The sequence below is a fragment of the Gaetbulibacter aquiaggeris genome, assembly GCF_044003965.1.
In the GTDB taxonomy this organism is placed as follows: Bacteria; Bacteroidota; Bacteroidia; order Flavobacteriales; family Flavobacteriaceae; genus Yeosuana; species Yeosuana aquiaggeris.
The window spans coordinates 1-57,671 of the sequence record NZ_JBAWKC010000007.1; the positions used below are offsets into that span (position 1 = coordinate 1).

Genomic DNA, 57,671 nt, shown 5'->3' on the forward strand with positions numbered 1-57,671 from the left:
GAGAATCCTATTCCGGAACGATCTGCTATTCTAAAGTCTGCATATAAAGACTGGTTATCTGGAGCGCCTTTAATACCGACCCATTGCGTCAAACCGTTCGCTCTGATTTTTAAATTGTCTCCAATACCTGCATAGGTTGGTGATACCACAAAATTATTGTCTGCTAAATATTGCGTAAAAACAGGCAAGTTCAACTCTTGACCATAACTTTTTATGATGATCAAGAGAAACAGATATATGATTGATTTTTGCATTTGCATAATTTTTAATTTAGAGGATTAAACCACTAATTTGTTATCTGTATAATGTAAAATGTCCTACGAATTGACGATTATCTTTTTTATCATTAAGTCTTATAGCATACCAGTAATCACCTGAAGGTAATTCTGCTCCATTATACCTACCGTCCCATTTCTGTCCTGCTCTTAGATTTGCTACTTTTCTGCCATACCTGTCAAAAATATCATAGGTTAAGTCTTTATACTGTGATGTACATCCTGGTCCCCATTCGTCTAAATAGCCATCGCCATTAGGGGTGAAATAATTGGTAATACACACATCTATAAATTCAAAGTATCTCGTTGCACTTGCTATACAACCGTTACTATCAGTTACCGTAACCGTATAGTCTCCAGAATTATATATAAAATAGCTCTCTGTACTTCCAAATGATTCGGTAGTAGATGTTGTTAGATTTGTTAACTCATATTCATAAATACCAGATCCTCCAGCAGTTGTTGCTACAATTTCGTTAAGGTCGCCGTCGGCAATAGCTATTTGTAATGCATCAAACTGTTCTACATCAAAACTGATTACTTTTTCACAGGTATTGGTATGTCTTACATAAATAGTATGGTTTCCTGGTATCACATCATTAAACACACTGCTGGTCTGATAGACACCACCATCCAATGAATAATCTATATCCGCAGTATCAACCGTACTATTGTCTACATACACTGCCACTGTATTACTTGATGCATCTGTATTGGTTGTGCAATATTCTATTTCAACTTCAGCATTAATCAACACAGACTCTGGGAAGGTAATATTCCATTCAGATTCACAGCCTTCATTATCCCTCACATAAACAACATGATCGCCACCTTCTAATCCTGTGAAATCAAATTGTGTTTGACCTAAGATTCCTATGGTATAAACGCCATTAATATCGTCCAGACTCACACTGTAAGGCTCGGTTCCTCCAGTAATATCAATACTAAACTCACCATCCATATCACCAGAACAAACTTCTGGAATTAATGATCCTGTTACTATTGAAAGGAATAACGGACTTGGTTCAGTAATAGTAACCGGGAAATACACAAAGCATCCCAATTCATCCTGTACGATAATATCGTATGTTCCAGGAGCAAGATTATCAAACGTCGATGTTTCAAAAAATTGATTCAATTGAGGTGAAATAGCATACTGTATCGTTCCAGTTCCACCAGAAGCATTTATTTGCAACAATCCATTATTAGATCCGTTACAAGTCACATCGGTAGATAAGAAACTTACAGTTAATGGTAATGTAGGTTCGGTAATAGTAATTGGCGCAGAGGTTGTAAAACAATCTCCACTATCCACTCTTACCTGATAGGTTCCAGCAAAAAGATCGGTAAAAACGCCCGGACTGTTTTGCACTGCTCCCGGTATATTTGTTCCTGAAGCATCTTGTAATGTGTAAATATAATTTCCTAAACCTCCTTGAGCCTCAGCTACTATAACACCTGTATTATCTCCGGCGCAATTAATAAAAGCATTGGTTGCATCTACAGTCACAACTAAAGCTGGTAATGGATCTATCTTAATTTCATTAGATACCTCAGCAACACAACCATTGGCATCTCTTACGTAATATACATACGTTCCGGGTGCTACCGTAATGGTTGTTGATGACACGAATGTACCTAGAGATCCTCCAGTGAAATTTATATTATCACTATAAGAATATACCCCTGTTCCTCCTGTAGCACTTAATGTAAGTGTCGTTCCAGTTAAACAGGTTTGTGATGTTGTTTTTACTAATTGTGATTGCACTACAGTTGGTTGCGCTATCACAATAGGTGCAGATGTATATGAGCAATTATATCCATCCGTTATGAGCACATTATAAGTTCCTGCTCCTAACCCACTAAATACTGGAGACGCCTGAGGTCCCGAAGCACTTGCTGAAGGTAATGAAGTAAGAAGTGTATAAGAATAATTAGTTCCTTCACCACCTGTTACACCACTTACAGTTATTGTTGCACTGGTATCTCCAAAACATGATAATAAATTTGTACTTGCTATTACTGTAGCATTAATTGGTGCTGGTATTACTAATGTTACATTTTGAGAAACAATACACCCACCGGCATCTCTTGTATTTACGGTATAATTTCCTGCTGATAAGTTTGTAAACGTTCCATTAGCAGAATATGCAACTGTAGCTGTACCTGTTAACTCATATTCATAAGATCCCCAACCACCACTGGCAAGAGCCGTTATGGTTCCTTTATCATTGGTACAGGTCACATTTGCCGTTTCTGTTGCAACCAGTGTCAACGGTTCTGAAGGCGATGCAATTGTAATAACGTTCGAACTTGTTGCACAAAATGGACTGGCCGTTTCAGTCACTAATACTGAATAGTTTCCACCAGACAGACCTGTTATTGGTTGTGGATTTAACAAAGTAGTATTACCCGTTCCTGCTAAAACTGAAGCTCCTAAAATATCAAATACTTCATAGTTATAAGGTCCTGCATAACCACTGACATTTATTTCTAAAGTACCATCGGTATCTCCAAAACAAGTTACCGCAGTTGTAGGCGCTGCCACCACATCAATAAGATCAAATGGCGCCACTGTAAATGCTGAAGTTGCTATGGTACATCCAGTTGTTAAATCATTCACCTGGAAATAATAATCTCCGGGTACTGTAACGCTAAATATATTTGAAGGCTGAGCTATCCCACTTGGTAACATTTGATACGTAAAAGTACCTGAACCACCAGTGACAGTTATTGCCACTGAACCTGAATTATTACAATCAATTGGTGTTGCAATCCCTACTGTTGCTGCTGTTAGCGTTGGCAACGGTAAAATTGAAACAGTATTAAAGGCAATACATCCATTGTCATCTTTTACATAGATGTCAATATTTTGAGGTAGTCCCGTGTCAATGATATCAAAAATATTACTACCTAAATAGTTTATTCCGTCTATACTGAAAGTGTGAGGTGCTGTACCTCCTGCTTCCGTAATAGTTAATGTGGATGTATTCACAGAATTATCAGCTGCACAACCAAATTCTGTTGCTACTCCTGAAACTGCTAATAATGCAGGTTGTGTTACTGGAACTATCGCAGGTGTTGAACATCCTCTTCCAGAATTCACTTGAACTGTATAATTTCCAGCTACTAATCCTGCGAAAATATTGGAGTTTTGTGGTCCAAAAACGATTGGACCTGCCGTAATTTCATATGTGTATATAGGATTATCATTACTTGCTGATAAATTTACAGTGATGATACCATCATTGCCTCCATTACAACTTACATCATTTACTGAAGTAGTAAATGTTACCGGTGTTGCAGCTGATAATGTTACGGGAACATCTTTTGAACATCCTGTAACTGTATCTGTAATTGTGATGGTATACGGTCCTGATGGAACACCTGAAATCACATTACCAGATATTGATCCTGCGCTTGGGCTTATTGCATACGTATAGACTCCAGAACCTCCTGCGGGAGCTACTGTAATAATGCCATCGTCATCAGCACAGGTTGGTAATGCTGTAATTGTTGGTGTTAAATCTAAAGGCGGATAAATCGTTACAGCCGTTGGACTAACTGCAGTACAACCATTTCCATCTTTTACAGTTACGAAATATGTACCTGGTGTTAAACTTGTAAATGTTCCACTAGTCTGATAACCTGTTCCAATTGAATAGGTTAAAGGTGCAATACCTGCACCACCTGTTATTGTAAAAGTATAAAGTGATCCTGTTAAGTTACATTGATTTGAAGCTAAAGCTGGAACCGTTACCGTTGGTAATGGATCGGTAGCAATAACTATATCAATTTGAGTGGTACATCCATTGGCATCCATAACCCAAACATCCCAATTCACATTGACTGCTGGATCTAATACTGCACTAGCACTAGCTGTATAATCTGAAGCTATTGGTGCAACTAAGTTTTGTACAAATGCGTATGTATAATTTGGTGTGCCGCCGCCTGCTGTTACACTGACTTGTGCTCCAAAATTACAATTCGCATTAATATTTGTTGTCTCAACAAGGGTTAATACGGTTGGCTCACTAACGGTGATGGTAACTGTATCTGTACATCCTGTTGTTTCATCTGTTACTACAATAATCTGATCTCCTATTGGTAATCCTGTTAAACTAATAGTTGCTGCTGATTGTCCAACTACTGCTGGTCCTCCATTAATGGTATAACTATAAGTTCCTGTAAAATTTGAAACTGTAAAGTCTACAGCACCGTTTGAACCTCCATTACAACTAACATCATTTACTAAGGTTCCTGAAACGGTTATATTGATTACCGGAACTACGGTATATGATTCTTGATAAGTACAGAAATTAGCATCTGTTACTTCAAATACATAAGTATCTGGAAGCAATCCTGTAAAGATTCCTGTATTTAATCCTGTTACATTTCCTGTGGCACTTGCTGGTGATATGATAGCATAACTTAATGGCCCAACACCATTGGTGGTAGTTAGGGTAACATCACTTGTCAATGCTAAACAGGTTACTGCTGTAGATACAAAACCTAAATCCGTTGGTGGATCTAAAGCTGGTACATTAAAAGTTATTGCTGCTGGAATAAGACAGCCATTAGCGTCTTTTACATAAGCCGTTACTAATCCTGAACTATAGGTAGTATAGGTATTTATTGATGTATAATTTACTCCGCCATCAAAACTATAGGTATAGGGTGCTGTTCCTCCACTGCCTGTAACAGTTACAATAGCTGCTTGTGTGGCGTTTCCTGCGCCACAGGTTAAGCCTTGTGTCAACACTATCGTTCCTCCTACTATCGCAGGTTCTGTAATAGTTACTGTAGTTGCAGGTGAAACACAATTTTTACTGTCCATAACAACAACATCATATAGTCCTGCTGACAACCCATTAAATACATTGGATGTTACAAAAGGTGCTCCGTTAATACTGTATTGATATGGTGCGATACCATCAGCTGCTGTTACTACTATACTTCCGTCTGCGCCTCCATTACAACTCACATTTGTTTGTGTATAGGTAAGTGTAGGTGCTGTTTTGGGGGTAACTATAATGATATTAGATTCTGATTGACATCCTTGTGAATCCGTTACTCTAAACTGATAAGTACCCTCTAAAGTAGCTGTATAAGGTAATCCTGCTATAGCTCCATAACCTCCACTATTATAATCCACTTCATAAATAGTATAAACTCCTGTCCCTCCACTTGCTGTTAAAGTAATACTCGCATCAACTGTACAGGTTAAATCCTGAGTCATATTAGCATCTAATAACAATGGTGGTTGTACATCATAAGTGGTTGATACTATACAGCCGTTGCCGTCTTTTATACTAACCGTGTAACTACCCGCCGCACTAATGGTAAAGGTGTCTCCTGCCTGATAAGCACCCCCTATACTATAGGTAAGTGGCGCTATCGCTGTTCCAGTTCCTTCTGCCAATGTAATACTGATTGGCGAACCTGTAAAACATTGTGGCGCTATTGGATCTATCGTTGGTAATGGATCGGTAGCAATAACTATATCAATTTGAGTGGTACATCCATTGGCATCCATAACCCAAACATCCCAATTCACATTGACTGCTGGATCTAATACTGCACTAGCACTAGCTGTATAATCTGAAGCTATTGGTGCAACTAAGTTTTGTACAAATGCGTATGTATAATTTGGTGTGCCGCCGCCTGCTGTTACACTGACTTGTGCTCCAAAATTACAATTCGCATTAATATTTGTTGTCTCAACAAGGGTTAATACGGTTGGCTCACTAACGGTGATGGTAACTGTATCTGTACATCCTGTTGTTTCATCTGTTACTACAATAATCTGATCTCCTATTGGTAATCCTGTTAAACTAATAGTTGCTGCTGATTGTCCAACTACTGCTGGTCCTCCATTAATGGTATAACTATAAGTTCCTGTAAAATTTGAAACTGTAAAGTCTACAGCACCGTTTGAACCTCCATTACAACTAACATCATTTACTAAGGTTCCTGAAACGGTTATATTGATTACCGGAACTACGGTATATGATTCTTGATAAGTACAGAAATTAGCATCTGTTACTTCAAATACATAAGTATCTGGAAGCAATCCTGTAAAGATTCCTGTATTTAATCCTGTTACATTTCCTGTGGCACTTGCTGGTGATATGATAGCATAACTTAATGGCCCAACACCATTGGTGGTAGTTAGGGTAACATCACTTGTCAATGCTAAACAGGTTACTGCTGTAGATACAAAACCTAAATCCGTTGGTGGATCTAAAGCTGGTACATTAAAAGTTATTGCTGCTGGAATAAGACAGCCATTAGCGTCTTTTACATAAGCCGTTACTAATCCTGAACTATAGGTAGTATAGGTATTTATTGATGTATAATTTACTCCGCCATCAAAACTATAGGTATAGGGTGCTGTTCCTCCACTGCCTGTAACAGTTACAATAGCTGCTTGTGTGGCGTTTCCTGCGCCACAGGTTAAGCCTTGTGTCAACACTATCGTTCCTCCTACTATCGCAGGTTCTGTAATAGTTACTGTAGTTGCAGGTGAAACACAATTTTTACTGTCCATAACAACAACATCATATAGTCCTGCTGACAACCCATTAAATACATTGGATGTTACAAAAGGTGCTCCGTTAATACTGTATTGATATGGTGCGATACCATCAGCTGCTGTTACTACTATACTTCCGTCTGCGCCTCCATTACAACTCACATTTGTTTGTGTATAGGTAAGTGTAGGTGCTGTTTTGGGGGTAACTATAATGATATTAGATTCTGATTGACATCCTTGTGAATCCGTTACTCTAAACTGATAAGTACCCTCTAAAGTAGCTGTATAAGGTAATCCTGCTATAGCTCCATAACCTCCACTATTATAATCCACTTCATAAATAGTATAAACTCCTGTCCCTCCACTTGCTGTTAAAGTAATACTCGCATCAACTGTACAGGTTAAATCCTGAGTCATATTAGCATCTAATAACAATGGTGGTTGTACATCATAAGTGGTTGATACTATACAGCCGTTGCCGTCTTTTATACTAACCGTGTAACTACCCGCCGCACTAATGGTAAAGGTGTCTCCTGCCTGATAAGCACCCCCTATACTATAGGTAAGTGGCGCTATCGCTGTTCCAGTTCCTTCTACCAATGTAATACTGATTGGCGAACCTGTAAAACATTGTGGCGCTATTGGATCTATCGTTGGTAATGGATCGGTCGGTAATTGTAAATTCAACACAGATTGAATACATCCATACGCATCTCTTACATAAATATCATAATTACCTCCAGTTAAACTGAACGAATTAGCACTAGCCCAATTAGCTGGTACTATAGGTCCACCTGTTGGTACAACTTGATATTCATATGGTGCAGTACCATCCTGTCCAATAGCAGTAATTACGCCTAATTCATTACAATTCTCATTTCTAGAAACAGATGCAGTAAGCGCTAAAATAAAGGCTGATTCTGTGATATTAACAGGTGAAGTTACTACACTACAACCGGCATTAGTAGCCCCTACATCTTCGGTTACTACGACTATATAATTACCTGTAGGTAATGGTCCTAAATTCGATACTGTTAAAGTTCCACTTGCTGGAACCGTACCGGAACCAGTAATACCGGTTGTAACCAATGATAATGAATCAAAGATTTCATAAGTAACATCAGTTGTAGCAAGATAACTACTAGTGATATCAAAACTTATATTTCCATCAGAACTTCCTGTACAAGTAATGTTATTTGACGAAGATGCACTCGTAACTAATGTTGAATTTGTAGGTACCGGAACTGTTGATGTTTCATAATAATAACAATCGGTAAGTTCATCATATACAATAAAGGTATAAGACGCACCCGGTATTAAATTAATAAATGTGGTTTCCTCACTTCCAACAAAACTTTCATCTTGCCATGGAAAAGCCGTTGGTCCAACATAAGTCATACCAGGGCCAGTATAAATTGCAAAATGATATGGTCCGCTACCCGCTAAAGGGGCTCCAATTTTAACTGTTGCTGAACCTCCAGTAGAACAATCCGCTGGTGGTGAGATTACAGTAATATCTAAATCATTAGGTGGTGACGCAACTAAAACATTTTGAATTAAAAAAGAACAACCATTGGCATCAACAACAAGAATTTCATATAATCCGAAATCAACTACGTTAAAAGCAAATGAAGTAGAACCTGTTGCATTTAGCTCTGAATTTGAATAGCCATTAGAACTTGAAACGAAATAGTTATATGGGGCGGTTCCTCCAGTAACACCATCAATAATTATAGCTCCTTGTGATAAGCCTGGCCCAATACAAGTAACAGGATCGGCATGATATAGCACGTTAATTGTTGTTGGTTCTGAAATGGTAATTGGGAATGTGTCTATACATCCTTTGGCATCAGTTACTCTTATAATGTAGTCTCCAGCAGTTAATCCAGACGTTTGTGAACCATAATTTTGTGCTGTGGTTGTATTAAATACGTTAAATAAAAATGGACCTAATCCCTTTGTAGGATCAATAATAATTTGAATAGCAGCTGTTGCTTCGCCATTACATGCAATTGGTTGTATTTCAATAACATTGATAATATCAGGATTTACGATGGCATTTGTTGTAATTACATTGGTTTCTTTAGTACAACCATTGGCATCTGTAATTTCAAACTGATAGGTATCTGCGGCGGCAGCGTTATACGTAAATGATGCTCCAATCATAGGCGTAGAAACACCATATGCTCCCGCACCTATTTTTACTCTATATGTATAAGGCGCATTTCCTCCAAAAGCTGTAACATCAATAGCTGCAGTTGTTGGAACTGAACATGTTAAATCTTTTGTTAAAAGAGCACTTGCATCTAGCGGTACATACACTATAGTTGCTGTAGGACTGATGGCGGTACAACCATTTTTGTCTTTAATAGTAACAAAATAAGTTCCAGGTACATTAACCGTAAATGTTGGGCTCGCTTGATACGAAGCACCTCCATTGATACTATATGATAGTGGTACTAATCCTGTTCCTGTAGCTGTAAAGGTAAAGCCTGTTGTTACAGTACATTGATTGGATGCTAACGGTGGTGTGGTTACTGTTGGTAAAGCATCTGCAATGATGGTAACCGGATTCATGGTAATACAACCATTGGCATCTTTTACATATACATCCCAAACTAAATCTGTAGCTGAATTGGTGTCTACAGTGATCACACTACTACTTGCATAAGCTCCCGGCGCTGGTGCTGCTGATCCAGTTACTACTGCGGCATACGTATAACTTGCAGTTCCTCCTAATGGATTTACCGTAATTTGTGAGTTATCTTCTGAACAGTAGACGTTTGTCGAAGTTGCTGTGAATGTTAATCCAACGGCAGGTTCAGTTATTATAATGGTCGCATTGGCTGTACATCCTGTAATATCATCTGTAACTTCAATAGTATAGGTGTCAGCTATTAAATTAGTTACATTAATTGTGTTTCCTGCTTGAACTAAAGTTCCCGCTCCACTGGTTAGTGTACTTGTATAAGTGCCGGCATATCCAGATACTGTATATTGTATCGCTCCTGTATTATCCCCAAAACATAAGACGTCACTTAATTTTAAACCGGTAACTGTAATTGGGGTAACTGGTGCTACAATATATGATTCGGTATAATAACAGCCATTAGCATCAGTCACTCTAAATACATAAGTTCCTGGTGTTAATCCTGTAAATACATTCGACCCTTGTTTTCCAACTATAATTGGTGATGGGGCAATGGTTTCATATTCCAATGGTCCAACGCCATTTGTTGCTGTTAAAGTCACTGTTGATGCGGTCGCTAAACAAGTAACGGCTGTGGATGCAAAGGCTAAATCTGTTGGTGGATTTAATGCCGTTAACGTAATGTTTTGTAATGCTGTTAAACAGCCATTAGCATCTCTTACTACATAAGTAAATGTTTGATCTGATCCGTTATCATTAACTGTTAAGGTATTACTAGAACTAAAAGTTGCCCCACCATTAAAACTATATTGATACGGCGCCGTTCCTGTTGTTGGAACAGCTATAGTTATTACGGCTGATTGTTTCGTATTAGTCGCACTACAACTAAATGCAGTGGCACTTGCTGTGGCTACTAAAACCGTTGGCTCTGTAATGACTACCGTAACACTAGAGCTACAGTTTTTACTGTCTCTTATATAAAACGTATGGGACCCTGCTGCTAATCCTGTAAATAAGGAAGTCCCTACAAACGTTACATTATCATCACTATAAGTATAACCGCCTGAACCGCCTGATCCAACTAATTGTACTGAACCATCTGAAACGCCATTACAACTTACTTGCGTAGTTGTCCCTGTTACTATAGGGTTAGTTATTGGATCAATCGTGATGGTACTCGTAGACGTACAACCATTAGTATCAGTAATCACAAAAGTATAACTATCTACATTAGCTAGAGACACTGAATATGTAAATGTTGGTCCTGCAATTGGCGCACTTGGTGCACTTGGTGCTCCAGCGCCTTTTTGAACCGTATAGGTAAATGGTGCATTACCTCCTGATATAGTAACCGTAATTACTGCATCCGGTGACGCTGAACAATCTAATTCTTTGGTGACAGCTGCCAATGAAGTTAATGGTGCATACACTATAGTTGCTGTAGGACTGATGGCGGTACAACCATTTTTGTCTTTAATAGTAACAAAATAAGTTCCAGGTACATTAACCGTAAATGTTGGGCTCGCTTGATACGAAGCACCTCCATTGATACTATATGATAGTGGTACTAATCCTGTTCCTGTAGCTGTAAAGGTAAAGCCTGTTGTTACAGTACATTGATTGGATGCTAACGGTGGTGTGGTTACTGTTGGTAAAGCATCTGCAATGATGGTAACCGGATTCATGGTAATACAACCATTGGCATCTTTTACATATACATCCCAAACTAAATCTGTAGCTGAATTGGTGTCTACAGTGATCACACTACTACTTGCATAAGCTCCCGGCGCTGGTGCTGCTGATCCAGTTACTACTGCGGCATACGTATAACTTGCAGTTCCTCCTAATGGATTTACCGTAATTTGTGAGTTATCTTCTGAACAGTAGACGTTTGTCGAAGTTGCTGTGAATGTTAATCCAACGGCAGGTTCAGTTATTATAATGGTCGCATTGGCTGTACATCCTGTAATATCATCTGTAACTTCAATAGTATAGGTGTCAGCTATTAAATTAGTTACATTAATTGTGTTTCCTGCTTGAACTAAAGTTCCCGCTCCACTGGTTAGTGTACTTGTATAAGTGCCGGCATATCCAGATACTGTATATTGTATCGCTCCTGTATTATCCCCAAAACATAAGACGTCACTTAATTTTAAACCGGTAACTGTAATTGGGGTAACTGGTGCTACAATATATGATTCGGTATAATAACAGCCATTAGCATCAGTCACTCTAAATACATAAGTTCCTGGTGTTAATCCTGTAAATACATTCGACCCTTGTTTTCCAACTATAATTGGTGATGGGGCAATGGTTTCATATTCCAATGGTCCAACGCCATTTGTTGCTGTTAAAGTCACTGTTGATGCGGTCGCTAAACAAGTAACGGCTGTGGATGCAAAGGCTAAATCTGTTGGTGGATTTAATGCCGTTAACGTAATGTTTTGTAATGCTGTTAAACAGCCATTAGCATCTCTTACTACATAAGTAAATGTTTGATCTGATCCGTTATCATTAACTGTTAAGGTATTACTAGAACTAAAAGTTGCCCCACCATTAAAACTATATTGATACGGCGCCGTTCCTGTTGTTGGAACAGCTATAGTTATTACGGCTGATTGTTTCGTATTAGTCGCACTACAACTAAATGCAGTGGCACTTGCTGTGGCTACTAAAACCGTTGGCTCTGTAATGACTACCGTAACACTAGAGCTACAGTTTTTACTGTCTCTTATATAAAACGTATGGGACCCTGCTGCTAATCCTGTAAATAAGGAAGTCCCTACAAACGTTACATTATCATCACTATAAGTATAACCGCCTGAACCGCCTGATCCAACTAATTGTACTGAACCATCTGAAACGCCATTACAACTTACTTGCGTAGTTGTCCCTGTTACTATAGGGTTAGTTAAAGGGCTAATAGTTATTACATTTGATTCAGATTGACATCCTCTGGCATCTGTAATTTGGAATTGATACGTTCCATCTGTAAATGTAGTATATACAAATGGTGATCCAGTTGCTCCTAAAGAACTATAAGCACCTCCATTAATTGAGATGGCATATGTAAACGGCGAATACCCACCAGTTATGGTACCAGTTATTACAGCATCCGGTGATGCTGAACAATCTAATTCTTTAGTTAAAACAGTGTTTACCGTTAATTGAGGAGCGATAGTTTGTGCCGGTAAAGTAACGATACATCCATAAGCATCTCTTACTATGATAGTATAATTTCCAGGTGTTAAATTTGCAAATATATTGCTTGAACCAAACGGTCCTCCGTTTATGTTATATTCATAAGGTGTAATTCCTCCTGCTGCAGTTACTTCAAGTGTTGCACCATTAATAGGATCAAAACAATAATCCGATACGATTGCTATAGAAGCTGTTGGCGCAGTTGGAGTACTTAAACTAAATGTCACGATTTGTACACATCCTTTTGAATCAGTTACTGTTGCTGCATACGTTCCAGGTTGTGACAAATTTGAAAAGGTATTGCTACCTTGAGCCGGTAATATTGTGGTGTCTGGTTGTGTCAGTGTATAACTATTTCCTCCCCAACCGCCAATGGCATTAATAACCACACTTCCATTCGCATTACATGTAAGAGGTGTAACGGTAGTTGTTAAACTCAATGCAGTAGCAGGTGAATCTATGGTAACAGAAGCTGTTGCCTGACAGTTTGTTGTTGTATCAGTAATAACAACCGTGTATGTAGCTGCAGCCAAACCTGTTAAATTGATTGGTGAACTTCCTGCAATTGAAGCACCTCCATTAATAGTATAGGTAAAGCCCGTTGAGCCAGAAACCGTAAATCGTGCTGCACCATCTGATGCTCCAAAACAAGTAATATCATTAATCTTTTGACCCACAACCGTTAATGCTGGTAATGGTACAATGGTATAAGGTTCACTATATGTACAATCATTGGCATCCTTTACTTCAAAAGTATAAGTACCAGGAGCTAAACCTGCAAAACTTGTTGAAGCTTGGTAAGCTGTCGCTGAAGCTACCGGAGATACAATGCGATACTCTAAAGTCCCTACACCACCTGTTGTTGAATTAATTGTAACAACCGAAAGATTAGTTGGACAAGTTAATGGTGAATTGCTAAATGATAAATCAGTTGGAGGATTTAAAGGAGCTATTATTATGGTATTCGTATTAACAGTACATCCGTTAACATCTCTTATGGTTGCAGTATAATTACCGTTTGTTAGTCCTGAAAATGTATTTCCTGGCTGAAACGTGACACCATCAATACTATAAGCATAAGGACCATTTCCTCCTGAAACTCCAGAAATGGTAATCGTTCCATTGGTGATACATGTATAAGGTGTAGTTAAAGTAGCCGTTCCAATAATTGGAGCTGTTGGATTAATTGTTATCGTTTGAGGTGTGGTTAAACAAACATCTGATCCAATAGTATATTCTAACACTACATCATAAGTTCCAGCAGCTAATCCGTTAAATATTGGTGAATTAACAAAAGTGGCTCCATTATCAATACTATAGCGTAAACTGTTGCCATTAGCATTGGTTACGTTAACACTTATAGAACCTGTATTACCAGAATTTGCGCATAAAACATCCACTTTTGCAGTATTAAATACAGGGGCTGGTGTTGCGTTTACTGGTATTGAAACAGTTGTAGTACAGTTATTAAAATCTACAACTGTGATATTATATACGCCGGCAGTTGGCACGGTAAATATCGGCGAGTTCTGATAAACTGATGCGCTATTTAAGTCATAAACATAAGGCGGTGTACCTCCAACTGGAAAAACAGTTATTTCCCCGTCCGTGCAGGTTAATGGTTTTGTAAGTGCTGCAGTTGCTGTTAATAATGGTGGATTTATAAGTTCAATATTTCCTGAAGAACTACATCCGTCATCAGTAGATACTGTATAGTTATAAATTCCGGGATTAAGGTTTGCAAAGGTATAATCACTCGCAGTTATTGGTCCAACACTGTTAATTAAAGTTCCTCCCTGGAAGAGACTGTAATAATACTGCGGCAACGCATCATTAGCAGCTAGTTTTATGGTACCCTGACCCCCATTGCAATATGGCTGAGTAACAAATGTTGAAACTGTAAAATTTCTATTTCTAACGTATACACGAGGTGTTTCAAAAATACATGGATTGGTATCAACACCTATTTGTCTAATATAAATAATGTAATAATTAGGCGTGTTAACCGTAAATACATTACCAGCCTGGTAATTTATACCATCTATACTGTACTCATAACCACCAGGAACACCACCAACGGTTATTTCCCCGGGAGTGTTACATATAATATCTTTAGCTGTAGCGGTTGGGTTTAATAAGTTTTGATACACATTAAAGTAAAAAATACTGAAACATCCACCTGTATAATTAATAACAACCCTGAATTGTCCTGCAGTATTTGATAAATAATTAGGTCCTGAACCTACTTGATTCCATATACATGTATCATTTTCATTGGCGCAATTATCCACTGTTGAAGCGGCACAACTGTTTTCGTCCAATTTTTCCCAAATAATAGAAGAGGCATCACTAATACCTGTATTTATGGATCTAGTGGCATTGGCCCCACATAAAAAGATGTTAGGTAAAACTTTACCATCGTTTGGACAAATTGGATTTGAATCAGCAAAAGGGATCACAGGATTTGTAATGGTATTTCCATAAGGAACCACTGTTATTTCTTCCTGTATGGATATACATGTTGATAAGGTTGTATTTTGAACATAATACGTTCCTGTTGAAGTTGCTGTATAGGTCTGTTCTGTACCTATTACCGGCGTTCCGGTTGGACTAGTAGACCAGGAATAAGTATCGTAACCATCTGCTGCAGTCAAAACCACACTTGAACCACATAACACCTCATTTTTTGCGAAGGTACAATTAGATATATCTACTAAAAAATTGGTAGGAGCCGGAGTCCCTAAACAGGTAACAGAATCAAAACTTCCTTCATCTTGAATTATTGTGGGGTTTATCAAACCGCTATAGGTGGCAAAAGCCTGATTCCTTATTTCGTTGGAACAAGCCTGACTTAAGGCATAACATTCAGAAACGATCTTTACCGCTATGCGTATTTCAAAAATAGGATCATTAATTTCAACAGAAGAATTTGGAATATTAAAAATAAGTGTTCTTGTTATTGGGTCATATGATTGTAATGTTGCACCTCCAGAGCTACTTAAATCAATATCTGTTAATGGATCAAAAATAACATTATCAGGAAGTACATCTTTGATAGTGAATTGAGTCACATTATCATTACCTACACTTTGATAACTAATTTTATAAAATAAGTTCTGGCCTAAGGTAACATCAGCGCCATCAATATTATTGCCAGCAGTATCCAGGACAATTTTTGTTAGGTTAATGTCTGGGGCAATTATATCTACCGCAAACGCACTGAAAAAAAAGAATATTGGATCAGCTTGTCCTCTTGCGACTTGTATTGCTAATTCGGCTGAGGTAGCATTATTTTTAATATATGCAGGATTTCCTGAATAAACATCCAAGAAACCAGTATCATAACCTAATGTGTTCGACCCAAACGGGTTTCTAGGAAATGTAATACCGTTTCCGTTTTCTATAACAGAACCAAAAAAATTATTAGTAGGCCTTAAAGGTGTTGTAATTTCCTTATTATTTATTTCAAGTTTATTCGCTTTTTTATTTTTGTCGGTATCAAAAGCAGCATAAGCAATTTGAAAATCTACAGGTCCTGATTGTGGTGTATTAAAACCTGAAATAGGAATTGTTTGAACACGCCCCGAAGACAAATGGGCAAATCCATCAAAACTAGAGAATGATTTAGTTGTAAGATTAGGATCTTCATAAATTACGTATAGTGTCCAACCAGCAGATAATCCTGTCGTAGCATTTAAACCTAAACTAGATCTTACATTTGCTACCGTAAAAGTCCCTTCGAGATTTGACACACCTGATAGCAAAGATGTCACATCGGCATAACAGGCGTATGGAGTATTTCCAGGCTCATTTGGAAGTGAAACAATCGGGTTTGCAATGGCATCATAAATAACCTCACCAGTTATATCATTATATACGGTACTACCAGGTAATTTAATTTTAACCTTATTGATGTCTGCTCTGCTTCCACTTTGAAGCATAGCCCCCCAATATAATGCTGCGTAGGATACCCTGTAACAAGTTGTAGGACTACCATTTTTTTGCGGTGGGATTAAAAGGTCTGCACTACTTGAACTAAAAGTTGAGGCATCAGTATCAATATCTATATATTGCATAGATATATCCTGATTATCCTTAGTATCATCATTAAATGGAAGATTGTCTTTTCCCAAAATATTATTCCCAATGACAAGCATACTTCCCTTTACATCTATCTTATTCCTAACAGAAAAAGGCTTGTAAGTTTGAGCATAACTTTCAAGACATGCGAATATAATTAAAGCAATAAGTGCTAATTTAGCAGAAGTAGTTTTTTTCATGATAATTATATTTAGCATATCTTTTATTATTAAGGGCTTTCAAAAAGAAATAACACTTGTTATCAGACATTAAATCTCATATATTGTAGTCTTTATACTACTTTATAATAATTTAATCTAAATTTAATGTATTTTAACGGGATAAATATCGTAAAAAATTTCTAATAAATACAAGAAAAACAAAAAAAATATGCACTTCATCTATTTTTTTTGCCTTTAAACGATAAAAGTTTATTTTGTATGGTAGATTTTTATTACAAAATAAACTTTTATATATTCTTAATTTTCTATTTTTACCATAGACATTTTACTGTTGTATACCTTAGTACCTTTAGTTTCTAATGCCCTTGTAGCACCTGATATATCATCATATTTTTCATAATAGATGAAATATTTACCAGAGCTCACATCATAGAAGAAGTTGATATCCTTTTGTCCAGCTGAGACTGCTTTTGTTAAGAATTCATCACGCTTAGCAATATCTGTATGTACTGCAAGAACCAGATAATAACCACTTTCTACATTACTTACACCTTTTATAATTTGTACGTTACTTTGCTCCTCACCAAAATCAAAATCTTCTTGCTTAAGCGGCACTGTACTTAGAGGCGTATTTTGTTTGATTATATTTAATGTAGCCTGATCTTTTAAGTATCTATCTTGCTCATTGTCGTAAGTGGCTCGTTTTATTCTACGTTTTCTCTCTATTTCAGTTTTTACCTGAATATCCTCAAGTGTCGTTAGTAATTCTTCTTTAGAACTTACTACCTGTGATTGCTCTGTTTTTAAATCTTGAATAGTCTTTTTATAAAACACATTGATTGAATCATTCATGTTTGGAATGCTTTGAAGTCTTTCACTATATAAATTCTCCAATTGAACAATTTTTTCATTCTGATCTGAAATTACATTTTCCAACTCTGTTTTTAAAGATTCTATAGCTGCATTTTCTTCCGAAACACTTTTAAAAGGTTTTGGTTCTACATAAATACCTTGTTCACTTAAATCATTTTCCTGTTTTAAATCTTTAAGATCCTTTTCTTTACTAGCAACAGTCTCTTTCAATTTGGACAATAATTGTTGGATTCTTTCATATTCTTTAGTCGATGCCTTAATATCTTCAATAGCCGAATCAGTTGTATCAACTACCTTTTCATTGGCAAGCGCTTCTGCCTCTGCCAATTTAATTCTGGCTTCTTCATCTGCTTTTGCTTGTGCCTCTGCTGCTGCTAACTTCATTCTGGCTTCTTCATCCGCTTTTGCTTGTGCCTCTGCTGCTGCTAACTTCATTCTGGCTTCTTCATCTGCCTTCGCTTGAGCTTCTGCTTCTGCTAGCTTCATTCTGGCTTCTTCTTCATCTGCCTTCGCTTGAGCTTCTGCTGCCGCCAGCTTGATTCTGGCTTCTTCATCTGCTTTGGCCTGTGCTTCTTCTGCCAGTCTAATTTTTTCTATTTCGTCTGCTTTTGCTTTTTCTTCAGCTGCCAATGCCGCTATAGCATCTTCATCTACTTTTTCTTGAACCTCTTTTTCTGGCTTGATCTTGGCCTCTTCTTCTGCTTTAGCCTTCTCAGCAGCAGCTAGTTCAGCTTTCGCCTTTCTGTTGGCTCTGAATTCTTCATCTGACTTAGTTGAGTCTTTTTTATTAGCTACCGGACGTTTAGATTTAGTAGTAGGTGTAATTAAAGCACCCTCTTCATCATCACCACTATATAAATATCTATTATTATTCTTAAATTTATAGGCTAAAGTAATTTCATGGGAATTACCAAATGACGCTAAATCACCAATGGCTTTCTCATAATTATATTCCAGACAAATTTGATTGGTTAAGTTAAACCCAATACCACCAGAGGCACCATAAAGGGTATTATATCCTGCCTGTGCCCACACCCCTTTTGGAAGTGTTAACATCATAATTCCTGAAATAACGGTTTTTTCCTTTTTAAATTCTGACCTAATCAAACCTGAAAATTTACTTTCATCAAAAAAACCACGACCATTTAAATAACCGGTATACATGATATGAGCTTGAATACTTTGTTCTGGATTATCTTCAATCATCTGATTTGTCTTTATATTGTAAGACACTAGATTGTTTAATGAAAGTCCGAAATCAAAAAAAGCAGTTCCATAATTAATACCAGGATTGATGGCTAAAACAGAGTTTGATGGTATATCATTTAGTGATGGATCATCAGAAAAATTAGTAATAACACTGCCTTCATTTAAACCACTTTTGTAGAATGCTAAATTCATACCAAACGTTAAATTTTGTTCTCTATCTAGAACAGCATTGTAGGCAAAGTTCAATACACCACCAAAGGTTGTTAACACCCCATAATTCTGTTGGAATAATCCAACACCAGCGCCTACATTTTCTCTAAATCTGCCTGAATAACTAAATAAATAAGTTTGCGGCGCATTTTCAAATTCAACCCATTCCCGCTTGTTAGTAAAACTCATGTATTTATTTTGTTCTCTTACAAAACTAAAAGTGGGATTGATAATATATTTATTAAACTTTAATGAATTTCTTACAGGTATAGCAAAAGCCACGACACCATCCTCCTGAGCATAGAACTGCTGCATAAAAGTGAAAAATAATACTATATATAGAAGATATCGTTTCATGTTATTTTATGAGGGTAATAGAGCCTTTTCTTACTTTGCTGTTTTGTGGTATGATTATATAATAATAGACTGGGTTGATGTCTTTAAAAATGATTTCATTTTCTGGCCAGTTATTCTGATAATTATTTGTTTTTAGTACTAATTCACCTTGAGAACTCAATATGGTTACTTCTGTATTTGTTCCGTTAACATACTCTTGAGGAATAACCCAGGTATCATTCTTACCATCTCCATTTGGACTTATCAAATTAGGGATGTTAGCCACATCTGGATAGGGTTCTGTTACGGTAAATAAAAATTCTGTAGATGATATACATCCTGAAGTTTGTGTGATGACTACTTTGTAATTTCCTACTTCCGTGACCCCGTAACTGTTGCCATTTGCACTTGGTATTAATAATTCATCCAAAAACCATTGAAATTCTGGATTCACAGCATCCGTTGTAACGGTAGCTGCAAGCGTTTCACCATATGCTAACATATTAAATTCCGAAACGTCAATAGTACTGGCAAATCCGCCATTATTGAGGTCTATAGATCCATTGGTTACGCAATTCCCTAAATCAATAGTGACCGTATAGGTACCTGCTTCATTTGTAGTATAGGTTGCATTGGTAGCTCCAGCTATCACTACTCCGTTTAAATACCATTGATAGCTATCTCCTTGTATTGTACTTAGTGTGGTATCACCATCACTTGCACAATACGGATTACCTAAACTAGAAAGAATAGAAGCTTCAGCTCCAGCACCAGCCTCACTTACGGTGACGCGGTTTGAATATGAATTAGAGGTACAGGTGCCGTAATTTGTTTCAACAAAATAGGTTCCTGGCTGTGTTACTGACAAACTGGGTCCTGTAGCCACAAAAACAGAAGTTGTTGGACTTGTTTCCCTATACCAATTAAAAGTTAGTGATGGGTATTGCAAAGGAGAATTGTTCGATCCCGTTCCCGGATTATCAATGGACAATAAATAACTTCCACCTGAACAAAATGTGCCAGTAGAAATTAAGTTATTAATAGTAAAGGGTTCATCTTGTATTTTATAATATGCCGGAAATGATATAGAACCGATGCTAGTTGCCGCTGGATTTGTACTTTTAATTCTTACCTTAAATGATTCACCAGCCGTTGTGTTTGGTATGGCAAAACCTAAAGTTGCTGGAGAAGAAGTGACTGCTCCCTGGGCTGAAGTATAAACCGTTGTTGCATTTGAAAAACTTCCAGTTGCATCTGATAGTTCTATTATAAATTGATTTGTTGCACCTAAGTTAGTTGTAGAAAAAGGAAATGTTGCATAGTAGATATTAAATGATTCACTTGCACATGCCTGACTAAAACCTAAACTAGGTGTGCCTATTTGAGCATTTATAGTTTTCGTATAAGAAAAAACTAATAAAAGAACCATTTTAAAAATAGCAATATTTCTCATTAGATATTATATTCTTTAGTAAATAAACCTCTGAAAACATTCAATGTTATCATGCAATATTTCAGGGTTAATAAATTATATATTCAATAGTTACTGTTTAATCAAAAGAAGCATTGAAATTTATAAGCCATTAAAAATAAAACTACAAATCCCACCTCTTTTATTAAGCTAATTATTATCAATTTTCTTTAATCAATTCTTAAATCTGGATCAAGATCATTTGTCGCAATAATCTTGTTAATTCGTAATCTAAAGTCAGGTCTTCTCTCGTTATTTAAATCAATAAATGTTTCAGAATTAAAACTTTTAGCGTACACATTAAAAAAGGCACTGTTACCATACCAGTTTTCTAGATCCTCATTATTAGCATTATTTTCAACAAAAATATTTCCATTACAATTGTTGAAATACATATTTTCAAATTTAATTTTTTCTAAATTTTCTTGATTAACGCTGATCTTATTTTGCAGTAATACCGCTGGATTAAAGCCAGAAATAACACTTTTATTCATATCAAGTAAGGCATTTTCTCCTACGTATACAGCTTCTTTAACCAGACCCTTTTCAATATCTGCTTTTAAATTTTCACTATTATTTAAAAATGTTAAATTGTTTGCTTTTACAGAAGTTCCCTTTTTACTAAAGTCAACTTCCTCCCTTCTATCATAAGACATAATTTGCATACATCTCGCTCCATTGCTGCTGGAAACATAAGGAGAGCGCACAGCTAAGGAATTGTCCAATTTACATTGCGCTCCATAGTTAAATTTATAATCATTACTATTTGATCTAAAGGAAACCAGTTTATACAAATTAATTTCACCTCCCCAAATTTCGAATGAATTCCCAGCTGAATAACTAATCATTATATTTTCAATTGTTGTTTTATTACCAACACCAGCCAATAATAAGCCATTAAAATAGTCATCATTCTTTATTCGTTTACCTGCATATTCTATACGAACATATCTTATAACACCAGAATTGCTCTCACTATTTATGCCTCCATAATTTGTATTCGTATAGGCCGTAGATGAAAGATCTGCATAAAATGTGGCTACAGAGCCATTTCCAAATTTATTTGATGGTGCGTCACCTAAAATGATTACACCTCCCCAGTCACCAGCTCTTTTAACACTTCTATTTGAAGTAAAAACAATAGGGTCCGTTTCTAAGCCATCAGCTATTAAAGTAGCTCCTTTAGAAATAGTCAGAGATGCCTTTGAAGCATAATCCCCTAATATGACTGTTCCGGGCTCAATTGTAAGGGTAGCATTATTGGTAACAAAAACATTTCCTACTAATAGGTAAATATCTCTTTTAGACAGTTTAGTATCTTTGGTTATATTCCCTGTTAATATTTGAGTAGGACTATCATAATCCTGTTGATTAGGTTTAAAATCGGTCCAATTATGTAACCAATTATTTTGGCCCTTTATTCCTTTTTCTTGTTGCCCAAAGGTGCTCCCAAAAATAAGAAGGAATACCAATAATGACATTTGAGTCAAGCGTTTCATAGTTAAATATTTTATAGTTAAAAAAACTAAATCAGATTTTTCATCTAATTATTTATCAAAAATATAAAAAATCCTATGAAATACCAATTTTTTCGATGAAATACATAAAATATGTTATTAGTATATTATTTTTATCGACGAAATGCACTTTTACCTGTTTAAAAAAAGAATAGATTTATAATAATTCATATTAAAATTCTTGATTTTTAATTTTTAAAATTGATAAAAATCTACGTCTTAAAGTTATATTCTGAAAATTATTTGAATACAATAAAATAGATCCAAAAAAAAAGTCTCAGTATGCATACTAAGACTTTCTAATATTTCAATTAAGAAATTAATTTTTAATGAAATTCGCTATATTCATGTAATGACTTCATAATTTCTTCATAAAACAAAATAGCCGAAATTAAATTGTTTGTATCTGAATATGGTAGAATCGATTTTTGAAATTCGTGATTGGCTTCCAGAAAGTCTTTTGTTGATTCAAATTTTTTATCTAATATTTTTCTGTTATCCTTATCATTAGGAATACCCAAAGTTGACATGGTAATCCCTGGTTTAGTTGCAAATGAAATATACGGAAGGGTTTCAATCAGACTTTCAATACGCTCTACATAAAGGGTTAACAACTCACCTTTTTGCATGCGCTCTAATTCTTCTTTATTGTGATATTTTTTAATAGCTACTTTTTCGTTAATAATACTTTTTGGTTCATCTCCTTTTTGGGCAAAACCAATGCCAGTAACTAAGAAAAAACTGAAACTGAATAGTATAATCTTTATTTTCATGTCTAAGATTTGAGTGTTCAACAAGGCAAATATATGCAATTAATCGTATAAAACAAGCGTTTTATCGGATTTTTTAACAAAAAAGCGGATTTTAACAAGAAATTTAATTGAACTCTTTGATAAACAGACATTTCTCTTTAACAAATTTTAATGTGTTTACACAAAAGACATTGACCTATTAAAAAGTTTTAAATACCCTTTTTTTTAATCTAAACACCCTAATTTATCCATAAAAAACTCTTTGTACTTCACATTTTTAATTTCTATAAAGTCTTTAGTTCCTTGCAGCTTAATAGATTTTATAGGAGATGCTTTAAGTTTTGATATCGATGAATTTGTTAGAATACCTTTCAAACTAAAATTGGCACAATCTACATTCCATGAATGGTAAATAGTAACCACCGTATTATTCTCTAACTTAATTTTCGCATAAGACCTGTTATGGGTAAAATAACTGGCACATCCTAATTTGCTATCAAAATTTATAAAAACATGTTTCTTATTTCCAATTCTGTATAATTCAATTTTCATATGATCACTCACCTTATAATTTTCAGTCTTAATAATCTTTTCATTATAAAATGTATCAATTTCATTCATCTGATAGTTACAGGTAAATCTTAATTCATTTCTTTCAATATCTCTACTTTCTTGATCCATTGTATCATCTGTTTCGACTTTATCCACATTAACCTCATGTTTTAACTCCATGCCTAAAAGCTCTACATCTTCATTTTTTTTCTGAGTTTCATCAATATTTAATTCTTCTTGGGTCAGTTCAACATCTTGTTTTTCAATTTCAATAGCACTGTATTCCTCATATTTTTTTACAGCCTCTTCAAGTTCTTCATTTATAACTAAATATTCAGAGGTCACGTAACCCACCCATTTTTTATATTCAATTTTAAATTTATTGTTTCCAAGATAGCTTTTTACTAAACACTTTTGTCCCTTATTAAATTGAGCCTTTTCCAGAGAATTTCTACTGGACGTTTCATATAAGTCTCCATATTGGTTAAACTTAGTTTGAATATTTAACTCTGTATTTTTTTTACTAAAATCAGGTCGATGAATTTTATTGCTTTGTTTATTGATTTTATCTACTGGTTGTCTTTTTTCTGTTTGGACAGCTATTGCTTTTGCTTCAAGGTCTAATCTTTTTCTTTCTTCTTCATCTGCTCTAGCTTTGGCTTCAGTGGCTACTCTTATTCTGTCCTCTTCATCTGCTTTAGCTTTGGCTTGAACTGCTAATCTAATCCTTTCTTCATTATCTGCCTTAGCTTTTGCTTCAGTGGCTAATCTTGTTCTCTCTTCCTCATCTGCTTTAGCTTTGGCTTCAATTGCTAATCTTATTCTTTCTTGTTCATCTGCTTTAACTTTTGCTTCATTTGCTACTCTTATTCTTTCTTCCTCATCTGCTTTAGCTTTTGCTTCATTTGCTACCCTTATTCTTTCTTCCTCATCTGCTTTAGCTTTGGCTTCAACTGCCTCTCTTCTGCTTATTTCTTCATCTGCTTTAGCTCGGCTTTCAATACTTATTTTAGTTTCTTCAACAATGCCGTTATTAACATAATCTTCATTATAATCCTTATTTTCTTTATAATTTTTAATAACATCTTCTAGTTCGTCATTTATTACTAAATATTCAGAGGTCACATAACCCACCCATCTTTTATATTCAATTTTAAATTTATTGTTTCCTAAATAGCTTTTTACCAAACACTTTTGACCCTTATTAAATTGAGCCGTCATAGGCGAATTTCTACTTGACGTTTCAAATAAGCCTCCATATTGTCTAAACTTAGTTTGAATATTTAATTCCGTATTTTGCTGAATATAGTCAGATTGAGATCTAACTTGATAAAAAGAGAGAATTAAAAGCAGTGTTAAATATTTATACATTATTATATCGATGTAAAAAGAAAACTCATTTTTTAAATTAATATTTGATTTTTATATACAAGGGCAAATTACTTCCCGATACAGAAATTAGCAAAAATGTTTCCCAACAAATCATCATTAGTAATTTCTCCCGTTATTTCACCAAAATGATAGAGCGCCTGCCGAATATCGATAGCCATTAAATCGCCTGATAAACCTGTATTTAATCCATATTTTACTTTTTGAATTTCTTCTAATGCCTTAATCAATGCATCATAGTGCCTTGAATTAGTGATAATAGTTTCATTATTTCTTAAAGCACCCGTATTAATTAAATTGAGAAGTAACTTGGTTAAATGTTCAACCCCAAAACCTGTTTTTGCCGATAACAGTTGTATTTCAGGAATTTCCTTTTGCATTACAGCTATTTGAGAATCATCTATTTGATCAATTTTATTAGCAATTACAATGAGTGGCTTTTGAGGATATTTATTTTTGATTTTTTCTAGTTCCACTTTAAATTCCGAACTATGTATATTAAACTGAGTACTATCAAACAAATAAATAACAACTTGAGCCTGCTCAATTTTTTCAAAAGTTTTCTTTATACCAATACTTTCAACTACATCCGTTGTATCTCTAATTCCGGCAGTATCAATAAATCTAAAACCAATCCCTCCTATTGAAATTTCATCTTCAATAGTGTCTCTTGTAGTGCCAGCTATTTCTGAAACGATTGCGCGTTCTTCATTTAATAAAGCATTTAAAAGTGTAGACTTACCAACATTAGGTTCACCAACAATAGCTACAGGAATACCATTTTTTATAACATTCCCAACCGCAAAAGAATCTATTAATCGCTTTAAAACGAAAGTTATGCGTTCGACTAAAGCTTTAAACTGGGTTCTATCAGCAAACTCAACATCTTCCTCAGCAAAATCAAGCTCCAGTTCTATAAGTGATGCGAAGTTTAGAAGTTCTTCACGGAGTTTTGCTATTTCAGAAGAAAAGCCTCCGCGCATCTGTTGCATCGCAATTTGATGTGAAGCTTCATTATCACTGGCTATTAAATCTGCCACTGCTTCTGCCTGACTTAAGTCTAATTTACCGTTTAAAAAAGCACGCAAGGTAAACTCACCTGCAGTAGCCATTCTGCAACCGTTTCTTAAAAATAATTGAATGATTTCCTGCTGAATATAATGAGAACCATGACAAGATATTTCTACTACATTTTCACCAGTATAGGAATTTGGGTCTTTGAATATTGAAACCAACACTTCATCAATGGTTTTTTCACCATCCACAATATGACCTAAATGAATGGTATGGGTTGCTTGTTTGCTTAAGTGCTTATTTGAAACAGATTTAAAATGTTTTTCTGCAATGAATATTGCCTCTTTTCCAGATAACCTGATAACAGCAATAGCTCCAACACCCGATGGTGTGGCAAGAGCAACTATGGTGTCATTATATATCATGATAAATCCTTAAACTAAATAAATACCGTCTGATTTAATTTCTATAAGGTGCTGTTTATACAATGTACCAACCGCTTTTTTAAAATTTTTCTTACTCATTTGCAGTTGTGCTTTGATATCTTCCGGATCTGACTTGTCTGTTAGATTTAAAAATCCACTATTATCATGTAATTCGTGCATAATTAATTCTGCATTGGGTTCAATATTTCTATATCCAATTTGCCCTAATGTAATATCCAGTTTGTTGCCCGGACGTATCTTTTTTACAATTCCTTTTAATTTATCTCCAACACTTAAATCCTTAAAAATGGCATCTTTATAAATCAATCCAGCATGTGTTTTATTAACAATAACATTCATACCAATCTCTGAAGGATGAGAAACAATTAAATCAACTTCATCAAACTCATTAACGGTAAGCGTCTTGTTGTCTAAAAACCGATTGGTTTTACTAGAAGCCACCAACCTATTTGTCTTTTCATCTAAATAACAATACACCAGATACCAACCACCCGGTTTCATTTTAAAAGCCTGTTCTTTAAACGGACAAAACAATTCTTTAACTAAGCCCCAATCTAAAAAAGCACCATAGTCGGTTATTTGATTACAGCGCAATAATGCAAAATCATTTAATTGAATATAGGGTTTATCAGTGGTTGCTACCAGACGTTCTTCATTATCTAAATAAACAAAAACCTCAATTTTTTCCCAAATTTTAAAATTTTCAGGCACATATCTATTTGGAAGCAAAACTTCATTTCCATCTTCATCTGCTATATAAAGACCTTGAACTGCCTCTCTAATTATTTCTAATGTGTTTATTTTTCCTAAATGTATCATGCTGCAAAGGTAGTGAAATCAATGTTTTTAATATTAAAAAGCACTGCTATTATACAGTACTTTTTAAATTCTATAATCTATAAACTATTTATAAACAGATTCCTTTTTAAAATGCTTAGTTAACAAATAATAAACGACTTCTCTCTGTTTATTTCTATTCGATTTACTATCAGTTTCGATATCAGAGGCAATAGCTAAATCTTATCTAAACCAAAGCATCAAAATATTTCAAAAGAACCTCATCATTAATTATTCTAGGTGTGAATATTTCCAACAATTTAGGTCTGTAAGATTCTGAATAAAAGTTTTCAAGTCTATTTTTTAATTGTTGGCCTGTTTTTGCACTTAAATATTCAAAACTGTACATTTTACTCATATATTTTGCATTTAAATCATGCTTAGTTTCAAAAAAAGTATCAAAATTTTTAGTGTTTTTCTGACCGGGTAGAATTCTAAAAATACCACCTCCTTGATTATTAATAACTATAATTCTAAAATTATTAGGTATGTAATTATTCCATAAGCCGTTGCTATCATATAAAAAACTTAAATCTCCAGTTATAAAAACGGTTCGCTTTTTACTGACTACTGAAAAGCCTATGGCTGTGCTGGTACTTCCATCTATACCACTTGTCCCTCTGTTACAATAAACCTCTAATGTTTTATTAAGATTAAATAATTGGGTATAACGTATTGCAGAACTATTACCAACCTGTAAAATGGAATGGTTTGGGATTGATTTTAGAATTAAATCAAAGACTATAAAGTCACAAAACGGTATCTTTTTAAGATATAAATTATGTCTTTCTAATCTCCTGTCTTTAACTGCCAGCCATGTTTCTTTATAATCACTTTTTACATAATGAGTTATTTTAGGTAATAAAGATTCAAAAAACTGATTTGGAGATGCCTCAACATGCATACTCAAACAGAAAAAAGTATCATATGCCTTTTTCTTATCAATATGCCAATGGTGTTTCGGTTGATATTTTCTTAAAAATGATTTTATTTTTTTTGAAACAATCATACCTCCAAAGGTCAAAAGAATTTCCGGCTGTAGATCGATTTGTTCTTTTTCAGTTAAGGGCGCTATTATCTGATCAATACTGGGTAAAAAACTGTCATCATGTAAATTAGAGGTCGTTTCTGTAAAAATAATAACACTATCATCTTTTGCAATATCATCTAACCACTTTTGTTCTATCTGATTCGGTTGATTGACGCCAACTAAAATCATTTTTTTAGTTGCGGAATTCCAATATTCATAGCATTCTTGTAAAGCATAAGAATCAACAGGTTTTTCTTTTAAAACAACATCTGTACTTTTTGTCTCAATACTTTCCTTATCAACCGTTTCATAAAGTGGCTCATCAAATGGAATATTTATATGAACCGGACCCTTTTCTATAATGGCCGTATTTATAGAGGTATTAATTTCAATTTCATTATGGGTTTGAATATCCTTTTGAAAACCCAGAAAACGTTCCAATTTATCCTCCAGATTTTTCATGATAGGCAGATCTTCTGTTAAGGGAATATTCTTTTCATCTTTTAAATCCAATTTAAGATTTGCAGAATATAAAATATGATTTTGGAACACATATTTTTGATTAATTGTTTGCCCATCCCCTATTTCAATTAAATGTTTAGGCCTGTCCGCCGATAATACAACTAATGGAATATCACTGTAAAATGCTTCTGAAATGGCTGGGTAATAATTTAATAAAGCACTACCTGATGTACATAAAACAGCTACAGGGTGCTTTAACTGTTGAGCCAACCCTAATGCAAAAAAAGCCGCACTTCTCTCATCAACAATACTATAGCATTTAAAAAATTTATCAGCAGTAAAACCAATGGTTAAGGGAGCATTTCTGCTACCTGGTGAAATAACTATATGCTTAATGTTTTTAGCCTTACAAAGTTGAATAACAGTTTGAGCAAGCGGAATTTTAGGATAAATCATAAATGAATTTTCTATAGCAAAAATAAGAAATAGACCTAATATAAAATCATTACAAAATACTTTTAATGACTTTAGATTTTGAGACCGTTTCTTCCCATTCCTTTTCGGGATTAGATGTTTTTGTAATACCGCCGCCTATATATATGTAAGCCTCATTATTTTTTATCTGCATACAACGCAAATTAACATATAATTGTGAGCTCCTTTTAGAATAGGTATAGGCTTGGTTTTCAATATTCCTTAATTTGGAACTTGGTCCTGATTTTTGTTCAAAATTAAGCTCGCCCAAATAACCAGTATAAAACTCTCTATTATAGTTCTCGTTTTCAATAATAAATCTTTTAGCAGTTTGTTTTGGCATACCGCAAACAGCTGGAGTGGGGTGAACAACAGATAAAATATGCTTTAAATTAAAACTATCCATATTCAAACTTGCCTTAATCATAGTTTTTAAATGTACCACATTACCAGCCTTAACCGTTTCAATATCAGATATTTTTATATTTTTTACTAAAGGTTTTAAGTTTGAAGTAATAAAATCAGTGACAATTTGTTGTTCCTGTTTTTCCTTGTCTTCCCAATCTACATTCAAGGTTCCTTTATAATCTTGTGTTCCGGCCAATGACATCATTGAAAACTGATGTCCTTCAATTTTCATTAATGTTTCAGGCGTTGCTCCTAACCAAAGCCCAAATTTTGGATGATACCAGCAATATACAAATGCCGATGCGTATCTGTTTAATAAGTTTTTAAAAAACTGAATGAAATTAGAACCGGATACAGTCACCGTTTCTTTTCTGGACAAAACCACTTTTTTAAAAATATTTTTATCAATATATTGAATTCCCTTAGCAATCAACTCAATATGGATTTCTTTTTCTAATTCACTAAAAATAATCTCATTTTGATTTGGATGGAAAGCTTCCTCCATTGAATATAAACAATCCAAGCTATCAGCATGCTCCAAAGGAATTAAAATACTGCTTTCAGAATCATCAAAAGGGGCGAATACAAAACCTGTTTCTTTATAATTTTCAACCTCATAAACAGTATCATTTGTTTGAAAAACCCCCTTTAAATCAGATGTTAAAGGTTTTCTATAGGCTACAAATGGTAATTGATCATTGTATTGTTGCTGAATTTTAGTAAAAAATAGTTCTGAGGCAATCAATTTTAATTCTTTTTAGGTAATGAAATAGTAGATAATTTGCAAACGGCTATCAAATTATCCTTATCATCAGTGACTTTAATATCTAATAATTGGGTGGTTCTTCCTTTATGCAAAAAAGTTGCTCTTGCATAAACAAAACCTTCTTTAACACTTTTTATATGGTTAGCCGAAATTTCTATACCACGAACAAAAAACGCTTCAGTGTCAACAAAAATATGTGCTGCAAAACTACCCACACTTTCTGCCAAAGCTACTGTTGCACCACCATGCAGCACACCATCTGGCTGATACACTTTTGAATTTACGGGCATTCGCGCTGTAAGAAAATCAAAACCATAATCAATCACTTCAATACTTAAAGTTTCCATGAGCGTATTTTTGCTTGCTGAATTGCATTTTGCTAAAACCTCTTCTTTAGTTATTTGCATAGAAATAATGTATTTTTAAACTCGTGGTAAAAGTACAAAACCAAAGCTTAATATAAATCTTGAATAGAACGAAATATGAAAGTTCCATCTTTAGAAAATGACCGCGTCAAATTAACCCTACTTGACCTGAGTAATTTTAAACATTTACTACTGGTTGCACAGCAAGAAAATCTAACACAATATTCACCTAGTGACATTTCAACTCCAGAAAAACTAAAAGAATATGTTGAAATTGCGGTAGATGGTTATTATCAAAAAACCATAATTCCATTTATTATTTATGACAAGAGAATGCAAGCTTATGCTGGAAGTACACGTTTTGGACTGATTAATTATAAAAATAAAGTACTGCATATTGGTTGGACCTGGATTGGAAAAGAGTTTCAAAGAACTGGTTTAAATGTGAATATGAAATTTTTAATGCTTCAATATGCTTTTGAAACTTTAGAATTTGACAAAGTTGAATTTAGAATTGATGAAAGAAATACAAAATCAAGAAAAGCAGTAGAAAAATTAGGAGCCACCCTTGAAGGTATTCTGCGCAAAGATACTTTAATGCTTGACGGTTTTAAGCGCAGTACCTGTTGCTACGGTATATTGAAAGAAGAATGGTTAAATATAAAACAAACACTTCTTTAGTAAAATTAATCTTTTACTAGATTTTTTATAATTTCTTTAATTGGCAAAATAGCTTTGGTATGTTCAATACTTGGTCCGGCTACCCAAACTGTTTTATAAGTAACTTTAGTAGCCGCATTTTGGGTCGCTTTCATCCCAATGGAAAATCGAATCATTTTTACCCATTTTTTAAGTTTTTTATTTTTATTTAAAAGGGTTTCCAGCCAAGTTTGTTTGGTTCCAATTTTCTGAACATAAGGGGTATTAATAACTGTACATGGGGTTCCCGATATACGTTCAGTCACTACAATATCTTGAGCACCGTATTCCACACAGGCTTGTTTGTATTCCTCAGTTACATTAGCTTCAATTGAGGCAATGAAAGGGCTTCCCACAGATACGCCCGCAGCGCCATAACTAAGCATTTTATCAATATCTGCTTTACAACCTACACCACCAGCTGAAATAACTGGTATTTTACAATGAGACACTAATTCTTTAATTAATTCTTCAGGAGATCTATTCCCTCGGTGTCCACCTGCTTCATTATTCACTGCTATAATAGCGTCAGCACCCAGATCTTCTACTTTTTGTGCAAATTTTAAATCTACCACATCACAAAAAACCTTTATTCCAGCTTTATGTGCTTGCTTTATGGTTTCCTCAGGACTTCCTAAAGAAGTGATAATAAAATCACAGCCTTCCTCACAAATAACTTCTAATTGTCCTTTATATTTAATATTTGATTTATTGACGATTAAGTTAAAACCAAAAGAACCACCTTCAACTTTTGCTTTTTTTAATTCTTTTAATGCAGCCCTTAATTCATCCAGTGTTCTATAATTTAAAGCAGGAATACAACCAGCAATTCCAGCTTTCATAGCTTCAATGACCATTGCGGTGTTTGAAACTAAAAACATGGGCGCTTGAATAATAGGATATTTAATATTTAGGAGACCTTTCAATTTATCAGATTTTAAAATTAATTTTTAAATATACAAAATTAGTGTGCGAGCATAATAAAATTAATCAACATGTAGATAAAATTATTAGGCTCATTGATGAATATCATTTCTAAAATTTGCATCTATGGGTAACTTTATTGTATTAAATTAAAATTTAGTGTATTAATTAAAATAAAGTTATTATGAAAAATTTAATTATTGGTTTGTTCATATTTGGTGCAACGAGTCCATTATTCGCTCAAATTACCGAATTACCTGAAGTAGAAATTACAGCTGTAAATTATAAATATTTAAATGCTGTTGATTCAGAAGATTTAGATCTTGACGTAAAATTGTTACAAGAAAAAGTAGCCATGTACGATATAAAAAATTCTGACCTTTATAGTGATGAATATAACCTGTATAACGTGGATTTCTTTATTCCTGATGGTAAAATACTTGCCGCTTATGATAAAGATGGAAAAATTCTAAGAACCATTGAAAAATTTAATAATATTAAATTACCAAAGGTCATTCTTGAATCCATTTATAATAGGTTCCCTGGGTGGTCTATATCTAAAAATGTCTATAGTGTAACATATAACGAATATAATAATAAAAAGATTTTTAAAGTCATATTAGAAAATGGTGATCAAAGATTAAGATTAAAGTTAAATGCTGAAGGTGATTTTCTATAAAATGATCTAAAAATTAAAAAGCACAACCAAATAGTTGTGCTTTTTTTTTACATAATTTATTTTTTTTCTACTATCAACTCAATTTTAAACCTATTTAATATTATTTTCATCTATTTAATTTAGAATCAAAACATATTAAAATTTACTATGCGCGCATAGTAATTGATAATCAATATGTTATGCGCGCATAATATATTATTTTACTTAATGAATTGATTACATGACTTTTATCATGTTTTTATTATGCGTGCATAGTTATTTTTATACTAATTAATCTACATATTTAGTCATGAAAAAATTATTCTTAGGTTTATTTATTTTTGGACTAACCACCCAAATTAATGCTCAAACAATTGAACTACCAGAAGTTGAGCTTTCTGTCAATTACAAATATTTAAATACTACCAATTCTAAGGAAATTGCTGTTCCTGTTAAAAAATTAGTTAACGAGGTTTTAGCCTTTAATGAAGATAACACCGATGTTTATATTGACGATAATGGTGAGTATAGTGTGTCATTCTATATTCCGGAAGGAGAAATAATTGCGGCTTTTAATAAAGAAGGAAAAATACTCAGAACATTTGAAAAATATAATAACATTAGATTGCCGCTGGAAGTTTTACAAATGATTGCAAACCGTTATCCTAATTGGGCCATTGCAGGAAACACCTATCTTGTGAGCTTTCATTGCGAAAAAGGTATCACAAAAAAGCTTTATAAAATCAGATTAGAAAATGTGGATGAAGTTTTGAACATAAAAACTGATGAAAAAGGTATCTTCCTATAATATTTTATCCTTTTAAATAAAAAAACGCAACTAAAATTAGTTGCGTTTTTTATTATTATTAAGATTCTGAATTCAGTTCAGAAAAACAAGACTATTTCACTTCTTCAAAGTCAACGTCTTCAACATCACTACTTTCTTCCTGTCCGTTTTGACTAGCATCTGGACCTGGTTGAGCATCGCCTTGTTGAGCTTCAGCTTGCGCTTTATACATTTCTTCTGAAGCTACTTTCCAAGCTTCATTAATTTTCTCTAAAGCAGGCTCAATAACAGCCACATCTTTAGTTTCATAAGCCTTTTTAAGTTCTTCTAAAGCCTCTTCAATCGGTTTCCTTTTATCATCTGATAATTTCTCACCAAATTCTTTTAACTGGCTTTCAGTTTGGAAAATCATAGCATCCGCAGCATTTAATTTTTCAGCCTTTTCTTTAGCCAATTTATCAGCTTCGGCGTTTGCTTCAGCATCTGCTTTCATCTTTTTGATTTCCTCTTCAGTTAAACCTGAAGATGCTTCAATACGAATATCCTGTGTTTTACCGGTAGCTTTATCGCCAGCAGTTACATGAATAATACCGTTAGCATCAATATCAAACGTCACTTCAATTTGAGGTGTACCACGTCTTGCAGGTGGAATACCATCTAAGTGAAAACGTCCAATTGTTTTATTATCAGCAGCCATAGCTCTTTCCCCTTGTAATACGTGGATTTCAACTGAAGGCTGATTATCTGCCGCTGTTGAGAATACTTGTGATTTCTTAGTAGGAATCGTTGTATTTGCCTCGATAAGCTTAGTCATTACATTACCCATAGTTTCAATACCAAGTGATAAAGGTGTTACATCTAAAAGCAATACATCTTTTACATCACCTGTTAAAACACCACCTTGGATACCGGCACCTAATGATACTACTTCATCAGGATTAACTCCTTTACTTGGCGTTTTTCCAAAGAATTTTTCAACAGCCGCCTGTACAGCAGGAATACGTGTTGAACCACCAACCAAGATTACTTCATCAATATCACTTTTTGATAATCCCGCAGCTTTTAAAGCCGACTCACATGGAGCAATTGTACGTTTAACTAAATCATCAATTAATTGTTCAAATTTTGATTTTGTTAAAGTACGCACTAAGTGTTTAGGTCCACTTGCAGTTGCCGTGATATAAGGTAAATTAATTTCTGTTTGGGCAGAAGATGATAACTCAATTTTTGCTTTTTCAGCAGCTTCTTTTAAACGTTGCAATGACATTGGGTCTTTACGTAAGTCCATGCCTTCTTCAGCATTAAACTCATCAGCAAGCCAGTTAATGATTTTCTCATCTACATCATCACCACCTAAATGCGTATCACCATCAGTAGATAAAACTTCAAATACGCCATCACCTAATTCAAGGATAGAAACGTCATGAGTTCCTCCACCAAAGTCAAAAACTACAATTTTTTGATCTTTTCCTTTTTTATCTAAACCGTAAGCTAATGCAGCAGCAGTTGGTTCGTTAATAATTCTTCTAACTTTTAAACCTGCAATTTCTCCAGCTTCTTTGGTTGCTTGACGTTGTGAGTCATTAAAATAAGCAGGTACAGTAATAACAGCTTCTGTAACTGTAGTTCCTAAATAGTCTTCAGCTGTTTTCTTCATTTTTTGAAGAATCATTGCTGATAATTCTTGAGGCGTATATAAACGACCATCAATATCAACTCTAGGCGTGTCATTATCTCCTTTTACTACTTTATAAGGTACGCGATCTGCTTCTTTTTTAGACTCAGAAAATTTATTACCCATAAATCGTTTAATAGAATAAACAGTTTTTGTTGGGTTTGTTACGGCTTGACGTTTTGCTGGATCACCAACTTTAATTTCGCCTCCTTCAACAAAAGCAATTACAGATGGCGTGGTACGTTTACCCTCTGCATTCGGGATAACAACGGGTTCGTTACCTTCCATTACAGAAACGCAAGAGTTTGTTGTTCCTAAATCAATTCCAATAATTTTACTCATAATATGTTTACTTTATAATTTGTGTTGAATGTTCATTTTTAATTTCAAGTGGTTAAAGTCAATGATTATGCCAACTAAAAAAAACTGACAAGCTGTCATTTTAAATTAAAAATTATAAACTTTTCGCCTGTCAATTAAAATCAATTTGTAACTTTAAAAAAAATAAAAAATATGAAAAAAGTCTTATCCCTTTTATTTGTTTCTGCTTTATTACTGTTTTCCTGTGAAGGTGAGCAAGGCCCTCCCGGTTTTGATGGTATTGATGGTGGAATAATAGTATCAAACGCCTTTGAAATTCAAGTAGACTTTAACCAAGCTAATAATTATGAAATTGTTGAACCGTATGGATTTGATGTATTTCCATTTGATGTTACTTTAGTCTATATACTATGGGAAACATCCAACGGACAAGACATTTGGCGATTGATACCCCAAAGCGTAGAATTTCCAGACGGCCTATTAACTTATAATTTTGATTTTACTCAAAATGATGTAAGACTCTTTTTAGACGGCACAACAAATTTCAGCTTATTAGCACCAGAATGGACTATAAACCAAGTTTTTAGAGTAGTGGTTGTTCCTGCCGATAATGTTGATGGTTTAGATATTTCAAATTTAAATGCAGTCATGAAAGCGAATCATATAGAAAGTTTTATGAAGAAATTTTAATCTTAAAAGATTACGAATAAACTTAAAGTCTGGAAATTATTTTCAGACTTTTTTTATTGTAAATATTTGTCCACTATTATCATTAACTTCTATTACAAAATGTATATTTGGGACGAACCTAAAACGATTTGATAAATGGAGTGTATTTCTGTTTTTGATATGCTTAAAATTGGTATTGGCCCTTCCAGTTCTCACACTTTAGGACCTTGGCGAGCAGCTGAACGATGGATTAAAGAATTAAAAACTGCAGAAATCTTTGATAAAGTTGAAAACATAAAAGTAGATTTATATGGTTCCTTATCGTTAACTGGTAAAGGACATGCAACTGATTTTGCTATTATGTTAGGTTTAAGTGGTGCAGATCCTGAATTAATTCCTATTGAAGATATAAAAACAACCATCGATGCTATAAAATTAAAAAACGCCATCTTTTTCAACAATGAAAAATATCTTGAATTTAAACCCGAAACAGCTATTATTTTTAATAAAAAATTCCTGCCTTTTCATGCTAATGGTTTAGTCTTTACTGCAACTATCAACGGAAAAAATCAAAAATCCACCTTCTACTCCATTGGTGGTGGTTTTGTGGTTAAAGAAGAACGCAAAAACTCAAAAAGAAATAAAGAGATTTTTAAAACATTTCCTTATCCTATAAAACTTGGTACTGAGCTTTTGGCATATTGTAAAACTCTGAATATACCTATTTCTGCAGTCGTTTTAAAAAATGAAAAATCTTTAAGAACCAGTGATTCTATAGATTTTGAATTACAACGAATTTGGAACACCATGCTAGAATGCATGTTTATTGGCTGTCATACAGAAGGTAGTCTTCCTGGTGGTTTAAACGTGCGGAGACGTGCTCACGATATGCATAAAAATTTAATAAGCGATTTACCTTATCATAACCCACAAGAATGGCTCGAAACCATCCGTAAAACAGAAGTTAAATTCAGACAAATACTAAAGTGGGTCAGTTGCTTTGCCTTGAGTGTGAATGAAGTGAATGCTTCTTTAGGACGAGTAGTTACAGCACCAACCAATGGAAGTGCTGGCGTCATTCCTGCCGTACTCATGTACTATTTAGTCATTGAAAATCATGAAGCTGATTTTGAACATATTAAAAAATTCCTTTTAGTTGCTGGTGAAATAGGCAGTATTTTTAAAAAGGGAGCCACCATTTCTGCAGCGATGGGCGGATGTCAAGCAGAGATTGGGGTCTCTTCAGCTATGGCCGCAGGTGCCTTAGCTGAATTATTAGGAGGCACACCTGAACAAGTCTTGATGGCGGCTGAAATTGCGATGGAACATCATTTAGGATTAACCTGTGACCCTATAGGTGGTTTAGTTCAGGTACCTTGTATTGAACGTAATTCAATGGGTGCTATCAAAGCCATCAACGCCTGTGAATTAGCTCTAGAAACAAATCCAGAAAATGTAAAGGTCCCTTTAGATAAAGTCATTGCTACCATGTGGGAAACAGCGAAAGACATGAACTCAAAATACAAAGAAACTTCAGAAGGTGGTTTAGCTGTAGGCGTCAATTTGTCTGATTGCTAGTCTCTTTTAAGTTTTATTCAAATTTATGGTTGATTACAACCTTCTTGTCTTCTGGTATCAATTAAATAAATAATTTTCCAATGCCCATTATCTTTAAACAACTGGAAACTATTGACTCCACAATGACTAAACTGATCATTAAACCAAAACTCATAGGGTGTCCAAACATGAGCCATAATCCCATCAACCTGAATATTGTAATTTAATAATCGTTCATCCCATTTTTGGTCATTTGGCCTATTGACGATAGCACTCATTAGTTTTGAAGATTCTTCCGAAACTAAAACATTGGTTCCTTCCTTAGTTGTATACGTGGTTTGCAACAACATTTTATCCATCATGACTGATTTCAAAAGCATCGTATCTCCTTTATGAAAGCCTTCAAAAAATGCATCTATAGTCGCTTTCACTTTGGTATTATCATCTTCCTGAGCTAACACTACAGTAGTTAATAAAAGGAATAAATAAAAAATGAATCGGGTCATAGTTATAGCGTTTAAAAAATAAATATAGCATTTATTTTAAGGCATTAAATGCAAGTAAAGAAAAGATTAACATTATAATTGACTACATTTTATTTAGTACTTTTACATTCATTTAACAAACAAACTATGTCAACAGCTAAAAAAGAATACAAACGAATTACAGTAAAAACATTGGTTGATATGAAAGCCAATGGTGAAAAAATATCTATGCTCACGGCATATGATTATTCCATGGCTAAAATTGTTGACAGTGCTGGAATTGACGTTATTTTGGTTGGAGATTCGGCAAGTAATGTCATGGCTGGTCATGAAACCACCTTACCAATTACTCTTGATCAAATGATTTATCATGCGTCTTCCGTAATACGTGCCGTTGACAGAGCGCTCGTTGTTGTTGATTTACCTTTTGGAAGCTACCAAAGTGATCCAAAAGAAGCATTGCGTTCGGCTATTAGAATTATGAAAGAAAGTGGGGCCCATTCTGTTAAAATGGAAGGTGGTAAAGAAATAAAAGAATCCATAAAAAGAATTTTAAATGCGGGGATTCCTGTCATGGGCCATTTAGGCTTAACACCTCAATCCATCTATAAATTTGGTACTTATACGGTTCGAGCTAAAGAAGAGCAAGAGGCAGAAGATTTAATTGAAGATGCAAAAATGCTAGAACGTATAGGGTGTTTTGCAATAGTTCTAGAAAAAATACCAGCTAAATTGGCCAAACAAGTTGCCGAAAGTGTGAGTATTCCCGTTATTGGTATTGGTGCTGGTAACGGTGTTGATGGTCAAGTATTAGTCATTCATGATATGTTAGGCATCACCCATGAATTCAACCCACGTTTTTTACGCCGTTATATGAATTTATACGAAGAAATGACAAGCGCTATTTCTCAGTATGTTACAGATGTTAAAAGCAGAGACTTTCCAAACGATAACGAACAATATTAGTGGCAAAAATTTTTTCGAATAAAAACAATCTTCAAATCTTATATGAAGACAATCACATTGTCATTGTCAATAAACGAGCTGGTGATATCGTACAAGGTGATATTACAGGTGATAAACCATTAAGTGATGTTGTCAAAGAATATATTGCTGAAAAATATAACAAACCTGGAAATGTTTATCTAGGGGTTGTTCACAGACTTGACAGACCAACCACGGGTCTCGTTATTTTTGCCAAAACGAGCAAAGTTTTACCAAGATTAAATGCCTTGTTTGCATCTAAGGATATCTCAAAAACCTATTGGGCCATTGTAAAAAATAAGCCAGCAAAAGAAAAAGACACTTTAATTGATTGGTTAAAAAAGAATCCTAAAAACAATAAGTCTTATGCCTATAAAAAAGAAGTTACCAATAGTAAAAAGGCCATTCTTCATTATGAGGTCATAAAAAAGCTTCATAATTATTTTTTACTTGAAATAAGATTAGAAACTGGAAGACATCATCAAATTAGGTCGCAATTATATAATATTGGCTGTCCTATTAAAGGTGATTTAAAATATGGTTTTGATAGAAGTAATGAAGATGGCAGTATTCATCTTCATGCCAGACACATCTCTTTTATCCATCCAGTAAAGAAAGAACCTATTGAAATTACAGCACCTTTACCAACAGACGTTATTTGGGATGCATGTTCGTGATTTTTTGTAAATTTATAATATAAGCCATGACTATGATTTCAGGACTAATCAATGCACAAAAAACCTTTTTTTTAACCGGAGAAACAAAATCTCTTGTTTTCAGAAAAAAAATGCTGTTGAGTTTAAAATCTGAACTCATTAAAAATGAACAAATCATCATTGATGCGCTATATGCTGATTTTAAAAAACCGGTATTTGAATCTGTTTTATCTGAAACTGGCCTTGTATTATCTGAACTTGATTTAACTATTAAGAAATTAAATTCCTGGGTAAAACCAAAAAAAGTATTTCCTTCCTTTTTAAATTTTCCTTCAACAGATACCATTTATTATGAACCCTATGGAACTGTTTTGGTCATTGCTCCATGGAATTATCCTTATCAATTATCTCTATTGCCTGTTATTGGTGCTATTGCCGCAGGCAATACTGTTGTATTAAAACCAAGTGAATTAACTCCTAATACTTCAAAAATTGTTGAGAACATAATTAAAACTGTTTTTGAAGAAACCTTTGTGGCTGTGATACAAGGTGATGCCAAGGTTGCTCAAGAATTATTAAAAGAACAATGGGATTATATTTTCTTTACTGGCAGTGTAAATGTCGGTAAAGTTGTAGCCCAAGCCGCAGCGCAATTTTTAACGCCAACAACTTTAGAACTTGGAGGCAAAAACCCTTGTATAATTGACGAAACTGCCAATATAAAACTTGCGGCAAAACGCATAACTTGGGGTAAGTTTTTTAATGGTGGTCAAACCTGTATTGCACCAGATTATATCATTATCCATAATTCAGTAAAACAACATTTCATTGAGGAGCTACGCCATGAAATAGAAACATCTTATTCTTCAAACCCAAAAGATTCTGCTGATTTTGCTCGAATTATCAATTCAAATAATTTTTTACGACTGGCAAAAATGCTTAAAAACGAACAGATCATCATTGGTGGAGAAATTGATGAAGCAACCTTATATATAGCTCCATCTATTATTGATGAACCCAGTTTGGAAAGTGAAGTCATGAAGGACGAAATATTTGGTCCCATTTTACCCATTTTAGGTTATTCAAATGAAGATGACATCAGAAAAATTATTTTAAATTATAATAAGCCACTTTCTTTATATGTGTTTAGTACGAATAGAAAGTTTTCTGAAAAAATGATCACAACGTATTCCTTTGGAGGTGGTGCTATTAACGATACAGTCATTCATTTTGCGAACCCAAAATTACCATTTGGTGGTGTAGGTTCAAGTGGTATTGGTGCCTATCATGGAAAACATACCTTTTATACATTTTCACACCAAAAAGCAATTGTAAAAAAAGGAAATTGGCTTGATATACCAGTGAGATATGCTCCTTATAAAGGAAAAACAAAACTGATAAAATTATTCTTAAAGTATTTTTAGATCCATTTTTAACATAAACAAGATAGTCTGAAAAATCTTTTAAAAATCATAAAGTTTAAAGAGTATCTTTATTTTTTCATATTTTTTTAATGGTCAATAGGATAAATTAGTAAACTAAACATAGTAAAAATCATTGGAGATCCCTCTTCACAAACTCAGTTAGGCCGGAAATCCTAGCATAGCGCCCATCCCCACTGTAAATAGCCAACATCCGTAAATAGCATGTTCTATGGAGACCAAAACAGTAGATTTAGTTTTTTTGAATGTGAAGGCAAATAATAATCCTCCTAAAAAAGTAAGAATAATTACTAAAGTGTTTTTAAAAAAAATATGTCCTAAAGAAAAAACAATAGCGTTTACAAAAATCAATTGATTAGTGTTTGTAAATAAAAGTTCATATCGTTTAAAGAAAAATGTTCTGTAAACTAATTCCTGAGGATACACAGAAAATATGCTGTAAATTAATAAAACAACTCCCCACAATATTGGCTTATTTAATAGAACGTTAAAAAACGCCTCCTTATTTGTAATCCATACAAAAAGTGTGGTTAAACTTATTATAATTAAAAGCTTTACCAATGTTTGTTTCCAAAACAATTTCCAATCTAAATGCGGCGTCGCTTTAAATGGTTCCTTTTCAACTTTTAGCAATACATATATAATATAAATGAATCCTGTACTACCTACACCCAATTTAATCCAAGGAGAATAGGGCACCGCAAAACTAACTGGTATTAAAATAAAAATAAAGAAGAACTCACTAAGTTTAAAAATACTAGATTTCATGCTAAAGATTTATGCCTGTCGTATGTTTTACTTCACTAATAACAAACATACTATGTGTGCTCCCAATATGATTGATATTAGTTAATTTATTAACCATAAACTCCCTGAAAGCTTCCATATCTTTCACAATTACCTTCAATAAATAGTCATAATCACCACTAATATGATAACATTCTAATACCTCGCTTAAATTAGCTACTTCCCTTTCAAATTTCACAACATACTCTTGAGAATGTTGAATTAGCTTTATATGGCAAAATGCCACAAAAGCCTTGTCAATTTTTTCATTCTTAAGTAATGCCACATATTTATTAATGATGCCTTCTTTTTCAAGTTTCTTAATACGTTCATAAATAGCAGTTACAGAAAGATTTAATTTATTAGAAAGTTCTTTATTAGTCTGTTTACAATCTTTTTGCAATAAAACTAATAATTGTTTATCAATAGAATCTAGCATCATAATTGAAAATATTTCGCTAATAATCCGATAAATCAAATTATTAAACACTTATTATCTACAAATATACAATATTATAGATTTATTTTCTTAATAATTAAATATCTGTTGTTTTATAATCTAAAAAGCTCGAAATTTGATATCAACTTAAAACTATAATTATGGCTTTTAATCCCGCAAACAATATTCAGGATTTACAATACTTCGGAGAATTTGGGGGTGTAAACCCTTCAATTTCAGATTCATCAACCTATACTTTTCTATCAGCAAAAACGATGTTTGATACCTTTGAAGGCAATGCTGAAGGCTGTTACTTATATTCCAGACATTCGTCTCCATCTAATTTATACCTTGGTGAAGCTTTAGCAGCAATGGAAGGCACCGAAACTGCTAATGTCTCAGCTTCTGGAATGGGCGCTATTACCCCAGTACTTTTGCAACTTTGTCAGGCTGGGGATCATATCGTAAGCAGTCGCACTATTTATGGAGGAACCTATGCCTTTTTAAAGAATTTTATTCCTAGAATGCAAATAGAAACCTCCTTTGTTGATATTACAAAACTGGAAGTGGTTGAAGCTTCTATCAATAAAAACACAAAAGTTCTTTATTGCGAATCTGTTAGCAATCCGCTTCTTGAAGTTGCTGACATTGCCGCTTTGGCTAAAATTGCCAAAAAGCATCATCTAAAATTAGTTGTTGATAACACGTTTTCACCACTTTCTATTTCACCGGCTATATTAGGTGCTGACGTGGTCATTCATAGTTTAACAAAATTCATCAACGGATCCAGTGATACTGTAGGCGGCGTCGTTTGTGGTACTCAAGAATTTATAAATGATTTAAGAAATGTTAATAATGGCGCTTGTATGCTGTTAGGCTCAACAATGGATAGTTTAAGAGCGGCCTCTGTTTTAAAGAATTTAAGAACATTGCACATCAGAATAAAGCAACACAGTAAAAACGGCTTATATCTAGCTCAAAGATTTGAATCTGATGGCTTAAAAACGGTTTATCCTGGATTAAAATCCCATCCATCTCATGAATTATTTAAAAGTATGATGCATCCTGATTATGGGTTTGGCGGCATGCTCACTATTGACGTAGGTTCTTTAGACAAAGCCAATGAACTCATGGAACTTATGCAAAACAAAAATCTGGGTTATTTAGCGGTAAGTTTAGGTTTCTACAAAACATTGTTTAGTGCCCCAGGCTCTTCTACTTCAAGCGAGATTCCTGAAGAAGAACAAAAAGAAATGGGCTTAAGTGATGGATTGATCCGTTTCTCTATTGGACTGGATGATGATATTGAAAGAACGTATCAAATGATGCATCAATGCATGACGCAACTCAATATTTTATAAAAAATAAAGTTTTAATTTTTAGTATATAAAAGCCAAAAGGTTCCTTTTGGCTTTTTGCTTGTATTTGCAATTTCTAATCTAAAAGCGTAACATTACACTTCAAAATTAAAATGACACTTTTACATGAAGAGCCAGGACATAACACCAAGAGTACCTCAAGACGAACATATTGTTGAAAATAAGGAATTAAACATCTGGGAGGCACTTATTCCTGTGTTTGCATTGGTAGGTATGCTAGCCTATAACGTTTATACTTATGGTGAAGATGCTCTGAGTGGTTCTAATCAATTTGTATTATTATTAGGAGCTGCTGTTGCAGCTATAGTTGGGATATTTAACAAGGTGAAATTTGAACAAATGGTTGAAGAAGTTGCTGAAAACGTAAAATCCACAACAAGTTCTATACTTATTTTATTAATGGTAGGAGCATTAGCGGGGACATGGCTTATTAGCGGTATAATTCCAACTATGATATACTATGGATTACAAGTTCTAAACCCAACCATCTTTCTTGCAGCCTGTGTTGTTATTTGTGCTATAATTTCAGTTGCCACAGGAAGTAGCTGGACCACCTCTGCAACGGTTGGAATTGCCTTAATTGGAATTGCTGATGCTTTAGGAGTTCCATTGGGAATGACTGCCGGGGCCATCCTTTCTGGCGCTTACTTTGGCGACAAAATATCGCCTATGAGTGATACTACCAATTTAGCACCTGCAATGGCTGGAACGGACTTGTTTACACATATACGATATATGTTATTCACAACGGTGCCAACTATTACCGTTACACTTATTGTATTTGTGATTATTGGTTTAAATCTTGAAACGAAGGGTTCTGCAGATACCCATGAAATTCTTGAATCCATCGAAGCTGCTATAAATGTAAGCCCGTGGTTATTCGTTGTTCCTATATTAGTCATCATCCTCATCGTAAAAAAAACACCTCCATTAATTGCCCTTTTAATTGGAACAGTTTTAGGAGGAATAGCAGCATTAATTTTTCAACCAGACATCGTTACCTCTGTTGGTGGCGGCACGTCTTTAGATTTTTCAACTGGGTATAAGGGCATCATGAATGCCATAACAACAGACACTTTTATTCCAACGGAGAACGACGCTTTAAAAGGCTTATTTAAAGCAGGTGGTATGGCTAAAATGATGGGAACCATATGGCTAATCCTTTGTGCAATGACTTTTGGAGGTGTAATGGATGCTATAGGAGCATTAACCACTATTAGTAAAGCTTTATTAAAACTTTTTCATACAACCTTTGGATTATTTGCCAGTACGGTAGCCAGTTGTCTCGCTTTAAATGTAACAGCAAGTGACCAGTATTTAGCCATAGTGGTACCTGGCAAAATGTATGCAAAAGCTTTTAAAGATAAAGGACTAGCTCCAGAAAATCTATCTAGAACTTTAGAAGATAGTGGAACAGTCACATCGGTCTTAGTTCCCTGGAATACCTGCGGTGCTTACCAAAGTGGTGTTTTGGGGGTTGACACCTTACATTATGCAGGTTATGCTATATTCAATTGGCTAAGTCCGTTTACAACCTTATTGTTCGCTGGCCTGAATATTAAAATTCGACAACTCGTAAAAAAATAAACATCCTGGCTTACTGAAATATTTTTTGACTTAGTTAAATATTGATAATTTTAAAACCATCTACTTTTGAAGTAAATCAATTATGTCATTAAATCCTTTTTGTTGTGCATGTTGAAGAGCAGTTTTTCCTTCATTGTCCTTAATAGTACCATCTGCCTTTTTAGAAAGTAATAACTTCAAACTATTAATCTGATTATACATTGCAGCGAAAATTAAAGATGTTGTTCCATTATTATTTACTGCATTTACATCAGCCCCATGTTCAATTAAATAAGTTGCAAGACTCTCATTACCTTTGAAAGAAACACCGATTAAAGCCGTATTTCCTGAAGCGTCCCTTGCATCAATAGGTGCCTTATGTTCTATTAAACTTTTTGCAATATCTTCCTTATCAAAATAGGTTGCAAATATTAAAGGCGTAAACCCTCTGGTATCTTTTACATTTACTAAGTCCGGATTTCGTTTTAGCTGTGCTTCAACATTCGTTTTATTACCAGATTGAATGGCGTGAAAAAAAAGTTCAATTTCGTTCATATAAATAATGTATTAAAGAAAAATGGGATAAGCTTGGAGTGCTCATCCCATTTAGTATATCAACAATTTAAAATTACTTTAAATCAAATCGATCTAAGTTCATCACTTTTGTCCAGGCGGCCACAAAATCTTTAACGAATTTTTCCTGACCATCATTAGCACCATACACCTCAGCTACAGCTCTCAATTCAGTGTTTGAACCAAAAATAAGATCAGCTCGTGTTCCTGTGAACTTTAATTCACCATTTCGACGGTCACGGCCTTCAAAAATTCTGTCATCCTTTGAAGTGGCACTCCAAGTATAGGTGAAATCTAAAATATTTGTAAAGAAATCATTAGTTAAACTTCCAATATTATTTGTAAATACTCCGTAATTGGAACCATCATAATTAGCGCCTAATACTCGTAATCCACCAACAAGAACCGTCATTTCAGGGATTGATAATGTTAAAAGATTAGCCCTATCTACTAACAAATCTTCAGCAGCAACATTTAATTCTGATTTCATATAATTTCTAAAACCATCCGCTAATGGCTCTAAATAACCAAAAGATTCTGAATCTGTTTGCTCTTGTGAAGCATCACCTCTTCCTTGTGTAAACGGTACTTTTATTTTATATCCAGCGTTTTTTGCAGCTTCTTCTACTCCCACAACTCCAGCTAAAACAATTAGATCTGCCATTGAAATAGATCCATTAAATCCTTTTTTAATGCCTTCTAATACGGCTAGAACTTTGTTTAATTGTTTCGGATTGTTTACCTCCCAACTTCTCTGTGGTTCTAGACGAATACGTCCACCGTTGGCACCTCCGCGCATATCTGAACCTCTGAATGTTGAAGCTGAAGCCCAGGCAGTTCTGACCAATTGAGAAATTGTAAGACCTGAAGATAAAATCATCTTTTTTAAGGAATCTATATCTGCATCACTCAATGTATAAGAAACGGCAGGAATTGGATCTTGCCATAATAATTCTTCTTTTGGCACTTCAGGACCTAAATAACGAGAAATTGGTCCCATATCTCTATGTGTTAACTTATACCACGCTCTAGCAAAAGCATCCTCAAATGCTTTATGGTCTTTATGGAATTTTTGGGAAATTTTTAAATAGGTTGGATCCATTTTGAGTGCCATATCTGCAGTGGACATCATTAAGGCTTGTTTACCGTTTGGATCTCCAGCTTTTGGTGCCATTCTAGCATGAGACGCTGCTGTTGGTGTCCATTGGTGCGCACCTGCAGGGCTCTTAGTTAACTCCCAGTCATAATTTAATAAAACTTCAAAATAATCATGATCCCATTTTGTTGGATTTGGTGTCCAGGCACCTTCTAAACCACTTGTAATGGTATCATCTAGAACACCTGTTCCGTAAGAGTTTTTCCAGCCAGTACTCATTTGTTCAATTGGTGCTCCATGCGGTTCTGGTCCTACGTATTTAGCAGGATCGGCAGCTCCATGTGCTTTTCCAAAGGTATGACCACCGGCCACTAAAGCCACTGTTTCTTCATCATTCATTGCCATACGTCCAAAGGTTATTTTAATATCATGAGCAGACTTTAAAGGGTCTGGCACGCCATTAGGACCTTCTGGATTTACATAGATTAATCCCATGTGCACAGCTCCTAAATGCCCTTCCAAATCTCCATCACCAGTATCATAACGCTCATCATTTCCAAGCCATTGATTCTCTGATCCCCAATAGATATCCTGTTCTGGTTCCCAAACATCTTCACGACCACCCGCAAAACCAAATGTTTTAAAGCCCATAGACTCTAAAGCACAGTTACCAGCAAGAATCATCAAATCCGCCCAAGAAATTTTCTTACCATATTTCTTTTTTATTGGCCACAATAATAAACGAGCCTTATCTAAATTGCCATTATCTGGCCAGCTATTTAAAGGGGCGAAGCGCTGTGTTCCTGAACCAGCACCACCTCTTCCGTCACCAACACGATAAGTACCGGCACTATGCCAAGCCATTCTAATCATAAATGGTCCGTAATGTCCATAATCAGCAGGCCACCAGTCTTGAGAATCGGTCATCAAATCAATAACTTCTTGCTTAAGCGTTGCAAAGTCAACACTTTTAAAAGCCTCTGCATAATTAAAGTCTTCTCCCATTGGATTTGACTTCACTCCATTTTGTCGTAAAATGTTTAATTTTAACTCATTAGGCCACCAATCGCGATTACTAGTACCTCCACCGGCAGGCTTTTTTTGTGTTCCACTTAAAAATGGGCATTGACTGGCATCACCTTTCATGTTATTATTCCCTTTGTTCTCCATTATTTTAAATTTTAATCGTTTAGTTTCAATGTCATAAAATTAAGAAATTATAACCTGATTTGTATCAATACAAGATTTTTATAAATTATATTTCTATTGATAAAATTTATTGAATCTATTAAATAAAATAGTTTTTTCTAATAAAAAAGCATCTTCTATTAAGAAGATGCTTTTATTACTAGCAATTAACTAATTTTTTAAGGTAATAAAACAGTATCAACCACGTGAATGGCACCATTTGTATTGTCAAGGTCTGCAGCGATTACTTTAGCTGAATTGCCATTAGCATCTGTAATATACACAGAACCAGCATTCAAAGTAGCGATTAAATTACCACCATTTACCGTTGGAATCATTGCCTTACCATTATTTTTGTTAATTAATCCGATGACGTCAGCGGCCATAAATTTTCCAGCAACAACATGATAGGTCAAGATAGATTTTAAAGTTTCTATATTCTCGGCTTTCAATAAAGATTCTACAGTTCCTTCAGGTAACTTTGCAAAGGCCATATTTGTAGGAGCAAATACAGTAAAAGGTCCATCACTTGATAAAACTCCAACCAAATCCGCGGCCTTAACAGCAGCTACTAAAGTTGTATGTACTTCAGATCCTACGGCAGTTTCAACAATATTTTTAGTTTGAGCAAATCCTGAGATACTTAATACAAGTAAACATGACATTAAACCTGTTTTGAATAAATTTTTCGTTTTCATAGTTTTCTTTTTAAATTATTTTGTTTAACAAATTTATGTTTTTATTAAACATAAATGTTTTATTTATTATAACTTTAACTAAAATCGTTAATTTATTTTTCTTTTAGAATAACATAAAAAAGCCTTCTTTGAATTTTAGATATTGCGGAAGAAACAAAATTTATTCCATACCTTTATACACTATAAAAAATGTAAAATAAAATATATTATGGCAAATATAACTTTGGGCGGAAACGCAGTAAAAACTTCAGGAAACTTACCAAAAATTGGGACTCAATTAGCCGATTTTAAATTAGTAGATGTGGACTTAACCACAAAAACCTTATCTGATTTTAAAGGAAGTAATCTTGTTTTAAATATTTTCCCAAGTGTAGGTACGGGAATATGTTCTGCTTCTGTCAGAGCGTTTAACAAATCTGCCGGGGAACTTAAGAACACCAAAGTACTTTGTATTTCCAGAGATTTACCTTTTACTCAAAAAGCATTTTGTGCTGCTGAAGGCTTAGAAAATGTCATCATGCTTTCAGACTTTAAAAATGGGGATTTTGGAAAAACTTATGGTTTAATAATGATTAACGGTGGTTTTGATGCCTTACTTTCAAGATGTGTTATCATAGCTGATAAGTCTGGTAAAATTATATACACAGAACAAGTTCCAGAAATTGCCCAAGAACCAAATTATCAGGCAGCTTTAGACGCTTTAAAAAAAGCATAAATTAATTATTCTTAGTTAATGAATAAAAAGAAATCCTTTTTTATCAGTCGATTAAAAAGTGTTGGATTTGCTTTTAGAGGCGCTTATTTTCTTTTAAAAACAGAAGCAAGTATTCAGGTCCAATTTGGAATCTTTTTGTTACTTGTTGTTTTAGGCTTTTGTTTAAATATATCAACAACTGAATGGCTTATTCAATTTCTTGCTATTAGTATTGTAATGAGTATTGAAGGAATTAATACAGCTGTTGAAGAACTTGCGAATTTTATTCATCCTGAAAAACATAAAAAAATCGAATTAATCAAGGATATTGCTGCTGGAGCCGTTTTTATGGCTTCTATTTTTGCTATCATCATTGGTTTAATTATTTACATACCCAAAATAATTTAATTCTTTTATACGTAAAGATTTAAAAAAAACCAGGCCATTCTAGTGGCCATTTTAAACAATGTTGAATGGTTCAATAATATAGTTTTGCAATTTTTTAAAATATAGTTTCGTTAATGGTAGTAATTTGTATTTTTGTTTAAAATAACAACGCATAAATGGCGAAAAGTAAAGCGAATACAAATAAAAATTCAAAAGAAAAAGGGAAACCTTTTAGCTTTAAATTATCTAGTCAGCAAAAGCTCATTTTAGGTAGTTTTTTAGCCATTTTTGGAGTTTTATTGTGCATTTCATTTATATCATTTTTCTTCACAGGAGACTCTGATCAAAGTGCGATCTCTGATTTTGGTTCTCGAGAAACAAAAGCAGAAAATTGGTTAAGTAAATCGGGTGCCTGGCTAAGTGATTTTTTTATTTTAAGAGGATTTGGGATCTCTGCTTTTATATTTTCTGGTTTAATATTTCTTTCTGGCTTATACATCTTACTAGATTCTAACAAAGCGAAACTTAGAAGCCATTGGTTTTGGGGATTGTTAACAATTGTTTGGCTATCCGTTTTATTTGGTTTTTTTAGCAATTTCAATGATACCCTGGGCGGAACTGTCGGCTATGAAATCAATTCGTTCCTACAAGATTACTTGGGAATTATTGGTACCATCTTTTTGCTTCTTTTTGTCTTAATTGTATTTCTTGCCATTAAATTCAAACTCACAGCTCAAACCTTTATTCAATTATTTAAATCAGCCAAGGAAAATATCAAGGGCGATTTTAATCAAGGTGAAAATCAAGACGATTATACCATTGCTTTAGAAAATAATTTATCAATGGAAGCTGAGGCTATTAAATCGGCCTTAGATATTTCTGACGATGTCATTAAACAAAAGGAACCAATCAAATCAAAACCTTTAAAAGATTTAGACCTCCAAATAAAAGCAGAACCTATTGAACCGGAAATTGAAATGGTTGTGGCAAAAACAACTGAAGAACTTTCGGAAACAGATAATTTGGCTAATAAATTAGTTGAAAACTTTGGGCTTTTTGACCCTACGCTTGAATTAGGAAATTATCAATTCCCACATCTGGACTTATTAAAAAAATATGACTCTGAAGGCATCACAATCAATCAGGCTGAGTTAGAAGAGAATAAAAACAAAATTGTTGAAACCTTAAGCAATTATAGTATTGGAATTGCTAGCATCAAAGCCACTATTGGACCAACGGTAACGCTTTATGAAATTGTTCCTAACGCTGGTGTTAGAATTTCAAAAATCAAGAATCTAGAGGATGATATAGCCTTATCACTATCGGCTTTAGGTATTCGAATTATAGCACCAATTCCTGGCAAAGGAACTATAGGGATTGAAGTCCCAAATAAAAATGCGACGGTTGTTTCCATGCGTTCTGTAATTGCCTCTAAAAAGTTTCAAAATTCTGAGATGCAATTACCTATTGCTCTTGGTAAAACAATTAGCAATGAGACTTTTGTGGTAGATTTGGTTAAAATGCCCCATTTACTTATGGCGGGTGCTACTGGTCAAGGAAAATCTGTTGGTTTAAATGCCGTTTTAACCTCTCTGTTATACAAAAAGCATCCTGCAGAAGTGAAGTTTGTTTTAGTAGATCCTAAAAAAGTAGAATTAACGCTTTTTAATAAAATTGAACGCCATTATTTAGCAAAATTACCGGATAGCGAAGAAGCCATCATAACAGATAATACCAAGGTTATAAATACATTAAACTCTTTATGTATTGAAATGGATAACCGGTATGAATTACTTAAAAATGCTTTATGCAGAAATATTGCGGAGTATAACATTAAATTTAAAGCCAGAAAATTAAATCCAAATGATGGTCATCAATTTTTACCTTATATAGTTTTAGTCATAGATGAGTTTGCTGACCTTATTATGACTGCAGGCAAAGAAGTTGAAACACCTATAGCACGTTTAGCACAACTTGCTAGAGCCATTGGAATTCATTTAATCATTGCAACACAACGACCTTCTGTTAATGTTATTACAGGTATTATTAAAGCCAATTTTCCTGCAAGAATAGCTTTTAGAGTAACTTCAAAAATAGATTCACGAACCATCCTTGATGGCTCAGGAGCAGATCAATTAATAGGTCGGGGAGATATGCTGTTTACACAAGGAAATGATTTAATTAGGGTACAATGTGCTTTTGTAGACACTCCTGAAATTGAAAGAATTACAGAATTTATTGGTTCACAAAAAGCCTATCCGGATGCCTTTTTATTACCAGAATACGTAGGTGAAGAAAGCGGCACAAGTCTTGATATAGATATATCTGACAGAGATAAACTATTTAGAGAAGCTGCCGAAGTAATTGTTACTGCACAGCAAGGTTCTGCATCACTATTACAGCGTAAACTAAAATTAGGATATAACCGTGCAGGAAGGCTTATAGATCAATTAGAAGCTGCCGGTATTGTTGGTCCTTTTGAAGGGAGTAAAGCCAGACAGGTTTTGGTCAGTGATTTAACCTCTTTAGATAAACTATTAGAAAACGAAAATTTATAATTAAAATAATAAAATGAAACATTTAATATTGACACTTGTTGTATTACTTAACATTAATAGTTTTGCTCAAAAAAGTGGAAAAGCCTTATTGAAGGAAGTCTCAGATAAAGTAAATAGCTATGAGAATATTTCTATTGACTTCAAGTATGTCCTTGAAAACACTTCAGAAAACATTAAACAAGAAACCAGAGGTGATGTCGTTTTGCAAGGTGATAAATACAAATTAAATATTCTTGGGGTTACCAGATTATTTGATGGAAAAACAATGTACAATATCAGTCCTGAAGATGAAGAAGTTACCGTTTCAACAAAAAAAGATGACGATGAAGACATTATTGCGCCTAGTAAAATGTTATCTTTTTATGAAAATGGATATACCAGTACCATGGATATCATTCAAGATGTAAAAGGCAGAAAAATTCAATATATTAAATTAATCCCAATCGATTCTAATTCAGATATCAATTATATTTTACTGGGAATTGACGCACAAACAAAGCACATATATAATTTGATTCAAATAGGGAAAAACAGTACAAAAACAACACTCACTGTTAATTCTTTTAAAACGAATGAGCCCTTGTCGAGAACCTTATTTACCTTTGATGCTAATAAATACAAAGATTACTATATCAATAAATTAGATTAGTTAGCGATTGAAAATATTAGACCGGTACATACTAACCACTTATATTAAAACTTTTGTCAGCGTGTTTTTAATACTCATGCTGATTTTTGTTTTGCAAACTATCTGGCTTTATATACGTGAATTAGCAGGTAAAGATTTGGATGTTGTTATTATATTTAAATTCTTAATATATTTCATGCCAAAGCTCATCCCTTTAGTTTTACCTTTAACCGTTCTTCTGGCTTCAATAATGGTGTTTGGCGATTTTGCTGAAAATTATGAATTTGCCGCTATGAAATCTACAGGCATCTCCCTTATGAGGGCCATGGCTGGGTTGAGTGTTTTTATATCAATCTTAGGTTTAACTACTTTTTTCTTTTCCAACAATGTGATTCCTTGGGCTGAATTTAATTCATTTAACCTCAGAAAAAATATTGCAAAACAAAAGCCTGCCATGTTACTTGCTAAGGGACAATTTAATGAAGTAGGAACTTATAATATTAAATTTGACGATAAAAGTGAAGCGGATCCAATCACTATTAAAGATGATTATCTTCATGTAGAAAATCTTAAAAATGTTATAATACACATTAAGGGCTCTGATGGCAGAACAAACGCTACTACCATAAAATCTGAAACGGGTAAATTAATAAGTTCAGAAAATTCTAATGTCTTAAAGCTTGAACTTTTTGATGGTAATTATTATCATGATATGAAACCAAAAAGTATAAGAAAAAAAAATAATGCCCCTTTTGCAAAAAGTAAATTTGAAAAATATACTATTAATATAGATTTGTCTTTTTTAATGAATCAGGAGTTAGATGACGATAAATCTGTTACAAACAAGTATAACATGCTTAATATTAGCGACTTAAACTATACTATAGATTCATTAGCAAAAAAAAATCAAGAAGAATATTCCCAATTTTCAGGCAATATTTTTGAACGAGCCATTGCCACACCAGTAAAAAAAGCAAAGCTTAAAGCTACAGACTCAATATTTACCGGTAATATTTTAGAATATTTTGAAACTAAAAATAAAGCCCAGATAGTCAATATTGCTTTAAATTCAACCAGAAGTACCAATCAAATAATCAAGTCAAGAAAAACTAGTTTCAAAATTTCAAAAACCTTATTTAATAAGCATGTTATAGCACTTCATGAAAAAATTGCCTTAGGATTCGCCTGTGTTATTTTATTTTTTGTAGGTGCACCTTTAGGCGCTTTAATAAGAAAGGGGGGACTTGGTTTACCTATGATTGTTGCCATATTACTGTTCCTAACCTACCATTTCATAGGCATATTTGCAACAAACAGTGCTAAAAACGGTAATTTTAATCCCGCATTAGCGACATGGTTCTCAACATTAATAATGCTACCTCTAGGCATCATTTTAACTAAAAAAGCAACTGGAGACAAAGATCTATTCGGTTTTGGAAATTTAGTTGAACCGTTAAAACTAATATTTAACATAAAAGAGAACAGCGATTTGGATTATAAATTTTTGCTGTCTTATACCAATGAAAAATTAATTAATCTCATTAAAAACAATGAAGATTTAGGTTTTGATGAAACGAGTCGTTTTAAAGCCATTGAGCTATTAAATGCTAGAGGCATTACTTTTGAGCAAATTAGAGAAAACGGTATCGAATTAAAAGAGCAATTTGATTCCTCAAAAAAATCAAGTTCTGATTTTAAGCTTCATTCAAAATTTTCAATTTCTTTATATGTTATAGGATTGGCGCTATTAGGATTATTTTTTATTTTCAGAAATAACAACCTATCCTCCTTAGCTTCGGCTTCTTTACAAATTGGTTTAATCTCTTTAGTTTTATACCTTTTTTATTACATAAAAACGTATCGTAACCTAAACAGATTTTATAAAAATATAATTAACAAAAACAAGAAACCTAATATTCTATTTATAATCATAGGTTTCCCATTTTATTTCATAACCTATTTTACTCTGACACGAAAGGTCAACGACGACTTAGAACAAAATTGTTTAGATTGTTTAAAATAAGCAATATCTTTGCCTTATGATTACAGAAATGAAGACCTCCGCAAAAAATACTATATTTAAACTGAACACCATTCATGAAGCTATTGACGATATTAGAAATGGTAAAGTTATTATTGTTGTAGATGATGAAAACAGAGAAAATGAAGGAGACTTTATTGCTGCTGCTGATAAAGTAACACCTCAAATGATCAATTTCATGGCAACGCATGGACGAGGCCTAATTTGTGCTCCGCTTACAGAAAACAGGTGCAATGAATTAGAACTTAACATGATGGTTAGGAATAATACAGACCCCATGGAAACGGCTTTCACCGTTTCCGTTGATTTAAGAGGAAATGGGGTCACTACAGGAATTTCAGCAAGTGATCGCGCTAAAACTATAAAAGCATTAATTGATCCTAACACGAAACCTTTTGAATTAGCGCGGCCAGGGCATATTTTTCCATTAGTTGCCAAACAAGGTGGTGTTTTAAGAAGAACTGGTCATACGGAAGCCGCTATAGACTTTGCTAGATTAGCCGGTTTAAAACCTGCAGGTGTCATTGTAGAAATCATGAATGAAGATGGCACCATGGCTCGTTTACCTGAACTCATTGAAATAGGAAAAAAATTAGATCTTAAAATTGTTTCAATTGAGGATTTGGTGGCTTACAGAATGCAACACGATTCCTTAATCGAAAAAAAAGAAGATTTTGAAATAAAAACTCGTTTTGGGGATTTCAGACTGAGAGCCTACCAACAAACAACCAATAATCAGATTCACCTAGCCCTAACTAAAGGACAATGGAAAGATAAGGAAACTGTTTTAACCAGAATTAATTCTACGCTTATCAACAATGATATTCTAGGAACCCTTACTAATAATGTTGACAAACAATTGGACAGCATGTTCAAGGTTATCAATGATGAAGGCAAAGGTGCCATTATCTTTATAAATCAAGAATCTCAATCTATGAATATTTTAAAACGATTAGATTTCTTAAAGAAAAATCAGATTCCAAATAATTTAGCAAAGGCTCCAAGGATTGAAATGGATACCAGAGATTTTGGCATTGGCGCTCAAATCCTGCATGATTTAAATATTCATAAACTAAGACTTATTTCAAATTCTGAGCAAACTAAACGCGTAGGTTTAATTGGTTATGGTTTAGAGATTATTGAGTATGTAAACTATTAATTAATTATTAATTTTTTTGTACTGCTTCTTTCTCCTGAGTAAATTTTAAGCAAATACATACCATTTGTGATGGCGCTTACATCAATGACATTTGATTTAGGCTTATTAGTGGTTAAAATTAGTTTTCCGGTAATATCATACAAATCAACCTTATCAATATTTAATTGAGATGAAATATTAATTTTGGTATCTGCAGGATTTGGAAAAATCTTAATATCACTTAAAATATTGTCATCAATGCTTAACGGATTTGTTTGATAAATTCTGACGTAGTCTACAACCATAGCAGACTGTGTATAAGAAGGCTCAATACTGGATTGAATAGCAAGATTCAAAAGAATATATTGGTCAGTAAAAAAGGGCCAGGTATCAGAGTTTTGAATAGATGGTTGATAAGTATAATGAACATTCCCGTCAACACTAAAAACCATTTTATCAGGATACCATTCTAAAACATAATCATGAAAAGCTGTGGAAGCTGTTGGTATTACTTGTCCGCCAAAATTTACTGTACCACCATAACTAGACGGCGTATGCATAGCACTCTGAACATAGTTTTGGTTTGTACCCCAATGTTCCATTATATCA

Annotated in this window: 37 protein-coding genes and 1 pseudogene (1 of these 38 running past the window's edge); 16 read left to right on the top strand and 22 right to left on the bottom strand. The window is 34.1% G+C overall.

The genetic code is table 11. The features are described 5' to 3' along the window. The 13 genes and pseudogenes from V8G56_RS15820 to V8G56_RS15880 all read right to left on the bottom strand — a co-directional run. Window positions 1-254 (bottom strand): type IX secretion system membrane protein PorP/SprF (locus V8G56_RS15820; RefSeq protein ID WP_395439437.1); only part of this gene is annotated, 254 nt, incomplete at its 3' end. Window positions 255-294: 40 nt separating this feature from the next. Further along, complete coding sequence (locus V8G56_RS15825; RefSeq protein WP_395439438.1) at window positions 295-16,941, bottom strand: T9SS type B sorting domain-containing protein; 16,647 nt, start codon at window positions 16,939-16,941, stop codon at window positions 295-297. A 279-nt stretch (window positions 16,942-17,220) separates the two neighbouring features. Further along, entirely contained in the window at window positions 17,221-19,572 is a 2,352-nt protein-coding gene (locus V8G56_RS15830; protein WP_395439439.1) for a PorP/SprF family type IX secretion system membrane protein, read from the bottom strand. A 1-nt stretch (window position 19,573) separates the two neighbouring features. Then, window positions 19,574-20,980: a T9SS type B sorting domain-containing protein gene (locus V8G56_RS15835; RefSeq protein WP_395439440.1), complete on the bottom strand. Its 1,407-nt coding sequence runs from the start codon at window positions 20,978-20,980 to the stop codon at window positions 19,574-19,576. 212 nt (window positions 20,981-21,192) lie between these two features. Beyond that, window positions 21,193-22,521, bottom strand: coding sequence for a hypothetical protein (locus V8G56_RS15840; protein ID WP_395439441.1), 1,329 nt, complete (start codon window positions 22,519-22,521; stop codon window positions 21,193-21,195). Between the two features lie 344 nt (window positions 22,522-22,865). Continuing rightward, window positions 22,866-23,312: a hypothetical protein gene (locus V8G56_RS15845; protein ID WP_395439442.1), complete on the bottom strand. Its 447-nt coding sequence runs from the start codon at window positions 23,310-23,312 to the stop codon at window positions 22,866-22,868. A 204-nt stretch (window positions 23,313-23,516) separates the two neighbouring features. Then, window positions 23,517-25,214, bottom strand: a complete 1,698-nt coding sequence (locus V8G56_RS15850) for a cell envelope integrity protein TolA (protein ID WP_395439443.1) — start codon at window positions 25,212-25,214, stop codon at window positions 23,517-23,519. A 68-nt stretch (window positions 25,215-25,282) separates the two neighbouring features. After that, a complete protein-coding gene (gene mnmE, locus V8G56_RS15855) occupies window positions 25,283-26,671 on the bottom strand; it encodes a tRNA uridine-5-carboxymethylaminomethyl(34) synthesis GTPase MnmE (RefSeq protein ID WP_395439444.1) in 1,389 nt (462 codons plus the stop codon). 9 nt (window positions 26,672-26,680) lie between these two features. Continuing rightward, a complete protein-coding gene (locus V8G56_RS15860) occupies window positions 26,681-27,511 on the bottom strand; it encodes a CvfB family protein (RefSeq protein WP_395439445.1) in 831 nt (276 codons plus the stop codon). A gap of 84 nt (window positions 27,512-27,595) precedes the next feature. After that, window positions 27,596-27,706, bottom strand: a pseudogene (locus V8G56_RS15865) (DUF2853 family protein); the annotation flags it as partial. Between the two features lie 10 nt (window positions 27,707-27,716). Next, a complete protein-coding gene (gene menD / locus V8G56_RS15870) occupies window positions 27,717-29,477 on the bottom strand; it encodes a 2-succinyl-5-enolpyruvyl-6-hydroxy-3-cyclohexene-1-carboxylate synthase (RefSeq protein WP_395439446.1) in 1,761 nt (586 codons plus the stop codon). 49 nt (window positions 29,478-29,526) lie between these two features. After that, entirely contained in the window at window positions 29,527-30,648 is a 1,122-nt protein-coding gene (locus V8G56_RS15875) for a chorismate-binding protein (RefSeq protein ID WP_395439447.1), read from the bottom strand. Window positions 30,649-30,650: 2 nt separating this feature from the next. Beyond that, window positions 30,651-31,076, bottom strand: a complete 426-nt coding sequence (locus tag V8G56_RS15880; RefSeq protein WP_395439448.1) for a PaaI family thioesterase — start codon at window positions 31,074-31,076, stop codon at window positions 30,651-30,653. 75 nt (window positions 31,077-31,151) lie between these two features. On the opposite strand from V8G56_RS15880, the gene V8G56_RS15885 reads away from it, so the two are divergent. After that, window positions 31,152-31,715 carry a GNAT family N-acetyltransferase gene (locus tag V8G56_RS15885; RefSeq protein WP_395439449.1) on the top strand — a complete coding sequence of 188 codons (564 nt, stop codon included), beginning with the start codon at window positions 31,152-31,154 and terminating at the stop codon, window positions 31,713-31,715. Window positions 31,716-31,720: 5 nt separating this feature from the next. Here the strand turns inward: V8G56_RS15885 and V8G56_RS15890 are convergent, their stop codons facing one another. Then, the gene (locus V8G56_RS15890; protein ID WP_395439511.1) at window positions 31,721-32,614 is read right to left on the bottom strand and encodes an NAD(P)H-dependent flavin oxidoreductase; all 894 of its coding nucleotides are present in this window, start codon (window positions 32,612-32,614) and stop codon (window positions 31,721-31,723) included. 227 nt (window positions 32,615-32,841) lie between these two features. Between V8G56_RS15890 and V8G56_RS15895 the strand changes: the two genes are divergently transcribed. Together V8G56_RS15895 and V8G56_RS15900 are read left to right on the top strand one after the other, a co-directional pair. Beyond that, window positions 32,842-33,336 carry a nicotinate-nucleotide adenylyltransferase gene (locus V8G56_RS15895; RefSeq protein WP_395439450.1) on the top strand — a complete coding sequence of 165 codons (495 nt, stop codon included), beginning with the start codon at window positions 32,842-32,844 and terminating at the stop codon, window positions 33,334-33,336. Between the two features lie 289 nt (window positions 33,337-33,625). Further along, window positions 33,626-34,123: a nicotinate-nucleotide adenylyltransferase gene (locus V8G56_RS15900; RefSeq protein ID WP_395439451.1), complete on the top strand. Its 498-nt coding sequence runs from the start codon at window positions 33,626-33,628 to the stop codon at window positions 34,121-34,123. Between the two features lie 91 nt (window positions 34,124-34,214). Here the strand turns inward: V8G56_RS15900 and dnaK are convergent, their stop codons facing one another. Beyond that, window positions 34,215-36,119 carry a molecular chaperone DnaK gene (dnaK, locus tag V8G56_RS15905; RefSeq protein WP_395439452.1) on the bottom strand — a complete coding sequence of 635 codons (1,905 nt, stop codon included), beginning with the start codon at window positions 36,117-36,119 and terminating at the stop codon, window positions 34,215-34,217. Between the two features lie 171 nt (window positions 36,120-36,290). On the opposite strand from dnaK, the gene V8G56_RS15910 reads away from it, so the two are divergent. Further along, the gene (locus tag V8G56_RS15910) at window positions 36,291-36,788 is read left to right on the top strand and encodes a hypothetical protein (RefSeq protein WP_395439453.1); all 498 of its coding nucleotides are present in this window, start codon (window positions 36,291-36,293) and stop codon (window positions 36,786-36,788) included. 135 nt (window positions 36,789-36,923) lie between these two features. After that, the gene (locus V8G56_RS15915) at window positions 36,924-38,345 is read left to right on the top strand and encodes an L-serine ammonia-lyase (RefSeq protein WP_395439454.1); all 1,422 of its coding nucleotides are present in this window, start codon (window positions 36,924-36,926) and stop codon (window positions 38,343-38,345) included. A gap of 23 nt (window positions 38,346-38,368) precedes the next feature. On the opposite strand, the gene V8G56_RS15920 is transcribed toward V8G56_RS15915, so the two are convergent. Next, window positions 38,369-38,830 carry a nuclear transport factor 2 family protein gene (locus V8G56_RS15920; RefSeq protein ID WP_395439455.1) on the bottom strand — a complete coding sequence of 154 codons (462 nt, stop codon included), beginning with the start codon at window positions 38,828-38,830 and terminating at the stop codon, window positions 38,369-38,371. Window positions 38,831-38,956: 126 nt separating this feature from the next. On the opposite strand from V8G56_RS15920, the gene panB reads away from it, so the two are divergent. Genes panB through V8G56_RS15935 form a run of 3 tightly spaced genes read left to right on the top strand, consistent with a single transcriptional unit; the run spans window position 38,957 to window position 41,873 of the window. Then, window positions 38,957-39,775 (top strand): 3-methyl-2-oxobutanoate hydroxymethyltransferase, encoded by an 819-nt coding sequence (gene panB / locus V8G56_RS15925; RefSeq protein ID WP_395439456.1) that lies wholly within the window; start codon window positions 38,957-38,959, stop codon window positions 39,773-39,775. Continuing rightward, window positions 39,775-40,470: an RluA family pseudouridine synthase gene (locus V8G56_RS15930; protein WP_395439457.1), complete on the top strand. Its 696-nt coding sequence runs from the start codon at window positions 39,775-39,777 to the stop codon at window positions 40,468-40,470. The genes panB and V8G56_RS15930 overlap by 1 nt, the downstream gene beginning before the upstream one ends. A 32-nt stretch (window positions 40,471-40,502) precedes the next feature. After that, window positions 40,503-41,873 carry an aldehyde dehydrogenase gene (locus tag V8G56_RS15935; RefSeq protein WP_395439458.1) on the top strand — a complete coding sequence of 457 codons (1,371 nt, stop codon included), beginning with the start codon at window positions 40,503-40,505 and terminating at the stop codon, window positions 41,871-41,873. Window positions 41,874-42,032: 159 nt separating this feature from the next. On the opposite strand, the gene V8G56_RS15940 is transcribed toward V8G56_RS15935, so the two are convergent. Together V8G56_RS15940 and V8G56_RS15945 are read right to left on the bottom strand one after the other, a co-directional pair. After that, entirely contained in the window at window positions 42,033-42,659 is a 627-nt protein-coding gene (locus V8G56_RS15940; RefSeq protein ID WP_395439459.1) for a CPBP family intramembrane glutamic endopeptidase, read from the bottom strand. Between the two features lies 1 nt (window position 42,660). Beyond that, window positions 42,661-43,119 carry an Lrp/AsnC family transcriptional regulator gene (locus tag V8G56_RS15945; protein WP_395439460.1) on the bottom strand — a complete coding sequence of 153 codons (459 nt, stop codon included), beginning with the start codon at window positions 43,117-43,119 and terminating at the stop codon, window positions 42,661-42,663. 158 nt (window positions 43,120-43,277) lie between these two features. Here V8G56_RS15945 and V8G56_RS15950 point away from each other — a divergent pair, with 158 nt between their 5' ends. Both V8G56_RS15950 and nhaC read left to right on the top strand, forming a co-directional pair. Then, window positions 43,278-44,477, top strand: coding sequence for an aminotransferase class I/II-fold pyridoxal phosphate-dependent enzyme (locus tag V8G56_RS15950; RefSeq protein WP_395439461.1), 1,200 nt, complete (start codon window positions 43,278-43,280; stop codon window positions 44,475-44,477). Between the two features lie 123 nt (window positions 44,478-44,600). Continuing rightward, a complete protein-coding gene (gene nhaC / locus V8G56_RS15955; protein ID WP_395439462.1) occupies window positions 44,601-46,082 on the top strand; it encodes a Na+/H+ antiporter NhaC in 1,482 nt (493 codons plus the stop codon). Window positions 46,083-46,142: 60 nt separating this feature from the next. Here the strand turns inward: nhaC and V8G56_RS15960 are convergent, their stop codons facing one another. The 3 genes from V8G56_RS15960 to V8G56_RS15970 all read right to left on the bottom strand — a co-directional run bounded on the left by V8G56_RS15960 (window position 46,143) and on the right by V8G56_RS15970 (window position 49,616). Continuing rightward, window positions 46,143-46,616 (bottom strand): ankyrin repeat domain-containing protein, encoded by a 474-nt coding sequence (locus tag V8G56_RS15960; protein ID WP_395439463.1) that lies wholly within the window; start codon window positions 46,614-46,616, stop codon window positions 46,143-46,145. A gap of 73 nt (window positions 46,617-46,689) precedes the next feature. Then, complete coding sequence (gene katG, locus V8G56_RS15965; RefSeq protein WP_395439464.1) at window positions 46,690-48,900, bottom strand: catalase/peroxidase HPI; 2,211 nt, start codon at window positions 48,898-48,900, stop codon at window positions 46,690-46,692. Between the two features lie 197 nt (window positions 48,901-49,097). Further along, window positions 49,098-49,616, bottom strand: coding sequence for a fasciclin domain-containing protein (locus tag V8G56_RS15970; RefSeq protein ID WP_395439465.1), 519 nt, complete (start codon window positions 49,614-49,616; stop codon window positions 49,098-49,100). A gap of 208 nt (window positions 49,617-49,824) precedes the next feature. On the opposite strand from V8G56_RS15970, the gene tpx reads away from it, so the two are divergent. From tpx to ribB, 6 genes are all read left to right on the top strand, one after another. Then, on the top strand, window positions 49,825-50,331 hold the full coding sequence (gene tpx / locus V8G56_RS15975; RefSeq protein ID WP_395439466.1) for a thiol peroxidase: 507 nt from the start codon (window positions 49,825-49,827) through the stop codon (window positions 50,329-50,331). 18 nt (window positions 50,332-50,349) lie between these two features. Continuing rightward, window positions 50,350-50,718 carry a diacylglycerol kinase family protein gene (locus V8G56_RS15980; protein ID WP_395439467.1) on the top strand — a complete coding sequence of 123 codons (369 nt, stop codon included), beginning with the start codon at window positions 50,350-50,352 and terminating at the stop codon, window positions 50,716-50,718. Window positions 50,719-50,873: 155 nt separating this feature from the next. Continuing rightward, a complete protein-coding gene (locus tag V8G56_RS15985; RefSeq protein WP_395439468.1) occupies window positions 50,874-53,255 on the top strand; it encodes a DNA translocase FtsK in 2,382 nt (793 codons plus the stop codon). A 13-nt stretch (window positions 53,256-53,268) separates the two neighbouring features. Further along, window positions 53,269-53,904, top strand: a complete 636-nt coding sequence (locus V8G56_RS15990; RefSeq protein ID WP_395439469.1) for a LolA family protein — start codon at window positions 53,269-53,271, stop codon at window positions 53,902-53,904. A gap of 7 nt (window positions 53,905-53,911) precedes the next feature. Then, window positions 53,912-55,906: an LptF/LptG family permease gene (locus V8G56_RS15995; RefSeq protein ID WP_395439470.1), complete on the top strand. Its 1,995-nt coding sequence runs from the start codon at window positions 53,912-53,914 to the stop codon at window positions 55,904-55,906. A 28-nt stretch (window positions 55,907-55,934) separates the two neighbouring features. Then, window positions 55,935-57,083, top strand: coding sequence for a 3,4-dihydroxy-2-butanone-4-phosphate synthase (ribB, locus tag V8G56_RS16000; protein ID WP_395439512.1), 1,149 nt, complete (start codon window positions 55,935-55,937; stop codon window positions 57,081-57,083). Here the strand turns inward: ribB and V8G56_RS16005 are convergent. Then, window positions 57,080-57,671, bottom strand: the 3' portion of a protein-coding gene (locus tag V8G56_RS16005) for a family 16 glycosylhydrolase (protein ID WP_395439471.1). 485 nt of this gene lie beyond the right edge of the window; 592 of the gene's 1,077 nt are visible here — the last part of the coding sequence; its start codon lies off the right edge, out of view — the gene reads right to left on this strand; the stop codon is at window positions 57,080-57,082. The genes ribB and V8G56_RS16005 overlap by 4 nt on opposite strands.

Bases quoted from the DNA above. Each gene is read 5' to 3' on its own strand.
- V8G56_RS15880 (WP_395439448.1), bottom strand. From the start codon at position 31,076: ATGCAAATAACTAAAGAAGAGGTTTTAGCAAAATGCAATTCAGCAAGC.
- V8G56_RS15890 (WP_395439511.1), bottom strand. From the start codon at position 32,614: ATGTTTTTAGTTTCAAACACCGCAATGGTCATTGAAGCTATGAAAGCT.
- V8G56_RS15920 (WP_395439455.1), bottom strand. From the start codon at position 38,830: ATGACCCGATTCATTTTTTATTTATTCCTTTTATTAACTACTGTAGTG.
- V8G56_RS15945 (WP_395439460.1), bottom strand. From the start codon at position 43,119: ATGATGCTAGATTCTATTGATAAACAATTATTAGTTTTATTGCAAAAA.
- V8G56_RS15990 (WP_395439469.1), top strand. From the start codon at position 53,269: ATGAAACATTTAATATTGACACTTGTTGTATTACTTAACATTAATAGT.
- dnaK (WP_395439452.1), bottom strand. From the start codon at position 36,119: ATGAGTAAAATTATTGGAATTGATTTAGGAACAACAAACTCTTGCGTT.
- V8G56_RS15935 (WP_395439458.1), top strand. From the start codon at position 40,503: ATGATTTCAGGACTAATCAATGCACAAAAAACCTTTTTTTTAACCGGA.
- V8G56_RS15940 (WP_395439459.1), bottom strand. From the start codon at position 42,659: ATGAAATCTAGTATTTTTAAACTTAGTGAGTTCTTCTTTATTTTTATT.
- panB (WP_395439456.1), top strand. From the start codon at position 38,957: ATGTCAACAGCTAAAAAAGAATACAAACGAATTACAGTAAAAACATTG.
- V8G56_RS15895 (WP_395439450.1), top strand. From the start codon at position 32,842: ATGAAAAATTTAATTATTGGTTTGTTCATATTTGGTGCAACGAGTCCA.
- V8G56_RS15980 (WP_395439467.1), top strand. From the start codon at position 50,350: ATGAATAAAAAGAAATCCTTTTTTATCAGTCGATTAAAAAGTGTTGGA.
- V8G56_RS15860 (WP_395439445.1), bottom strand. From the start codon at position 27,511: ATGATACATTTAGGAAAAATAAACACATTAGAAATAATTAGAGAGGCA.
- V8G56_RS15900 (WP_395439451.1), top strand. From the start codon at position 33,626: ATGAAAAAATTATTCTTAGGTTTATTTATTTTTGGACTAACCACCCAA.
- tpx (WP_395439466.1), top strand. From the start codon at position 49,825: ATGGCAAATATAACTTTGGGCGGAAACGCAGTAAAAACTTCAGGAAAC.
- V8G56_RS15950 (WP_395439461.1), top strand. From the start codon at position 43,278: ATGGCTTTTAATCCCGCAAACAATATTCAGGATTTACAATACTTCGGA.
- V8G56_RS15910 (WP_395439453.1), top strand. From the start codon at position 36,291: ATGAAAAAAGTCTTATCCCTTTTATTTGTTTCTGCTTTATTACTGTTT.
- mnmE (WP_395439444.1), bottom strand. From the start codon at position 26,671: ATGATATATAATGACACCATAGTTGCTCTTGCCACACCATCGGGTGTT.
- ribB (WP_395439512.1), top strand. From the start codon at position 55,935: ATGAAGACCTCCGCAAAAAATACTATATTTAAACTGAACACCATTCAT.
- menD (WP_395439446.1), bottom strand. From the start codon at position 29,477: ATGATTTATCCTAAAATTCCGCTTGCTCAAACTGTTATTCAACTTTGT.
- V8G56_RS15830 (WP_395439439.1), bottom strand. From the start codon at position 19,572: ATGAAACGATATCTTCTATATATAGTATTATTTTTCACTTTTATGCAG.
- V8G56_RS15825 (WP_395439438.1), bottom strand. From the start codon at position 16,941: ATGAAAAAAACTACTTCTGCTAAATTAGCACTTATTGCTTTAATTATA.
- V8G56_RS15960 (WP_395439463.1), bottom strand. From the start codon at position 46,616: ATGAACGAAATTGAACTTTTTTTTCACGCCATTCAATCTGGTAATAAA.
- V8G56_RS15915 (WP_395439454.1), top strand. From the start codon at position 36,924: ATGGAGTGTATTTCTGTTTTTGATATGCTTAAAATTGGTATTGGCCCT.
- V8G56_RS15835 (WP_395439440.1), bottom strand. From the start codon at position 20,980: ATGGTTCTTTTATTAGTTTTTTCTTATACGAAAACTATAAATGCTCAA.
- V8G56_RS15970 (WP_395439465.1), bottom strand. From the start codon at position 49,616: ATGAAAACGAAAAATTTATTCAAAACAGGTTTAATGTCATGTTTACTT.
- V8G56_RS15885 (WP_395439449.1), top strand. From the start codon at position 31,152: ATGAAAGTTCCATCTTTAGAAAATGACCGCGTCAAATTAACCCTACTT.
- V8G56_RS15850 (WP_395439443.1), bottom strand. From the start codon at position 25,214: ATGTATAAATATTTAACACTGCTTTTAATTCTCTCTTTTTATCAAGTT.
- V8G56_RS15840 (WP_395439441.1), bottom strand. From the start codon at position 22,521: ATGAAACGCTTGACTCAAATGTCATTATTGGTATTCCTTCTTATTTTT.
- nhaC (WP_395439462.1), top strand. From the start codon at position 44,601: ATGAAGAGCCAGGACATAACACCAAGAGTACCTCAAGACGAACATATT.
- V8G56_RS15985 (WP_395439468.1), top strand. From the start codon at position 50,874: ATGGCGAAAAGTAAAGCGAATACAAATAAAAATTCAAAAGAAAAAGGG.
- katG (WP_395439464.1), bottom strand. From the start codon at position 48,900: ATGGAGAACAAAGGGAATAATAACATGAAAGGTGATGCCAGTCAATGC.
- V8G56_RS15845 (WP_395439442.1), bottom strand. From the start codon at position 23,312: ATGAAAATAAAGATTATACTATTCAGTTTCAGTTTTTTCTTAGTTACT.